The organism is Tsuneonella sp. HG222, from assembly GCF_053819185.1.
Window position 1 is genome coordinate 498,744 of the sequence record NZ_JBSOQZ010000002.1, and the last position, 55,398, is coordinate 554,141.

The 55,398-nt window shown below is 68.5% G+C and carries 52 protein-coding genes and 1 tRNA gene (2 of these 53 running past the window's edge); 23 read left to right on the forward strand and 30 right to left on the reverse strand.

Annotated elements, in window-relative coordinates:
* Positions 1 to 650 carry the 3' portion of a glycerol kinase GlpK gene (gene glpK / locus ACWPMZ_RS14030; RefSeq protein ID WP_455704679.1) on the forward strand. Its footprint begins 820 nt before the window's first position, so only the last 650 of its 1,470 coding nucleotides appear in the window; its start codon lies beyond the left edge, outside the window; its stop codon occupies positions 648 to 650.
* 2 nt (positions 651 to 652) lie between these two features.
* Here glpK and ACWPMZ_RS14035 read toward each other — a convergent pair whose 3' ends face one another.
* Entirely contained in the window at positions 653 to 1,156 is a 504-nt protein-coding gene (locus ACWPMZ_RS14035) for a DUF1465 family protein (RefSeq protein ID WP_455704680.1), read from the reverse strand.
* A 60-nt stretch (positions 1,157 to 1,216) separates the two neighbouring features.
* The gene (locus ACWPMZ_RS14040) at positions 1,217 to 1,414 is read right to left on the reverse strand and encodes a YdcH family protein (RefSeq protein WP_455704681.1); all 198 of its coding nucleotides are present in this window, start codon (positions 1,412 to 1,414) and stop codon (positions 1,217 to 1,219) included.
* 171 nt (positions 1,415 to 1,585) lie between these two features.
* Here ACWPMZ_RS14040 and ACWPMZ_RS14045 point away from each other — a divergent pair, with 171 nt between their 5' ends.
* From ACWPMZ_RS14045 to tilS, 5 genes are all read left to right on the forward strand, one after another.
* Positions 1,586 to 1,741 carry a YdcH family protein gene (locus ACWPMZ_RS14045; protein WP_455704682.1) on the forward strand — a complete coding sequence of 52 codons (156 nt, stop codon included), beginning with the start codon at positions 1,586 to 1,588 and terminating at the stop codon, positions 1,739 to 1,741.
* A gap of 66 nt (positions 1,742 to 1,807) precedes the next feature.
* Positions 1,808 to 4,078 carry a phosphoenolpyruvate--protein phosphotransferase gene (ptsP, locus tag ACWPMZ_RS14050; protein ID WP_455704683.1) on the forward strand — a complete coding sequence of 757 codons (2,271 nt, stop codon included), beginning with the start codon at positions 1,808 to 1,810 and terminating at the stop codon, positions 4,076 to 4,078.
* 99 nt (positions 4,079 to 4,177) lie between these two features.
* A complete protein-coding gene (locus ACWPMZ_RS14055; protein ID WP_455704684.1) occupies positions 4,178 to 5,032 on the forward strand; it encodes a helix-turn-helix domain-containing protein in 855 nt (284 codons plus the stop codon).
* A gap of 127 nt (positions 5,033 to 5,159) precedes the next feature.
* Positions 5,160 to 6,146, forward strand: coding sequence for a tetratricopeptide repeat protein (locus ACWPMZ_RS14060; RefSeq protein WP_455704685.1), 987 nt, complete (start codon positions 5,160 to 5,162; stop codon positions 6,144 to 6,146).
* 7 nt (positions 6,147 to 6,153) lie between these two features.
* Positions 6,154 to 7,092 (forward strand): tRNA lysidine(34) synthetase TilS, encoded by a 939-nt coding sequence (gene tilS, locus ACWPMZ_RS14065; RefSeq protein WP_455704686.1) that lies wholly within the window; start codon positions 6,154 to 6,156, stop codon positions 7,090 to 7,092.
* On the opposite strand, the gene ACWPMZ_RS14070 is transcribed toward tilS, so the two are convergent.
* The 5 genes from ACWPMZ_RS14070 to ACWPMZ_RS14090 all read right to left on the reverse strand — a co-directional run bounded on the left by ACWPMZ_RS14070 (position 7,089) and on the right by ACWPMZ_RS14090 (position 12,946).
* Positions 7,089 to 7,808 (reverse strand): L,D-transpeptidase family protein, encoded by a 720-nt coding sequence (locus ACWPMZ_RS14070; RefSeq protein WP_455704687.1) that lies wholly within the window; start codon positions 7,806 to 7,808, stop codon positions 7,089 to 7,091. The genes tilS and ACWPMZ_RS14070 overlap by 4 nt on opposite strands.
* An 88-nt stretch (positions 7,809 to 7,896) precedes the next feature.
* Positions 7,897 to 10,674, reverse strand: a complete 2,778-nt coding sequence (locus ACWPMZ_RS14075; RefSeq protein ID WP_455704688.1) for a phosphoenolpyruvate carboxylase — start codon at positions 10,672 to 10,674, stop codon at positions 7,897 to 7,899.
* Positions 10,671 to 11,657, reverse strand: a complete 987-nt coding sequence (gene glk, locus ACWPMZ_RS14080) for a glucokinase (protein WP_455704689.1) — start codon at positions 11,655 to 11,657, stop codon at positions 10,671 to 10,673. The genes ACWPMZ_RS14075 and glk overlap by 4 nt, the downstream gene beginning before the upstream one ends.
* Before the next feature lie 37 nt (positions 11,658 to 11,694).
* Entirely contained in the window at positions 11,695 to 12,495 is an 801-nt protein-coding gene (locus tag ACWPMZ_RS14085) for a transglutaminase-like domain-containing protein (protein ID WP_455704690.1), read from the reverse strand.
* 34 nt (positions 12,496 to 12,529) lie between these two features.
* Positions 12,530 to 12,946, reverse strand: a complete 417-nt coding sequence (locus ACWPMZ_RS14090) for a secondary thiamine-phosphate synthase enzyme YjbQ (RefSeq protein WP_455704691.1) — start codon at positions 12,944 to 12,946, stop codon at positions 12,530 to 12,532.
* Positions 12,947 to 12,966: 20 nt separating this feature from the next.
* Between ACWPMZ_RS14090 and ACWPMZ_RS14095 the strand changes: the two genes are divergently transcribed.
* Positions 12,967 to 13,530: an alpha-ketoglutarate-dependent dioxygenase AlkB gene (locus ACWPMZ_RS14095; protein WP_455704692.1), complete on the forward strand. Its 564-nt coding sequence runs from the start codon at positions 12,967 to 12,969 to the stop codon at positions 13,528 to 13,530.
* A gap of 37 nt (positions 13,531 to 13,567) precedes the next feature.
* On the opposite strand, the gene rimO is transcribed toward ACWPMZ_RS14095, so the two are convergent.
* On the reverse strand, positions 13,568 to 14,950 hold the full coding sequence (gene rimO, locus ACWPMZ_RS14100) for a 30S ribosomal protein S12 methylthiotransferase RimO (protein WP_455704693.1): 1,383 nt from the start codon (positions 14,948 to 14,950) through the stop codon (positions 13,568 to 13,570).
* A 70-nt stretch (positions 14,951 to 15,020) separates the two neighbouring features.
* On the opposite strand from rimO, the gene ACWPMZ_RS14105 reads away from it, so the two are divergent.
* Positions 15,021 to 15,431, forward strand: a complete 411-nt coding sequence (locus ACWPMZ_RS14105; protein ID WP_455704694.1) for a DUF1761 domain-containing protein — start codon at positions 15,021 to 15,023, stop codon at positions 15,429 to 15,431.
* On the opposite strand, the gene ACWPMZ_RS14110 is transcribed toward ACWPMZ_RS14105, so the two are convergent.
* The 4 genes from ACWPMZ_RS14110 to serS are packed head-to-tail and all read right to left on the reverse strand — an operon-like array spanning position 15,424 to position 19,285.
* Positions 15,424 to 16,488 (reverse strand): potassium channel family protein, encoded by a 1,065-nt coding sequence (locus tag ACWPMZ_RS14110; protein ID WP_455704695.1) that lies wholly within the window; start codon positions 16,486 to 16,488, stop codon positions 15,424 to 15,426. The two genes, ACWPMZ_RS14105 and ACWPMZ_RS14110, sit on opposite strands and share 8 nt — an antisense overlap.
* A 9-nt stretch (positions 16,489 to 16,497) precedes the next feature.
* The gene (locus tag ACWPMZ_RS14115; protein WP_455704696.1) at positions 16,498 to 17,256 is read right to left on the reverse strand and encodes a LysM peptidoglycan-binding domain-containing protein; all 759 of its coding nucleotides are present in this window, start codon (positions 17,254 to 17,256) and stop codon (positions 16,498 to 16,500) included.
* Entirely contained in the window at positions 17,253 to 18,008 is a 756-nt protein-coding gene (gene surE / locus ACWPMZ_RS14120) for a 5'/3'-nucleotidase SurE (protein WP_455704697.1), read from the reverse strand. Before surE ends, ACWPMZ_RS14115 begins: the two co-directional genes overlap by 4 nt.
* Positions 18,008 to 19,285 carry a serine--tRNA ligase gene (gene serS / locus ACWPMZ_RS14125; protein ID WP_455704698.1) on the reverse strand — a complete coding sequence of 426 codons (1,278 nt, stop codon included), beginning with the start codon at positions 19,283 to 19,285 and terminating at the stop codon, positions 18,008 to 18,010. The genes surE and serS overlap by 1 nt, the downstream gene beginning before the upstream one ends.
* Positions 19,286 to 19,410: 125 nt before the next feature.
* Here serS and ACWPMZ_RS14130 point away from each other — a divergent pair, with 125 nt between their 5' ends.
* Positions 19,411 to 20,673 (forward strand): sulfotransferase family protein, encoded by a 1,263-nt coding sequence (locus ACWPMZ_RS14130; protein ID WP_455704699.1) that lies wholly within the window; start codon positions 19,411 to 19,413, stop codon positions 20,671 to 20,673.
* Between the two features lie 44 nt (positions 20,674 to 20,717).
* Positions 20,718 to 21,362: an O-methyltransferase gene (locus ACWPMZ_RS14135; RefSeq protein ID WP_455704700.1), complete on the forward strand. Its 645-nt coding sequence runs from the start codon at positions 20,718 to 20,720 to the stop codon at positions 21,360 to 21,362.
* Here ACWPMZ_RS14135 and ACWPMZ_RS14140 read toward each other — a convergent pair whose 3' ends face one another.
* The 13 genes from ACWPMZ_RS14140 to ACWPMZ_RS14200 all read right to left on the reverse strand — a co-directional run bounded on the left by ACWPMZ_RS14140 (position 21,363) and on the right by ACWPMZ_RS14200 (position 38,400).
* Positions 21,363 to 23,327 carry a glycoside hydrolase family 3 protein gene (locus tag ACWPMZ_RS14140; protein WP_455704701.1) on the reverse strand — a complete coding sequence of 655 codons (1,965 nt, stop codon included), beginning with the start codon at positions 23,325 to 23,327 and terminating at the stop codon, positions 21,363 to 21,365. It lies immediately after the preceding gene.
* Complete coding sequence (locus ACWPMZ_RS14145; RefSeq protein WP_455704702.1) at positions 23,324 to 23,557, reverse strand: hypothetical protein; 234 nt, start codon at positions 23,555 to 23,557, stop codon at positions 23,324 to 23,326. The genes ACWPMZ_RS14140 and ACWPMZ_RS14145 overlap by 4 nt, the downstream gene beginning before the upstream one ends.
* A 102-nt stretch (positions 23,558 to 23,659) precedes the next feature.
* The gene (locus ACWPMZ_RS14150) at positions 23,660 to 24,634 is read right to left on the reverse strand and encodes a hypothetical protein (RefSeq protein ID WP_455704703.1); all 975 of its coding nucleotides are present in this window, start codon (positions 24,632 to 24,634) and stop codon (positions 23,660 to 23,662) included.
* A 10-nt stretch (positions 24,635 to 24,644) separates the two neighbouring features.
* Positions 24,645 to 25,817 carry a CaiB/BaiF CoA transferase family protein gene (locus tag ACWPMZ_RS14155; protein WP_455704704.1) on the reverse strand — a complete coding sequence of 391 codons (1,173 nt, stop codon included), beginning with the start codon at positions 25,815 to 25,817 and terminating at the stop codon, positions 24,645 to 24,647.
* Positions 25,814 to 26,842 (reverse strand): TRAP transporter substrate-binding protein DctP, encoded by a 1,029-nt coding sequence (gene dctP, locus ACWPMZ_RS14160; RefSeq protein WP_455704705.1) that lies wholly within the window; start codon positions 26,840 to 26,842, stop codon positions 25,814 to 25,816. Before dctP ends, ACWPMZ_RS14155 begins: the two co-directional genes overlap by 4 nt.
* The gene (locus tag ACWPMZ_RS14165) at positions 26,839 to 28,125 is read right to left on the reverse strand and encodes a 2-hydroxyacyl-CoA dehydratase subunit D (RefSeq protein WP_455704706.1); all 1,287 of its coding nucleotides are present in this window, start codon (positions 28,123 to 28,125) and stop codon (positions 26,839 to 26,841) included. The genes dctP and ACWPMZ_RS14165 overlap by 4 nt, the downstream gene beginning before the upstream one ends.
* Positions 28,122 to 30,209: a CoA transferase gene (locus ACWPMZ_RS14170; protein WP_455704707.1), complete on the reverse strand. Its 2,088-nt coding sequence runs from the start codon at positions 30,207 to 30,209 to the stop codon at positions 28,122 to 28,124. Before ACWPMZ_RS14170 ends, ACWPMZ_RS14165 begins: the two co-directional genes overlap by 4 nt.
* The gene (locus ACWPMZ_RS14175; RefSeq protein WP_455704708.1) at positions 30,206 to 31,084 is read right to left on the reverse strand and encodes a hypothetical protein; all 879 of its coding nucleotides are present in this window, start codon (positions 31,082 to 31,084) and stop codon (positions 30,206 to 30,208) included. Before ACWPMZ_RS14175 ends, ACWPMZ_RS14170 begins: the two co-directional genes overlap by 4 nt.
* Positions 31,081 to 32,388: a TRAP transporter large permease gene (locus tag ACWPMZ_RS14180; RefSeq protein ID WP_455704709.1), complete on the reverse strand. Its 1,308-nt coding sequence runs from the start codon at positions 32,386 to 32,388 to the stop codon at positions 31,081 to 31,083. The genes ACWPMZ_RS14175 and ACWPMZ_RS14180 overlap by 4 nt, the downstream gene beginning before the upstream one ends.
* Complete coding sequence (locus tag ACWPMZ_RS14185) at positions 32,385 to 32,831, reverse strand: TRAP transporter small permease (RefSeq protein WP_455704710.1); 447 nt, start codon at positions 32,829 to 32,831, stop codon at positions 32,385 to 32,387. Before ACWPMZ_RS14185 ends, ACWPMZ_RS14180 begins: the two co-directional genes overlap by 4 nt.
* Position 32,832: 1 nt before the next feature.
* Complete coding sequence (locus tag ACWPMZ_RS14190; RefSeq protein WP_455704711.1) at positions 32,833 to 33,945, reverse strand: CapA family protein; 1,113 nt, start codon at positions 33,943 to 33,945, stop codon at positions 32,833 to 32,835.
* 27 nt (positions 33,946 to 33,972) lie between these two features.
* A complete protein-coding gene (locus tag ACWPMZ_RS14195) occupies positions 33,973 to 36,651 on the reverse strand; it encodes a TonB-dependent receptor domain-containing protein (RefSeq protein ID WP_455704712.1) in 2,679 nt (892 codons plus the stop codon).
* 54 nt (positions 36,652 to 36,705) lie between these two features.
* Positions 36,706 to 38,400 carry a CocE/NonD family hydrolase gene (locus ACWPMZ_RS14200; protein WP_455704713.1) on the reverse strand — a complete coding sequence of 565 codons (1,695 nt, stop codon included), beginning with the start codon at positions 38,398 to 38,400 and terminating at the stop codon, positions 36,706 to 36,708.
* 109 nt (positions 38,401 to 38,509) lie between these two features.
* On the opposite strand from ACWPMZ_RS14200, the gene ACWPMZ_RS14205 reads away from it, so the two are divergent.
* The 3 genes from ACWPMZ_RS14205 to ACWPMZ_RS14215 all read left to right on the forward strand — a co-directional run bounded on the left by ACWPMZ_RS14205 (position 38,510) and on the right by ACWPMZ_RS14215 (position 39,767).
* Positions 38,510 to 39,205, forward strand: coding sequence for a GntR family transcriptional regulator (locus tag ACWPMZ_RS14205; protein ID WP_455704714.1), 696 nt, complete (start codon positions 38,510 to 38,512; stop codon positions 39,203 to 39,205).
* A gap of 165 nt (positions 39,206 to 39,370) precedes the next feature.
* Positions 39,371 to 39,607 carry a hypothetical protein gene (locus ACWPMZ_RS14210; protein WP_455704715.1) on the forward strand — a complete coding sequence of 79 codons (237 nt, stop codon included), beginning with the start codon at positions 39,371 to 39,373 and terminating at the stop codon, positions 39,605 to 39,607.
* A gap of 37 nt (positions 39,608 to 39,644) precedes the next feature.
* Positions 39,645 to 39,767, forward strand: coding sequence for a hypothetical protein (locus ACWPMZ_RS14215; RefSeq protein WP_455704716.1), 123 nt, complete (start codon positions 39,645 to 39,647; stop codon positions 39,765 to 39,767).
* Positions 39,768 to 39,770: 3 nt separating this feature from the next.
* On the opposite strand, the gene ACWPMZ_RS14220 is transcribed toward ACWPMZ_RS14215, so the two are convergent.
* Positions 39,771 to 39,845, reverse strand: a tRNA-Val gene (locus ACWPMZ_RS14220).
* Between the two features lie 88 nt (positions 39,846 to 39,933).
* Positions 39,934 to 41,838, reverse strand: coding sequence for a signal peptide peptidase SppA (sppA, locus tag ACWPMZ_RS14225; protein WP_455704717.1), 1,905 nt, complete (start codon positions 41,836 to 41,838; stop codon positions 39,934 to 39,936).
* A 111-nt stretch (positions 41,839 to 41,949) separates the two neighbouring features.
* Between sppA and ACWPMZ_RS14230 the strand changes: the two genes are divergently transcribed.
* The 3 genes from ACWPMZ_RS14230 to ACWPMZ_RS14240 are packed head-to-tail and all read left to right on the forward strand — an operon-like array spanning position 41,950 to position 44,944.
* Complete coding sequence (locus tag ACWPMZ_RS14230) at positions 41,950 to 42,972, forward strand: aspartate carbamoyltransferase catalytic subunit (RefSeq protein ID WP_455704718.1); 1,023 nt, start codon at positions 41,950 to 41,952, stop codon at positions 42,970 to 42,972.
* Complete coding sequence (locus ACWPMZ_RS14235; protein ID WP_455704719.1) at positions 42,969 to 44,201, forward strand: dihydroorotase; 1,233 nt, start codon at positions 42,969 to 42,971, stop codon at positions 44,199 to 44,201. Before ACWPMZ_RS14230 ends, ACWPMZ_RS14235 begins: the two co-directional genes overlap by 4 nt.
* Positions 44,201 to 44,944 carry an SDR family NAD(P)-dependent oxidoreductase gene (locus ACWPMZ_RS14240; RefSeq protein ID WP_455704720.1) on the forward strand — a complete coding sequence of 248 codons (744 nt, stop codon included), beginning with the start codon at positions 44,201 to 44,203 and terminating at the stop codon, positions 44,942 to 44,944. Before ACWPMZ_RS14235 ends, ACWPMZ_RS14240 begins: the two co-directional genes overlap by 1 nt.
* Before the next feature lie 68 nt (positions 44,945 to 45,012).
* Here the strand turns inward: ACWPMZ_RS14240 and ACWPMZ_RS14245 are convergent, their stop codons facing one another.
* Genes ACWPMZ_RS14245 through ACWPMZ_RS14255 form a run of 3 tightly spaced genes read right to left on the reverse strand, consistent with a single transcriptional unit; the run spans position 45,013 to position 47,806 of the window.
* The gene (locus ACWPMZ_RS14245) at positions 45,013 to 46,362 is read right to left on the reverse strand and encodes a tetratricopeptide repeat protein (RefSeq protein ID WP_455704721.1); all 1,350 of its coding nucleotides are present in this window, start codon (positions 46,360 to 46,362) and stop codon (positions 45,013 to 45,015) included.
* A 34-nt stretch (positions 46,363 to 46,396) separates the two neighbouring features.
* Positions 46,397 to 47,065, reverse strand: coding sequence for a hypothetical protein (locus tag ACWPMZ_RS14250; protein ID WP_455704722.1), 669 nt, complete (start codon positions 47,063 to 47,065; stop codon positions 46,397 to 46,399).
* A gap of 24 nt (positions 47,066 to 47,089) precedes the next feature.
* Positions 47,090 to 47,806, reverse strand: a complete 717-nt coding sequence (locus ACWPMZ_RS14255; protein ID WP_455704723.1) for an AAA family ATPase — start codon at positions 47,804 to 47,806, stop codon at positions 47,090 to 47,092.
* 273 nt (positions 47,807 to 48,079) lie between these two features.
* Between ACWPMZ_RS14255 and ACWPMZ_RS14260 the strand changes: the two genes are divergently transcribed.
* The 7 genes from ACWPMZ_RS14260 to ACWPMZ_RS14290 all read left to right on the forward strand — a co-directional run.
* Positions 48,080 to 49,228 (forward strand): SPOR domain-containing protein, encoded by a 1,149-nt coding sequence (locus ACWPMZ_RS14260; RefSeq protein ID WP_455704724.1) that lies wholly within the window; start codon positions 48,080 to 48,082, stop codon positions 49,226 to 49,228.
* A 45-nt stretch (positions 49,229 to 49,273) separates the two neighbouring features.
* Positions 49,274 to 50,566, forward strand: coding sequence for a DUF418 domain-containing protein (locus ACWPMZ_RS14265; RefSeq protein ID WP_455704725.1), 1,293 nt, complete (start codon positions 49,274 to 49,276; stop codon positions 50,564 to 50,566).
* A 60-nt stretch (positions 50,567 to 50,626) separates the two neighbouring features.
* Entirely contained in the window at positions 50,627 to 50,818 is a 192-nt protein-coding gene (locus ACWPMZ_RS14270; RefSeq protein ID WP_455704726.1) for a (2Fe-2S)-binding protein, read from the forward strand.
* A 125-nt stretch (positions 50,819 to 50,943) separates the two neighbouring features.
* Positions 50,944 to 51,426, forward strand: coding sequence for a bacterioferritin (bfr, locus tag ACWPMZ_RS14275; RefSeq protein ID WP_455704727.1), 483 nt, complete (start codon positions 50,944 to 50,946; stop codon positions 51,424 to 51,426).
* A 70-nt stretch (positions 51,427 to 51,496) separates the two neighbouring features.
* Complete coding sequence (locus ACWPMZ_RS14280) at positions 51,497 to 52,570, forward strand: 2OG-Fe(II) oxygenase (protein WP_455704728.1); 1,074 nt, start codon at positions 51,497 to 51,499, stop codon at positions 52,568 to 52,570.
* 64 nt (positions 52,571 to 52,634) lie between these two features.
* Positions 52,635 to 54,758, forward strand: a complete 2,124-nt coding sequence (locus ACWPMZ_RS14285) for an outer membrane protein assembly factor BamB family protein (protein ID WP_455704729.1) — start codon at positions 52,635 to 52,637, stop codon at positions 54,756 to 54,758.
* A gap of 148 nt (positions 54,759 to 54,906) precedes the next feature.
* Positions 54,907 to 55,398: the 5' portion of an amidohydrolase family protein gene (locus ACWPMZ_RS14290; RefSeq protein WP_455704730.1), read on the forward strand. Its footprint extends 447 nt past the window's final position; the window shows 492 of its 939 coding nt (coding positions 1–492); its start codon is at positions 54,907 to 54,909; its stop codon lies beyond the right edge, outside the window.

A 55,398-nucleotide genomic window follows, 5' to 3' on the forward strand; every position in this document is an offset into this window, starting at 1 on the left:
GATTGCCGCATTCGGCCCACCGCCTGCTTGGGACGGTCCTGGCGCAGATCGCCGGCCGGCGCACCTACGCGCTCGAGGGGTCCATCTTCGTCGCGGGCAGCCTGTTCCAATGGCTGCGCGATTCGCTGGGCCTGATCGTCAGTGCACCCGAAAGCGAGGACCTGGCCCGTTCGGTCCCCGACAGCGCCGGTGTCGTGTTCGTCCCGGCTTTGTCCGGCCTTGGCGCGCCCCACTGGCGGGCCGAGGCGCGCGGACTGGTCGATGGCCTGACATTCGCCGCGACCCGCGCGCACGTCGTTCGCGCCGCGCTCGAATCGGTCAGCCACCAGACTCGCGACCTGGCCGAGGCTTTCGCGGCCGACGGCGCACCGTGGGCGACATTGCGGATCGACGGGGGGATGAGCGCCAACGACTGGCTGGCGCAGGATCTTGCCGGGACGCTGCAGGTCCCCGTCGTGCGGCCCGATTTCGTGGAGACGACGGCGCTCGGCGCGGCGATGCTGGCGGCGGTGGGCGCCGGGCTTCACGCCTCGCTGGAAAGCGCCGCCGGGGCGATGATCGGCGCGACCAGGCTTTTCAGTCCCGACATGCCGGAGGCGGTTCGTGCCGCCCGCCTCATGGCTTGGCGGGCGGCACTCGCCAAAGTCTGACGCTAGCGTGCGCCCATTTCTGAGCCGAGCCGTTCGCGCAGACGATGAATGGCGGCGGGATACATCCGGAAGCGATCGCGCCAGGCATTGTCGAGCCGGGCGATGCGATCGTGAAAGCGTTCGGTCCGGCGGATCAGCCTGACGAGGTCCGGCGTCAGCATGGCCAGCTGATCGGCGTCGGCCGGCGGCTGCCCGCCCGGCAACCGACCGTGATGGCGCAGCTGGAATTCACTGAGTTCGCCCGCGAAGAAGGCCCGCTGGTTGAGCAACCAAGCGATGGCGTGCATCATCCGTGTGGTCGTTCGCAGCGCCTCGCAGGACAAAGCGACACGGGCGAGATCCTCGTCCGCCCCGGCCAGATCGAGCCGGCCCGAGAGATCGAACGCGGCGCGCACCTCGTCGGCCAGGGTTAGCGCCTCGGTATAGAGCGATTCGATGATCGTGGGGCTGATGCTTGCATGGTCCGCCATCTCGATCGAGGGGCTAAACCCTTTCCGCGAAGCCATGCCAGCACGTTAACCAAGGTTTTCCGCCGCGATTTGGCGCTGTCCCCAGCCGACACGCTTTCAGGCGATAATGTCGGGCATGAGATAGTCCTCGAACGCCGCGATCTGATCCTTCAGCAGCAGCTTGCGCTTCTTCAGCCGGGCGATCTGCAACTGATCCTGGCTGCCGGTTTCGGTCAGAGCCGAGATCGCGGCATCGAGATCGCGGTGTTCGGTGCGCATCAAGGCCAGGCGGCGGCGCATTTCGTCTTCTGTCACGTTCGACTTGCCCCACCCGTGTTCGTCACGTCGCCACGCGCGACCGGTTCGCCGCGGCATCGTTTGGTGAATTAACGATTGTGTGTTTTGATGACAATCGCACGGCTCATCGGCCGCACAGCCTGAGTCGCGCAGCGGGTCGCAAGACCGCAGGCTTACCAGGAGAACACGATGGAAAATTCGCATGTCGCCGCCCTCCAGACCAAGCACGACGGACTGGAGCGCAAGCTGAAGGACGAACTGAACCGGCCGGCACCCGACATCGCAATCATCCAGACCCTCAAGAAGCAAAAGCTCCTCATCAAGGAAGAGCTCGCACACATCTAAAATCGAGAAATTCGCAGGGCCTCGTCCCTGTTCAATCGCCCGGGTATGCGGTAGCGGTCGTTCCAGATGTCCGCCGCCGCCGCTGCCCGCTCGATCCTGACCCAGCTACACGAGCTGATGGCCTCGCGCATCAACGCGCAGGGCAAGCTCAACCAGGTCGTCGACATCATCGGCGAGGCGCTCGATAGCGAGGTCTGCTCGATCTACCTGCTGCGCGACGGCATGCTCGAGCTTTTCGCAACGCGCGGCCTGAACCAGAGCGCCGTTCACGTCACCAAGCTGGCGGTCGGCGCCGGTCTGACCGGCACGATCGCGCAGAACATCGAGACGTTGAACCTGGCCGAGGCGGCCACCCATCCCGAGTTCCAGTACCGTCCGGAAACCGGCGAGGAAAAGTTCCATTCCTTCGCGGGCGTTCCGATCGTCCGGCGGGAGCGGGCGATCGGGGTGCTGACGGTGCAACACGCCGAATCGCGCCGTTACGAAGAGGTCGAGATCGAGGCCCTGCAGACCGTCGCAATGGTCCTGGCGGAGCTGGTGCGCAGCGCGGGCCTGGTCGACGAGGAAGCGCCGGGCGCGATTCCCGGTGCCCAGACCGGGCAGGAAATCGTCAAGGGGCTGCAACTCGTCAAGGGCCTGGGCCTGGGCCAGGCATTGTTCCACCAGCCGCGCATCACGATCGAGCAGACGGTCGCCGAGGATACCGAGGCCGAACGCCAGCGGGTCTATCTCGCCTTCGACAAGATGCGCGAGCAGATCGAGCACATGGCCGGACAGGCCGAATTCGGCCTCGGCGGGGAACAGGACGAAGTCCTGCAGACCTACAAGATGTTCGCCTACGACGAAGGCTGGGGCCGCCGGATCAACGAGGCGATCGATTCCGGTCTGACAGCCGAAGCGGCGATCGAGCGCGTCCAGCAACGTACCCGCATGCGGATGCGCGAGATCGACGATCCGCTGCTGGCCGACCGGATGCACGACCTGGAAGACCTGGCCAACCGCCTGCTGCGGATCGTGTCGGGCCAGCTCGGCACCGCGGCCAGCCAGGGCCTCAAGCACGATTCGGTCCTGATCGCCAAGAACCTGGGTCCGGCCGAGCTGCTCGAATACGACAAGCGGCGGCTGAAGGGCGTGGTGCTGGAGGAAGGCAGCCTCACCGCGCATGTCGTCATCGTGGCGCGAGCCATGGGGGTCCCGGTGATCGGCCGCGTGCGCAACGCCCGCGGCCTGATCCGCGAAGGCGACACGCTGCTGGTCGACGGCGACGAGTCGACCCTGACGATCCGCCCGGTCCAGGGCGTACTCGACGGGTTCGAGAGCCGCCTTGTCCGCAGCCGCGAGAAGCAGGCCGCTTATGCCAAGCTGCGCGATGTCGAACCCTTCACGCGCGACGGGCAGCGCATCCAGGTAATGATCAACGCGGGCCTGCGCGAAGACATGTCCATGCTCAGCCTGACGGGGGCCGACGGCATCGGGCTGTTCCGCACCGAGTTCCAGTTCCTGGTTTCCGCCACGATGCCCTCGCGCGACGGGCAGAAGCGGCTGTACAAGGACGTGCTCGACGCGGCCGGAACCAAGCCGGTCATCTTCCGCACCGTCGACATCGGGGGCGACAAGGCGCTCCCCTATACGCTGTCCGAAACCAGCCGCGAGGACGAGAACCCGGCGATGGGCTGGCGCGCGTTGCGGCTGGCGCTGGAGCGCGAAGGCCTGCTGATGGCCCAGGCGCGCGCGCTGATCGAGGCGGCCGGCGGCAAGACGCTGAACGTCATGTTCCCGATGGTGTCCGAGCCGTGGGAATTCGACGCCGCGCGCGAGGTGTTCGAGCGCGAAGTCGCCTATCTGCGCAAGCTCAAGAAGAAGCTGCCCGAGGCGATCAATTACGGCGTGATGCTCGAGGTGCCCTCGCTTGCCGAGATGCTCGACGTGCTGATCCCGCGCCTGTCGTTCATTTCGATCGGCACCAACGACCTGACGCAGTTCCTGTTTGCGGCCGACCGGGCGAACCCCAAGCTGGCCGAGCGCTACGACTGGCTCAGCCCGTCGATCCTGCGGTTCCTGTCGCGCGTGGTGCTGGCCACCAAGGGGCACAAGGTGGACCTGGGCGTGTGCGGCGAGATGGGCGGGCGGCGGCTGGAAGCACTGGCGCTGATCGGGCTGGGCATCCGCCGGCTGTCGATCACTCCGGCCTCGGTTGGGCCGCTCAAGGAGCTCGTTCGCCGCATCGACACGGTGGAGATCGGTGCGGCGATGAAGCAATGGCTGGCCAATCCCCCGCCCGACATGCGCGGGGCAATGATGCAGTGGGCCAAGGAACGTGAAATCGAGGTCGATTGATGCCCCGGCCCCGGCCGCCCTTGACTTGCGGCGCGCCTGTCCGTCTTTTGCGGGTTACGAGAAAACGGGTTGCACGACCCCATGACGCACGGGAGCGACATGGACGACACGAATGACATGATCGAAACGCCGCCGGTGGTCCCGCAAAACGCGGGCGCCCGTCTGCGCGCGGCGCGCGAATCCCTGGGCCTTACCGTGGAGCAGGTCGCCGCGCAGACGCGCATCCCACTGCGCCACCTGATCACCATCGAGAGCGCTGATTACGATAAATTACCCGGGCGAACCTACGCCGTGGGCTTCTCGCGCACCTATGCCAAGACGGTGGGCCTGAACGAGAACGAGATCGTGACGATGGTCCGCGCCGAGCTCGACGAGCGCAGCGGCCGCGATTCCCATCGCCCCGCGACGTTCGAGCCGGGGGATCCTGCGCGGGTGCCCTCACGCGGGCTGGGCTGGCTTTCGGTCGCGGCGGTCGTACTGCTGCTGGCGGGCGGTTTCGCATTCTTCCGTACCGCTCTGGCGCCGGCGGGTGAATTGCCCTCGCTGACCGAACAGGCCGATGCCGAGCGGGCGGCGGCGCAGCGAGCCGCGGCCGCCAATGCCCGGCAGCAGGCGCAGGGGCCGGTCGATCCCGGCGGCGAGGTGGTCTTCACCGCGCTCGAGGATGGCGTCTGGGTCAAGTTCTACGACGCGGCGGGCCAGCAACTGATGCAGAAGCAGATGGCGCGCGGCGAACGCTACGTCGTCCCGGCAAATGCTGCTGGTCCGCAGGTCTGGACCGGGCGGCCCGATGCCTTCTCGATCACCATCGGCGGCAGGCAAGTCGCCAAGCTGGCCGAGGACGACGTCGTGATGAAGGACGTGCCGGTAACGGCCGAGGCGCTGCTCGCGCGGGCCTCGGCGACGCCCGCAACCGCTCCTGCCGGGGAAAACCCCGCCGCGCCCGCGACCTGAGCGCCCCGCCTCCTCGACATTACCGTCCCCCCTTGGCACACTCCGCCGGTTCGTTCGGTCGAGCTCGTTCAGCCGCGGTTCTTTCGCCGGCTGAGAGATCGCAGGGCTGGCAAGAAAGGCAGATTCAATGCGTTTAACCCGATGGGCCGCTTCACGTAACGTGATCGCCGCACTGGCGCTGGCCGGCACCATGATCGTGGCCATGCCGGTGGCCGCGCAGGACGACGCCCGGTTGCGCAAGATCGAGGCGGAGATCCGGGCGATCCAGCGGCAGGTCTTCCCCAATGGTGAGGGGCGATTCTTCACGCCCGAGGTGGTGACGCCCAACGGTCAGGTTCCGGTCCAGAACGTAGGCACCCCTTCGGAAACCGCGGTGACCGATATCCTCGCTCGGCTGGATTCGCTCGAGGCGCAGCTCGCCATGCTGACCGCGCGCAGCGAAGAGAACGCCAACGCCCTCGCGCAGCTCGAAGCCCGGCTCGCGCTGGTCGAGCCGCGCGCCGAGCCGCTCCCGCTGACCCCCGCCCCGGCTCCGGCGCAGAGCACTACCGGCCCGGCCCTCTCGAGCCCGGCGCCGGCTCGCGCCACTCCGACGCCGACCCCTGCGCCCGCACCGGCACGCGCCACGCCGGCCCCGACGCCGACCCCCGCCGCCGCAGCGCGGCCGACGGGGCCCAGCGCCGAACGGCTCGAGCGAGTACGTGCGATCCTCAAGCCCGACACCGGCGATGCGGGCGACGACGATTACACTTATGGCTTCCGCCTGTGGGACGCCGGCTTCTTCCCCGAGGCGCAGCAGGCGCTCAAGCAGTTCGTCGACAAGCATCCCTCGCACTCGCGGATCAGCTTCGGGCGCAACCTCCTGGGCCGTGCCTATTTCGACGACGGGCAACCGCGCGCGGCAGCGCCCTTCTTCCTGGAGAACTACCAGAAGGATCCGAACGGCGCGCGCGCGCCCGACAGTCTGCTTTACCTCGCCGAATCGATGATCGCGCTGAAGGACACCGCGCGCGCGTGCCGTGCCCTGGCGGAGTTCTCCACGAAGTATCCGGCAGTCGCCACCGGGCGGTTGCAGAGCCAGTATGACAAGGACCGCAGGGCCGTCACCTGCTAGCGGCGGAGTGATCGCGGACGAGGCTGCGCGCTTCGAAGCCGACCTGCGCCGCCTGCTCCCGGCGGGCGGAAAGATCGGCCTGGCGGTGTCCGGCGGGCCGGACTCGCTGGCCATGCTCCTGCTGGCGCATGCCGCCATCCCCGAAACCTTCGAGGTCGCGACGGTCGATCACGGCCTGCGCGCGGAGGCGGCGCAGGAAGCTGAATTCGTCAAAGCGGTCTGTGCCGCAAGGGGCGCGGTCCATGCCACGCTGCCGGTCGTTGTGGGGCAGGGCAACGTGCAGAGCGAGGCGCGCCTGGCGCGTTATGCCTCGCTCGCAGTATGGGCGCGGGAGCGGGGCCTCGACGCCATCGCCACGGCGCATCATGCCGACGACCAGGCCGAGACCCTGCTGCTGCGGCTGAACCGGGGGAGCGGTGTCGCGGGGCTCGCCGGGGTCCGCGCGAGGGGGAACGTGCCGGGCAGCGATCTGCCGCTTGTCCGCCCGCTGCTGGGCTGGCGGCGCGCGGAGCTCGCGGCGTTGGTGGACAGGGCAGGGATGACCGCAGTCGTGGACCCGAGCAACGCCGACGAACGCTTCGACCGGGTGCGGATGCGGCGGGCGCTGGCCGGGGCCGATTGGCTCGATCCACGGGCCGTGGCGGCCAGCGCGGCCTGTCTGGCGGATGCCGATCAAGCGCTCGATTGGGCCGCCGAACAGGCCTGGAACGCCCAGGTCACGCGAAACGACGACGCGGTGTTCCTTGCGCCCGGCCTGCCGCGGGCGATCGCGCTCAGGATCGTGGCGCGGATCATGGCGGAGTTCAACGCAGCGCCGCGCGGCGGCGACGTGGCCCGGTTGGTGGATGCGCTGGACGCCGGATCGGCCGGCACGCTCGGCGGCGTGGCGGCGAAGGCGGGAAGGGCCGGCTGGGAGTTCCGCCGCGCGCCCCCGCGCAGGACCTAGGTCTCGATCAGAGCGTCGCCCAGCTTGGCGCTCTTGCCGCGGGTGATGATGACCTTGTCGCCCTTCTTGGCGACGGTGAAGAGCTTGCTGACGAAATCGTTCGGGCTGCCGATGCAGCCGTGGCTGGCAAAGCCGTTCTCGACCGTCGCGCCGCCGTGGATGGCAATGCCATCCCACGTCAGGCGGAGTGTCCAAGGCATCGGCGCGTTGTTGTACTTCTCGGAAACGTTGTGGCGCTCCTTCGACAGGATCGGGAAAGTGCCGAGCGGGGTCGGGTGCTTGTCGGTACCGAGCAGGACGGCGGCCGCGCCGATCTCGTAACCGCCGCGGAAGACCGACAGGACGCGCGCTTCGAGATCAACCGTGATGACCAGCGGGCCGTCGGCCGGGGCGCCGGATTCGTCCCAGTGCCATTCGCCGTACTTGATCGGCCCGTCGATCGGCAGGATTCGCTTGATGACGAATGGTGCCTCCTTGGGCGCCGGGGCGGCAACGGCCTGAGTGGCGGGCCGGGCCGCAGCAGCCACCTGCTGCACGGCCGGCTTGCCGACGGAAGCGGGACTATCGCCAGAGTTGAGCACGTCGTCGGCGGTGAGCCAGGTCGCGGTTCCCTCGGCGTCGCGCGCTTCGAGCGACTGGCCCGTGAAGAACGCCGCACCCAGGGCCAGCACCACCGCTGCCGTCGCCCCGCCAATCCATGTCGTTGCCCTGTTCATGGAGCTACAATGCCGAATTGCCGCGCCGGTGCCAGCCCCCGCGCGTGCGCGTCCCGCAGCGGGACTCGGGCGGGGCAAAGGTTAACGCCTAGCCGTGGGCGCCGAACATGTTGGCGATCGCGGTCGTGATTCGCCGGGTCAGGACATAGGCGTGCTCGATCGGGTCGATATATCGGGCGCGCAGCGCGGCGTATCCTTCCTCGCCGCTGTCGGGGTAGTCGCTCGGCTCGGCCACGGCGAAATCGCCGATACGCGGGAAGTCGGTCGGGAAGGTCCGGCGCAGCTGCTCCAGCGCCTCGTCGATCCGCAGGGTGAAGACCATTTCCAGCACGTCGTCGCGGCTGACGTCGTTCGCCCGGCTGAAGGCGGGGATGGAGACGGCGTTGAGGAACATGTGCTGCAACAGCGCCAGGCGCAGCGCCTGCAGGGCGCCGATCTCGCGGCGCAGGTCCTCGCGCGTGCCGTTGGTGCGCTCGTCGGGCACCAGTTCCAGCAGGCGGTGCAGCTTGAGCGCGTCGATCCGCAAACGGCTGGCCAGGCGGCGGAACACGCCGTTGCGGTCGTCCTTGACGAGATATTCGGCCAGTGCCTCGCACGGCGCCGCAAGGTGGCTCTCGGTGCCGCGATAGGGGCGGCTGGCCCAATAGGCTGAATTGAACAGCTCGCCCCAGGCGGCGACGGTCTTCACGCTGGCCAGCGCATCCGCCGCGCGCACCAGCCGCACCAGCTGGCGCCCGCGTGCGCTCTCGCTCAGCAGCGCCGCCAGCTGCTCGTAGTTGCCCTCGGCCGCGGTGCCGACCCCGGCAATGACGTTCACTGGATAGCCGAGCTGCTGCAGGATGGAATTGTGCGGGATGGCGCGGATCTGCCGCAGGTTCATCTCGCGGTCGGCGCTCAGGTCAGACTGGCGGCGCGAGACGCGGCTGCCGGTGCTGTTCAGCAGGCCCAGGCCGAACGCCGTGACGGCGCGGCTGTAGGTCCGGCTTTCGAGATGCTCGTGCTGGTGATCGCGGATCGCGCGGTAGAAATCGAGGCTGAGATCGGTGCGGCGATAGAACGGGTCGGCGGGCGCGGCGGGATCGGAATGGGCGGGGTCGAGCTCCGCGATGCGGGTCAGGGTGGCGAGCGCGAGTTCGGGCGTGGCGAAGAACAGGTAGCCGTCGCCGCCCTGGAAGCTGACCTCCGGTTCCAGCCGGATTTCCGCGCGGGCGAAGCGGCGCCGGGCCCACGGAGACAGCGGCCATTCGAGCCGGTCCTGCATCCCGCACGGGTGCGCCCCGCGGCCCATGCTCTCGCCGTGGGTGTCGAAAATCAGCGCCGAAACATCCGTCAGATTCGACGCTTTCATCGCCTCGGCCAGTCGCCCCTGCAGGCGTTCGATGGCGAGGCTTGCCGGGATCTGTCCGACGAAGCGCCCGGCGTCGGAAAACCCGGTCTGGATCGAGACCCGCCCGCGCGCCCGGGCATAGGCGCGGTATTCGTCCTCCGCGAGCAGTTCGTCGAGGAAACGGCCGCCATGCTCCAGCGCGCTCTCGGTCTCGAACAGGGGCGAGATATCGACCTTGCCCTCGATCCCGAACAGCTTCGCCAGGTAGAGCGCGGCGAGCATCGTCGCCGGTTCCTCGCATTCGGCCACCAGCATGCGGATCGGCGCGTCGCGGTCGATGTGGGCGAGGATCTGCGCCATCGCCAGGAACTGGCGGATCGCGGTCGAACTCTCGATTGCCAGCGCGGCGAAGTTGCTGCGCAGGGGGAGTACTGCGGCGATCGCCTTGCGCAGGTGGACCATGGCGCCCTTGCTGCCCAGGTCGAGCTCGCCCTTCGGGTCGAGCCGGCGGCGGATCGCGTTGTGGAGCTGCTTGGCGTTCACCCGAAAATGGACCCAGCCCATACTGAGCCCGTCAGCGCGCATCGCCGCGGCGAGCGTCTTGAGCGCGGTGGCGACCGTGGGGTCGGCGACCTTCGCATCGCTTTCCAGCCGCTCGATCCACGGCGCCAGCGACAGGCACTTGCGCGGATCGTTGGCAGTCAGCCGGTTGGCCGCGACCGACAGCGCGGCAGGTTCGGTCAGGTCGGCGGCGAAGTCCGACGCCCGGTCGCGCGCATAGCCGGTGGCCGCGCGCAGCTCGGCCGCCAGCGGGTGGGCCGGATCGATCGCCTCGAGCGCGGCGGTGTATCGGGCCAGCCGCTGGGCCTTCTCGGCCAGCCGGAAACCGATCGAATGGAACCACTTGATGTCGGTCCGCCCGTCCATGTCGTAGCCGACCCAGGTGGCGAAGCGGAACGGCAGCGGCGCCAGGTCGAGCCATTCGCCCGGCCAGCGCTCGCGCGCCACGTCCAGCAGGCGGGTGACGATGCGGTCGCGCGCGTCCTGCGCCCGGGCCATCGCCGCCATCGCCGCCTCGTGCTCGTAGGCGAGCGTCACGGCTGGGCGCTCGGCCGGGGCGACGCAGACCTCGTCCGCCCCGCCGCTGGCGCGTTCGGCCAACGCGGCGGACTGCGCCGGGGCCAGCAGGAAGGTCGGGTGCGCGGTGAACACGGCGTGGAGCCGCGGGACCTCCCAGCTTGCGCGGAAGGCGGCGAAGTCTGCGTCGCCGGCATCCAGCCGGGCGAGGTTCTCGGCCGGGTCGTTGGGCGCGATCAGGTCGCGCAACCGGTCGGCCCGGCGTTCCAGCGCGCGGCATTCCAGGTGCGCGATGAGGCTCTCGCAGGCGCCGAGCGAGAGTTCGCCGCTCTCGATCCGGCGCGACAGGTCGAGCGAGAGCTGGAAAACCGGATTGAACAGCGGCGTTTCGCGGGTGCGGGCGTGCAATTCCTGCAGGCGCCCGAGCAGGTCGTCGGCGGTGTCGAGCGCCGAGTCGCTCATGGATGCTCGCTGGCGAAGGCGGCCGCCGCGCCGAGCAGGCCGGGCTCGGGATGGATCAGCATGCGGACCGGGATTCCGCTCATCATGTGTTCGTAGCGGCCCTTGTGGACGAAACGTTCGGCAAAGCCCGAGACCGGGAGCAGGTCGCGCAGCCGCTGGACGAGCCCGCCGGCGAGGACCACCGCGCTCGACCCGTGGGCCAGCGCGTAATCGCCGCACACGCTGCCGAGCGACTGGCAGAACCGCTCCACCGCCGCGCGGCACAAGGCGTCCGTGCCGTCGATGCCGCTTTCCCAGATCGCCTTGTCGTCGAGATCGGGCAGGACCCGCTGCTCGATCCGGCCGAGGATTTTTCGGATGACCACGATGCCGGGGCCGGAAACGACGCGCTCCAGGCTGACCCGGCGGTGCTGCTGGCGCAGGTCGGCCAGCAGCATGTCGTCGATCGGGTCGACCGGCGCGAAATCGACATGCGCGCCCTCGGTCGCCTGGACATGGTAGCCGCCGGGATGGCGGTGAAAATGCGCCACGCCCAGGCCCGTGCCGGGGCCGATCACGCTGACGGTTCCGTCGCCGGGTAGGGGCGCGTCGGGGCCGGCCACCGGGACGAGATCGGCGGCATCGGCCCGTGCCACGGCATGGGCCACGGCGCCGAAATCGTTGATCAGGGTCATCCGCTCGAGGCCGAGATCGCCGGCGATCCGGTCGGGCCGGAACGACCAGGTGTTGTTGGTCATCCGCACGGTCTGGCCGTTGACCGGGGCGGCGATGGCGATGGCCGCGTCGCGCGGCAGGGGGGCGCCGGCCTTGGCCTGGTAGGCTTCCCAGGCGGTCTGCAGGCTGACGTGGTCGGAGGTCCTGAACTTGACCGGTTCGCCCAGCACGATGCCCAGCGGCCCGATCTGCGCCGGGGCGAAGCGGGCGTGGGTGCCGCCGATGTCGATGACGGTCAGGTGCGTTACGTCGGACCTCCCTTCAGGCATGCCCATGCTGCACCGCAACATGGGCTGGCGCAAGCGATTAGTCCTCCTTGCGCACGGACACCGTCTTGTCGCCGAAATCGGCGTTGCCGAACACGGTCATGAAGGCGACGTCGGCCGCGTCGCGCCCCACACCGATCTTCACCATTTCGGCCGGGTCGGCCATGCCGGTCGCGTCGATCAGGTGCCAGGCCCCGCCGCCCGGGATAGTCGGATCTGCCAGGAAAACCTCGGCCACGGCGTGGAAATCGGGCGGCTCCACCCCGGGCGCATAGACGCTGACGTAGCGCGCCGGGATGGTCGAGGCGCGCGCGAGGGTGATGACCAGATGCGCGTAGTCGCGGCAGATGCCGTGGCGTTCGACAAAGGTGTCGAGCGCAGTCGTGTTTGTGTCGCTCGATCCCGGCGTATAGGTCAGGTGGCTCGCGACCCAGTCACGGATCGCCTCGATCCGTGCGCCCCCGTCGCTGTCGGCGAATTCGTCGGACACGAACGACTGGAAGCGGTCGGCCGGGCAATAGCGCGAATCGAACAGGTACTCGACCGCTTCGCCGGGCAGTTCGTGCGGATCGAGCCGGTTGAGCGTGGCGATCTCGGCCAGGATGCGCTTGACCTCCACCCGGGCGGTATAGGCGACCTCGTAATGCCCTTCGGCATGCAGCCAGACGCGCTCACCGATGGAATCCTGGGCAGGCACACGGGCGTGGTCCTTCGCCTCGGTCAGCTGGCAATCGCAGGCGAGGATTTCCTGCTCGGGAATGTCCGCCGCCTCGAACTGGAGGAGGACATCGGTCGGCTGCGAGAGGTCGAACGAGAAGCGAGCGTCTATGGCTATGGGCATATGCCGGGCCAATGCACGCGCGGGCCAGGTGTTCCTAATTCCCCATCGCGTGGGCGACGACATAGCGCCGGCTGCCCGCCGAACGGTGCTCGGCAAGGTAGATCCCCTGCCACGATCCCAGCAGCATCTTCCCGTCGGCGAACGGGATCGTCAGGCTGTTGCCGGTGAGCATGGCCTTGATATGCGCGGGCATGTCGTCGGGCCCCTCGGCATCGTGCTCGTAGCCGTCGCCCTCGGGCGCGGCCATGGCGAGCCAGCGCATCAGGTCGCGGCGCACGGCCGTCGCGGCATTCTCGTTGATCAGCAGGCTGGCGCTGGTGTGCTGGCAGAACAGCGTGACCGTGCCCATCCCGATGTCGGCCGCGCGCAGCCAACTGCCCACGTCGTGGGTGATCTCGAGCAGGCCCTGCCCCTCGGTCTCGAACGTCAGGATGGCGTGCGCCTGGTGCATGGCGTTCCTATATCCGAAAAATGGTAAAGCAGTGTGAACTCTTCGCCAGCCCGCCCGTGGTGCCGGGGCTGGTCCTGGTCGAGGAAGCGGTAAGCGAGGCGGACGAGGCCGCGATCGCCGCGGCCATCGACGGCGCGCCGCTCGCCCCGTTCCAGTTCGGCCAGTGGCAGGGCAAGCGGCTGACGGCGAACTATGGCAGCGCCTACGACTACCAGCGCGGCCGGCCGACCGAGGCGCCGCCGCTGCCGGGCTGGCTGGTGACCCTGCGCGCCCGGCTTGCCCCGCTGGCCGGGCACGCCGCGGAGGATTTCGTGCAGGGCCTGCTGATCCGCTACGATCCCGGCGCCGGCATCGGCTGGCACCGCGACCGGCCGCAATACGGCGACGTGCTGGGCCTGTCGCTCAGCGCGCCGGCGACCTTGCGGCTGCGGCGACGGACGGGGAGCGGGTTCGAGCGCCGCAGCGTGGAACTGCCGCGCCGCTCGCTCTACCTGCTTTCGGGCGAGGTGCGCGAGGGGTGGGAGCACTCGATCGCGCCGATGGAGGTGGTCCGCCGCAGCGTCACGCTGCGCACGATGCGATAACGGGGCCGCGCGCGAACAACCGCGCCGGCCGCCCGGGTCAGGCCGGAGCGGCGATGACCCCGAACAGGTCGTGCTCGTCGGCTTCCTCGACCAGCACCTGCGCAAAATCCCCCGGGCGGAGACCCGCGGGCACGTTGCGCAGGAAGACCTGGCCGTCGATCTCGGGCGCGTCGGCCTGGCTGCGGGCGGTGGCGCCGATGTCGCCATCCTCGTCGGGCTCGCCCACTTCGTCGACGATGACCGGCAGCGTGCGGCCGACCTTGGCGGCCAGCTTGTCTGCGCTGATCCGCGCGGTCAGTTCCATCAGCCGGGCGTAGCGCTCTTCCTTCACCGCCTCGGGCACCGGGTCGGGCAGGGCATTGGCCGCCGCTCCTTCGACCGGTTCGAAGCGGAAGGCGCCCACGCGGTCGATCCGCGCCTGTTCGAGCCAGTCGAGCAGGTACTGGAAGTCCTCCTCGGTCTCGCCCGGAAAGCCGACCACGAAGCTCGAGCGGACGGTCAGGTCCGGGCAGATCGCGCGCCAGTTGGCCAGCCGCTCGAGCACGCGGGCGTCGTTGGCCGGGCGCTTCATCGCGCGCAGGATGCGCGGGCTGGCGTGCTGGAACGGAATGTCGAGGTAGGGCGTCAGCAGCCCTTCGGCCATCAGCGGGATGACCTGGTCGACGTGCGGATAGGGATAGACGTAGTGCAGGCGGACCCACGGCACGTCGCCCTGCGGGGTGCGCAAGCCGCCCAGTTCGCGCGCCAGATCGGTCATGTGCGCGCGGACCGGCGCACCCTTCCACATCTGGCTTTCGTGCCGGGTGTCCACGCCATAGGCGCTGGTATCCTGGCTGATGACCAGCAGTTCCCTGGTGCCGGCCGCCACCAGCTTTTCCGCCTCGCGCAGCACCGCGTCGATCCGCCGGCTGGCGAGCTTCCCGCGGATCTGCGGGATGATGCAGAAGGCGCAGGTGTGATTGCAGCCCTCGGAAATCTTGAGGTAACTGTAGTGCCGCGGCGTCAGCTTCACGTCGTCGAGGTCGGGCTGGGGAATCAGGTCGACATAGGGGCCCTGCGATGCGGGCGCCGCCTCGTGCACGGCCTCGACCACCTGCTCGTACTGCTGCGCCCCGGTCACCGCCAGGACCTGCGGGAAGCGGGCGCGGATCACCTCGGCGTCCTCGCCCATGCAGCCGGTCACGATGACCTTGCCGTTCTCGGCGATGGCCTCGCCGATCGCCTCGAGGCTTTCCTCCTTGGCGCTGTCGAGGAAGCCGCAGGTGTTGACCACGACCACGTCGGCGCCCTGGTAGTCGGGGCTCATCGCGTAGCCGTCGGCGCGCAGGCGCGTGAGGATGCGCTCGGAATCGACCAGCGCCTTAGGGCAGCCGAGCGATACCATGCCGATCTTGCGCTGTTCGGGAATGCGGGTGGCCATTGCGCGGCGGCCCCTACACCCATGGGCGCGGTTGCGCTAGAGCAGCGGCGGTCGCGCGGGGGAGGTGACGATGGGCAATGTGAATCTACTGGCCGTTTTCCTTGGCGCGGCCGCGTTCTTCGCGATCGGCGCGCTGTGGTACGGCCCGCTGTTCGGCAAGGCATGGAAGGCGCTCGTCGGCTACGACGGGGAAAGGATGCCCCACCCCGTGTCGCGCACGCCGATGCCGGTGATCATGGGGCTGGCTTTCCTGTTCGAACTGCTGATCGCGCTGATGCTGGGCCACAACATCGCCCGGGCGAATCCGGCGCCGCACGTCATCATGATGATGGCAGTCGGCTTCGGGGCGACGATCATGGCCCCGGCGCTGGGCATCAACTACCTGTTCCAGCAGCGCACGGGGAAGCTGTTCGCGATCGACGCCGGCTATTTCCTGGTCGGCATGGCCGCGATGGGCGGGGTGTTCGTGGCCCTCAGCTGACCGGGAAGTCGCCGGGCTGGGTGCGGCGGATCTCGACGATCACGTCGCCTTCCTGCAGCGCGCCGGCCTCGTCTTCCCAGAAACCGGTCACGTTGTCGCCGCGATAGACACGCAGGCCGCGCCCGCCGGTGTCCAGCTCGTCGAGCGACTTGCCGATCTCGCCGGGCGTGACCGGCCGCTCCACCAAGTGCACCCGCCCGGTGACCGAGGCGAGGTCGGCAAGGTAGTCGGCCACGTGGGCGCCCTGCGCGCTGCCGGCCAGCAGCAGCCCGGTAAAGCGCACCGGGTTAATCACGTTGTTGGCCCCGGCCTGGCGCGCCAGCAGTTCGTTGTCCGACGCGCGCACGACCACGCTGATCGGCACCTTGGGCGCAAGGTGGCGCACGGTCAGGACGATCAGGATGGAGGCGTCGTCACGCCCGGCGGACACCAGCACCGACCGGGCGCGGTCGATCTGCACGGCCAGCAGGCTGTCGTCGCGCGTGGCGTCGGCCTCGATCACGTTGCAGCCTTTTGCCTCGGCATGTTCGAGCCGCTCCGCGCTCGGGTCCATCACCACGATGCAGGATGGATCGGTGCCCCGGGCGATCAGTTCCTCGACCGCCTCGGAACCCGACACGCCGTAGCCCAGCACGATCAGATGGTCGGACAGCTTTGACTGGATGCGGGACATGCGCCATTTCTCCCAGCTTCTCTTGATGACGAAATTGTAGGCCGCGCCCACGAAGATGAAGATCACCGCGAAGCGGATCGGGGTGACGATGACCGCTTCGATGAATCGCGCGCGGTCGCTGATCGGGGCGATGTCGCCGAACCCGGTCGTGGTGATCGAGATCATCGTGAAATAGAACACGTCGAGGAAGCTGACCACGCCGTCGTGATGGTCGACCAGCCCCTCACGGTCGAACCAGTGGATGATCGCGACGAGCATGACCAGCGCGAAGGCTGCCAACACGCGGATGCCGATGTCGGCCCAGACCGGCACCTTGAGCGCGCGGCGCAGCGGAGCGAAGCGGCGAACCCTTACCGTGTTTTGCGATCGGTTCCCCTGCGCCATCGCCCCAGCCTAGCGCAGCAGGGGGCCGGGATCGACCAGATCGCCGTCGTGACGGATCTCGAAGTGGATTTCCGCGCCGGCGGCCTTGCCGGTCCCGGCGATGCCGAGCCGCTCGCCGGCCTTGATCGCATCGCCAACGGACACGGTGGCGCGGGCCAGTTCGCCGTAAGCGCTTTGCCACCCGTTGCCGTGGTCGATCACCACCAGCTTGCCCCAGCGCGACTTGTCGTCGGTTACCGTCACCACGGACCCGCTCGCCGCCGCGCGGACCATGTCGCCCGGCTTCGCGGCGATGTCGAGCCCGGCATGGCCGCCGCCGTCGGCACGCCTTTTCCAACCGAGCAGGACCTTCCCGTCGTGCGGCTTGCGGAACCACGGCCGGCGCGGCGTCGTCGGAGTGGCGCGCTCGGGCAGGACGGCGGGAATGATCAGCCGCTGGCCGAGTTTCACCGTCCCCCTGGCGTCGAGCCCGTTCGACAGCGCGATCTGGCTGGAGGGAACACGGTACCGCTCGGCGATGCGCGACAGGGTGTCGCCCGATTTGACGGTGTGCGTCTTCTGCCGCGGGATAACCAGCTTCTGGCCCAGCTTCACGACATAGGGTTCGGCAAGCCCGTTCGCCTCGGCCACGACCACTTCGGGCACCCCGGCGCGGTTGGCGATGCCCTTCAGGGTTTCGCCTTCCTCCACGATATGTTCGCTTTCGGTCGCCGGATCGCCCGCGGCGATGGACAGGACAGCGCCGAACAGCAGAAACACGCGCTTCATTCGCCGTATCCTTCCGCCAGCAGGCCGATCGACGCGTGGTGCGTCAGGTCGACCTGGAGTGGCGTGACCGAGATGAATCCGTCGTTGACCGCCTCGAGATCAGTGCCGTGGTCCAGCGTGTGCTCCACGTCGTCCAGCCCGAACCAGAAGTACGGCCGCCCGCGCGGGTCGACACTCTCGACCAGCGATCCACGGGCGTAGTCGTGGAACCCCTGCCGCACCACGCGGATGCCGCGCACGGCGGCGGCGGGCAGGGCGGGGAAGTTGATGTTGACCACCGTGCGCTTCGCCATGTTCAGGTCGAGCAGCGGGCGCAGCACCCGCGCGGCCCAGCCTTCGGCGGCGGCGAAGCCCTGGCCGGCATCGCGGGTCGCCTGGCTCAGCGCGACCGCCTTGATCCCCGCCAGCGCGCCTTCCATCGCGGCCGAGATCGTGCCCGAATAGGTCACGTCGTCGGCCAGGTTTTCGCCGCCGTTGATACCGGAGATGACGATGTCGGGGCGCTTGTCGCCGAACAGCTTGCGCAGTCCCAGGTTGACCGCGTCGGTCGGCGTTCCGGTGACCGAGAAGCGCCGCTCGCCGTGTTCGCGCAGGCGCACCGGCATGTGCAGCGTCAGCGAATGCCCGGCGCCCGATTGCTCTTCCGCCGGGGCGCAGACCCAGACGTCGTCGGACAGCTGCGCGGCGACCTTCTCCAGCAGGGCCAGCCCCGGTGCGTGGATACCGTCGTCGTTGGTCAGCAGGATGCGCATCAGGCGGTCGGGGTCAGCCTTTCGAGCCCACCCATATAGGGCTTGAGTGCGCCCGGCACGGCCACGCTGCCATCGGCCTGTTGATAGTTCTCCAGCACCGCCACCAGCGTCCGCCCGACCGCGAGGCCCGAGCCGTTGAGGGTATGCACGAAGGCTGGTTTGCCGTTGTCTGCCCGGTAGCGCGCGTTCATCCTCCGCGCCTGGAAATCGCCGGTGTTCGAGCAGCTTGAAATCTCGCGATAGGCACCCTGTCCGGGCAGCCAGACCTCGAGGTCGTAGGTCTTGCGCGCTCCGAAGCCCATGTCGCCGGTGCATAACAGCACCTTGCGGTACGGCAGGTCGAGCGCCTTGAGGATGTCTTCGGCGCAGCCGGTCATCCGCTCGTGCTCTGCGTCGCTGTCCTCTGGGCGGCAGATGCTGACGAGCTCGACCTTCTCGAACTGGTGCTGGCGGATGAAGCCACGCGTGTCCTTGCCCGCAGCGCCGGCTTCGGAACGGAAACACAGGGTGTGCGCGGTCATGCGGATCGGCTCGTCCAGCTCGGGCAGGATGCTGTCCGCGACCGATGCGGTCAGGCTTACTTCGCTCGTCGGGATCAGCCAACGCCCATCGGTCGTGCGGAAGCTGTCCTCGGCGAACTTGGGCAGCTTGTCGGTGCCGTACATCGCCGCATCGTTCACCAGCACTGGCGGGTTGCACTCGGTGTAGCCGTTCTCGCGCGTTTGCGTGTCGAGCATGAACTGGGCGATGGCGCGGTGCAGGCGCGCCATGTCGCCGCGCAGGAAGGTGAAGCGCGCGCCCGACAGCTTGGCACCGGTTTCGAAATCCATGCCCAGTGCAGGTGCAAGGTCGGCATGCTCCTGCGGTGTGAAATCGAAAGTGCGCTTTTCGCCCCAAGTGTAAATCTCGACGTTGTCGCTTTCGTCCTCGCCCCTGGGGACCGAGGGATCGGGCAGATTGGGCGTGTTGGCCAGCAGCCCGGTCAACTCCTCGCCGAGCGCGCGATCCTCGTCCTCCAGCGCCGGCAGTTCGGCCTTGATCTGGGCCACTTCGGCCTTGAGCGCCTCCGCGGCGTCCTTGTCGCCCCTGCCCATCGCGGCGCCGATCGCCTTCGACGCTTCGTTGCGGCGGGCCTGGGCCTCCTGCATCCGCGTGGCGACCGCGCGGCGGCGTTCGTCGAGGGCGAGAATCTCGCCCGAGAGCGGATCGAGCCCGCGCGCGGCGAGGCCGGCGTCGAAGGTTTGGGGAACGTCCCGGATGGCGCGCAGATCGTGCATGGGCGCGGCCTATCCCGCAGCCCAGCGGGCTTGTCCAGTGGCCAGCTCGGAACCTGCGCCGATCCAAGGCGTCTTTTTCGGACAGCGTACGCCCACCGTCCGCCGACACGAAGGAAAGGCCAGACATGACCAATCCCCCGCGGCGGACGCGGTTCATCGGGGCGCTCAAGACAGCCATGCTGGCAGCGCGCAAGACAGGCGTCGCGAGCAAGCCGGAACTCCGCCGCGAGGCACTGATGGCGCGCGTGGCCGATGAGACCGGCCTGAGCGATTTCGGCGACGACTGGTTCCATGCCCCCTACGACCGGCTGGTCGAAGCGATCGAGGGCGAGGCGCAGCTCAATGCCGCCGGCGAATGGGCGGCGATGAAGCAGTTCGAGAAGATGCTGCGCGACCGCGTGTGGCAGCGGCAATGGGTCGCACGCCACCCGGAGATCGCCGCCCGACCGCTGCCACACCCGGTGGTCATCGTCGGCCCGATGCGTTCGGGCACCACGCGGATGCAGCGCCTGCTCGCCTGCGACGAGCGCTTCAACGTGCTGCGCAGTTTCGAGACCATCAGCCCGGTGCCTGCCCCCGATTTCGAGCGCGGCGCGCACGACCCGCGCATCACACTCGCGCGGCGCATCATGCGGGTGGCGCGCCTGGCGAACCCACGCACCCTAGCGATCCATCCGACCGGCCCGATGCAGCCCGAAGAGGAGCTCGGCCTGTTGTGCTCGAGCTTCTGGGGCATGAAGCACGAAGCGCAGTGGCACGTCCCCGGCTACGGCCGCTGGTGCGAGGCGCGCGATGCGACCGGTGCCTATCGCCAGCTCGCCCGGTTGCTGCAACTGGTTGGCTGGTCGCAGCAGTCCTCCTCGCTGCGGCCGTGGATCCTCAAGACCCCGCAGCACATGATCGACCTGAAGGCGCTGCTGAACGTTTTTCCGGACGCGCGGATCATCGTCACCCACCGCGATCCGCTCTCGGTGGTCGGCAGTTCCGCCTCGCTCGCCTGGAACCAGACCTGCATCTACTCGGACCACGCCGATCCGCACGCTATCGGCCGCGAGTGGCTGCGCAAGACCGGCGTTCAGATCGAGCGGATGCGGCAGGGGCGCAAGTCTCTCCCCGCCAGCCGCGTGATCGACGTCCACTACGACGAGATGGAGACCGATTGGCGCGGGACGATGGCGCGGGTCTATCGCTTCCTCGATCTCGACATCGAACCGGTCCTGCCCCGGATGGCCGCCTACCAGCGGCGCACGCGCGACGGGAAGCGCCGGGTCCATCGCTACAGCCTGGCCGAATGGGGCCTGTCCGCCGGGCGGGTGCGCGAAGAACTGGGCGACTACGTCAGCACCTATGGTATTGCCTCGGACGAAAGGCGCGCCGCCCGCGGCTGATGCCAGCGCAGCGCCGCCGAAGGGGCCATGGAGGGACAAGAGGGATGAACTTTGCCGATCCGGCAGTGCAGGCCGTTTTCGAAAGCTATGAAGCGCGCAACGCCAGGGAAGGCGAACGCATGCGCGAGCCGGGCGCCAACGCGCTGTCCTTTCGTGACGAGCTTCTGCTGCCCGTCGGGCCCGAAGTGGGGCGGCTGCTCCATTCGCTGATCATCGCCCGGCGCCCCCGGCGGATCCTCGAGCTGGGAACCAGCTATGGCTATTCCACCGTGTTCCTGGCCGATGCCGCGCGGGCGGTCGGCGCGGTCGTCGTGACGATGGAAATGGCCGACTACAAGCAGGCCGAGGCAAGAAAGCAGATCGCCGCCGCCGGCCTGTCGGACCACGTCGAATTCCGGCTGGGCGATGCGGTCGAGATGATCGGGGCCGACCCGGGCGAATGGGATTTCGTCCTGCTCGACATCTGGAAGGACGTCTATGTCCCCTGTTTCGAGGCATTCTATCCCCGGCTTGCCGAGGAGGCCATCGTGGCGGCCGACAACATGATCATGCCGCAGCAGGCGCGCGCCTCGGTCCGCGCCTATCGCGCGGCGGTGCGGGCCAAGGCCGACATGCAGCAGGTGCTGCTGCCGGTGGGGCAGGGGGTCGAACTGGCCGTACGCTGGAGCGCCGGGAACGCGAAGCTCTAGCTAGTCCACGATGCCCGCGCCGTAGCCGAACAGCGGCGCGGCGCTGTCGTGGGGCAGCGCCGGATGCTGCGCTTCGACCGCAGCCATCGAGGACGGAAGCTCGAACGGCAGCCGGCCGCGCGCCCTTGCCTTGCCGAGCACCACGTCGAGCACGGCCGCATCGTCCGCCCCGAAGTTCGCCAGGATGACGTCCGCCTTGTCCATCACGCCCGTCAGGACGGCCGGGCGGTCGAGGAAGAGCGAGAGCACGGAAGGCTTCCCGGCTTCCCTGGCCCGGACGAGTGCATCGAAGGCCGGGTCGCCCGGCCGGAAATCGAGCCGTCCTTCCTTCTGCATGCGGCCGAAGAAGTGGTGCGGGTGCAGCAGCTCGGACGGCGTCTCGGCGCGGATCAGCGCGAAGTCCGCCTGGTCCGGGCTTTCGACGGGGATCAGTCCGGCGCGCGTCGCCGCGGCGGGGTCCATGCCGACGAGCCAGACCCGCGCGCCCGGGCGGCCGAGCGGCAGCTTCGCATCGTCCTTCAGCAGCACCTGGGCCTCGCGCTGGGTCCGTTCGGCCAGGGCGACGTCGGCAGCCCGGCCGATGTCGGCACCGGCGGCCGCGGGGTCGACGTAGGGGTTTTCGAACAGGCCCAGCTGGAATTTGGCGATGAGGATGCGGCGCACCGACCGATCGATCCGCGCTTCGCCCAGCAGGCCCCGGCGCACCGCCTCGACGATCGGGGCGACATCCTCGGTGCCGCCGAACTGGTCGATCCCCGCGTCGATGCCCTTGGCGTAGCGCTGCGCGACGGTGAGACCTTCGACGCCCCAGCTCGTCGCGATGAACTGCGGCGCCTGGGGCGCGGCGGCGGTGGGGGCTCGGCATTGCTCGGGGCAGTCGGCGGTGATCGCCCAGTCGGACAGGATGATGCCCTGGTATCCCTTGTCGTCGCGCAGCAGCCCATCGAGCAGCTGCTTGCTGTAGCCCGGACCCACTTGTTCGAGCGGCTCGCCACGATACGAAACGCCGCGCAGGATCGGATAGGCCGGCATGACCCCGCCGGCCCTGGCGGCCAGCGCACCGTCGAACGCGCGGACATGCCGCGCGAAGCTGCGATCGTCGAGATCGGCAAAGCGGCCGTAGTGGTTGTGGGCATCGAACCCTTCGGGCTGCGCGCCGTAGCCAACCCAGTGCTTGACCACGGTGAGAACCCCGCCGGGCTGGAGCCCCTGCGTCCCGCCCTGAAACCCCGCGACGTAGGCGCCGCCCAGTTCGCTGGCGAGGTCCGGATCGCTGCCGAAGGTTCCCGCCATGCGCGGCCAGCGCGGCTCGGTCGCCAGGTCGACTTGCGGCGAGAGCGCCTGGTGGAGGCCGACCGCGCGATATTCGCGCGCGGCGATCTGCCCGAACCGCCGGACCAGCGCGGCATCGCGCAGCGCGGCGAAACCCGTGCTCTCGGGCCACTGCGTGAACCCGTCGCCGCGCACGCTGGCCCCTGCGACATACTGGAAGTGGTGCCGTGGATCGCTGCTGATCGTCAGCGGAATGCCCAGCCGGGTGCCCTCGGCGATCGCCTGGACCGCGTTGTTTTGCGCCGCAAAGGCGGCCGGTGCGATGGCCATCCGGGTAATGAAGCTGGTGATCTTGCGGGTACCGATGAGATCCCCGGCGGCGGCAAGATCGTACTCTTCGGGATTGAAGCGCTTTTCCGGTCCGCCGAGGCCCGGCAGGGTCGCATGAAGGAGCGTGCCGGCCTTCTCCTCCAGCGTCATGCGCGCAACGAGATCGTCGGCCCGTGCCTCGGGCGCCAGGCGCCAGTCTTCGTAGGGCGTCAGCCGTCCGTCGCCGTCGAGATCGCGGAAGGTCAGGCCGGCGACGCTGACCGTCCCCTTGCTCCGGCCGGCGACGTTGGGCTGGTCGGGCAGGGTAGCGCACCCCGCCAGGGCCAGCGCCGCCGCGGCCAGTAGAGCGACCCGCAGCTTCATCGGCGGAACAGCAGCGTGACGAGGAACAGCACCGTCCTGGCGTCGAGCAGGCGGAACAGCTTGCGCGCCTCGCCCGGGGTAAGGCGCGCCGCCATCGGCATCGTGCCGAAAATCTTGCCGCGGATGACGAGATCGGAGCCGTCGCGCTCGATCTTGCGGACGGCCATCAATTCCTTGCCCTGCGCGTCGAGAATCGTCCCGACCGCCTTGCCCTTCGCCTTGTCCGCCACCCGTTCGCCTCTCCGCCAGAACAGCTTGCAGGCGTGCATGAGCGAGGCGGAAAGGTAAAGATCGACGTCGCCATGCGGTGCTCGTCGGCGAAGGGTATCCCCCTAATCGAAGTTCTTGAGGCTGATCGTCGCTTCCGGATTGACGCACAGGCGGCAGTTGGCGCCCAGGAAGCTGCGCGCTGCGGACGAATTCCCGCGCAGTTGCCATTCGAGCCAGTCGACCACGATCCCCGCAGCCGTGCCACCCAGGGGACGGGCATAGGTGCCGCCATGTCCGAAGGGCAGGTTGACCAGCGCCACCGGCACGTGGTCGATGCGCTTCACGTCGTCCGTCCCGTTAGGGTAGGCGATGTCGGTCTCCCCGCCGAGCAGGTAGAGCACCGGCGTGTGGAACCTGGACAGGGCAGACTTCGGCAGCGTCGTGCCTCCGATCGATTCGTTCGGATCGTTGAAAAGCCCCGAGTTCTGCACGACGACTGTGCTGATGCGCGGGTCCCCTGCCAGGGTGATGGCCTGCAACCCGCCGCAGCTGAACCCGCCGACCGCGACAGCCTGCTTGTCGATCAGGCCTGCATACTTGCTGCCCTGCCGAGCATTCTCGGCAAGCGCGAAATCGATCCCTTCGCGCACATCGTCCGCCGTCGTGGCGGGCGGGGGCAGGCGCTGGCCGGGCGCCGGCGTGCGCGGAGCCTCGCGCCCCACCTTCGCATTGGGCCCCGAACGCCATTTGCCCGGGGCGATGACGAGGTAGCCATAGGAAGCGATCTCGGCGAGATGTTGCCGCTGGCTCGCGCCGTCGTCGGCGCACCCGCCGTTGCCCCAGGCGAAGACACCGAGCTTACCGCCCTTGAAAGCCGACAGATCGGACGGGCGATAGACCACGTGATCCGGGATGCCCGCGTCGAGTTCCATCACCGCCGGATAGGGCCCGTCGCCGGGCGTGTCGGGCACCTTGTTCGCCTCGGCCTGCGCTCTGGCGAAATCGCTGGGCGCCCCAGCCGCCTGTTGCGCCCCGGCGCCGGTCGACGACAGGGCAAGCAGCATTGCGATCGAACTCAAACCGACGCGGTTCTTCATGGGGCCTCTCCTAAGCGATTTCGTCTGCTCCGTCGGAGCGGAGCCATGCAAGGATTTCCTCGCGGTGCTGGTCGAGCCGGGGCGGTGGCTCGTTGGTGCCGGGCGCGCCGGGGGTCATGTTGAAGCCGGCGTTGGGAATGGCCAGCGTGCTGATCTGCGGGATCCCCGGGATCGGGACGTGGAGCAGGCTGGCATCGCTCGCCATCTCGACCGCTTCGTTGACCGTGCGGATCATGCCGCAGGGGATGCCCTTGGAGCTGAGCCCCGATTCCCATTCGGCCGCGTCGCGGGCGAGGAACGTCTGCGCCAGCTCGTCGTGCATCGCCGAGAAGTTCGCGCGGCGCGCCGCGGGCGTGGCGAAGCGATCGTCGCCGAGCCAGTCCTCGCGCCCGACGAAGCCGGCGAAGGCCTTGAACTGGTTGTCCTGCACGATGCCGAGCGAGATCTGCCGGCCGTCCGCGCATTCGAAGATCGCGGCCGTGGGTAGCCCGCTGTAACCGGTGTTCCCCATGCGCTTCATCGCCTGGCCGGTGACGAGATAGGGCGTGATGGCCGAGGTCATGAAGGCCAGCGTCGCGTCGAACATCGACACGTCGATGTAGGCGCCCTGCCCGGTGGTCTGCCTCTGGACGATCGCACCGAGCACGGCCATCGCCGCGATCTGCCCGGCAAGGGTATCGACGATCGGGAAGCCGACCCGGACGGGCGGTTCGCCTTCGCCGCCGCTCAACATCATCATTCCCGTCGTCGCCTGGACGATATTGTCGATGGCTGGCCAGTCGCGCTGCGGCCCGGTCTGGCCGTAACCCGACACCGAGCAGAAGATGATGCTGGGGTTCCATTCGCGCACCTGCTCGTACGACAGGCCGAGCCGGCCGATGACGCCGGGGCGGAAATTCTCGATAAGGACGTCCGATCGCTCGACGATCGCCCGCGCGATCGCAAAGTCTCCAGCGTCCTTGAGGTCCAGCGCGATGGACTTCTTGCCGACGTTGGCCGCGATGAACGGCGGGCTCATGTCCTTGAAATCGGGATCGGGGCTGTAGTTGCGGAACTGGTCCCCCTTGCCCGATTCGATCTTGATCACTTCTGCACCCATCAGGCGCAGCAGGTGCGAGGCGAAAGGCCCCGCCATGACGTGGCTGAAGTCCGCCACCCGAAGACCGCTGAGCGGCTGGCTCACGATTGCACCCCGCAATTCACTCCATTTTCCGATATGCTCGATCGCGCCACGCGAAAGGCCGCCAGCCCGTCGATCCCCAGATCGGCCAAGCGCCTGGCGTTGGTTTCCGCATCCTCCAGGTAATGCCGGTCGAAGGCCTCCTGCTCCGCCGGATCGATCGGATGGAAGACGATATGCGCCTTCTGCGCCGCCTTCATGCCGGCTTCGGCGCCCTTCTCGATCTCGTCCTCCAGCGCTGCTTCCCATTCCTTCACCGAACGGCGCATCAGGGCCTGTTGCTCGGGCGTGAGGCGCTTCCACGCCGCGTCGCTCATCGCCCGCGCGGGGTACGCCCCCCGGGGGATCTTGAGGGTAGCATAATACTTGCTGACCTCGTCGAAGTGCAGCGCCTGGAACGTGTCGATCGGGGCGACCACGCCGTCGATGACACCCTTCGACAGCGCCGAATAGACGTCGCCCATCGGCATGTTGACCGGGTCGGCACCCAGGCCTTTCAGCACGGCGAGAAGTTCCGTCGGCGCGCGGATGCGCAGTCCCTCCAGATCGGCCAGCGAACGCACTTGCCTGTTTGTCGTCACAACGCCCGGCAAGAGGCCGCCCTGGACCGCCAGGACGTGAAGCCCGGCCATCTCGCGCGATATTTCCGGCACTTCGCGTTCCAGGCAGCGGTAGAGCGCGACTTGCTGCTCGATCGTGTCGGCCCCGCTGTAGAATCCGGACTGGATGCGCAGGAGGTGAGCCCCCCCGCGCGAATAGATCGGCGTGATCAGGCCGATATCGGCGACGCCGTGCCGCAGTTCCTCCACCGACATGTCGGACGACAAGAGCGCGCCGGACCAGACGGGGCGGATGCGCAGGGAGCCTTCGGAGGCCTGGTTGATGTAGTCGATCCACCGCTGATCCGCCCGGCTGAAGGGGTGGCTGGGCGGATAGGGGGTAGCATAAGTAAGCTCGGTCACGCCTGCAGGCACCGGCCGGCTGCATGCAGCCAGCGCCAATGCCAGGATCAGGACGACGAGCTTCATGCCAGGCCCCTGTCGTGCAGGAATTCGGCCACCATCGCCACCATGCGATCGTGATCCCAGATCTTCGCGTCGACCATGTCGGCCGAGATCATCAGCACCGGTACGCCCGCTTCCTCGAGCGCCAGCGCGGTCAGCTTGTTGCCCGATTGCGACAGCCGGTTGTCCGGCGGCAGCAGGATGACGGCCGCGTCGATCCCGCAGCGCTGCGCCTCGCTGACCATCCAGCCGTTCATCCACGGCGGCAGATGCAGGACCTCGTTGATCGAGCAGATCCTGCTGGCGAGAGCTTCCATCACCTTGCCCTTGATGTCGCGGATGTACTGCGGGCCGGCGAACGGCAGGTACATCGACCAGACGAAGACCGCGCCCAGCGTCTCCTCGAGCGCCTGGTAGAAGCCCGGGTCGTGCCACACACCGGCGCCGATCCACATCAGCCGCAGGCGTTCGTTGGACGAGGCACCCTCGCCGCGCTCGACACGCTCCAGCACCTCGTCGCGAAACTTCCTGGCGTGATCGACCGCCCAGTCCGACCCGCGGTGCCATTGCGGGATCATGGTGTTGGGCATCTGTTCGGCGATCGAGACGGGGCAGGGCCGGGCGGAGCCGATCGCCTGCGCGGCCTCCCACAGGTAGCGCTCCTGCTCGTTGATCCGCTCCATCAGCACGGCCAGCTTCGCGCGGTCGAGGCGCCGGCCGGTCTTCCGTTCGGTCAGGGCGATGAGATCTTCGGTTTCCTTGCGCATCAGGTCGATGCGGTCGGGCTGGTAGACCTCCTCCCACTCGCTGTTGGAGCGGGCGTACCAGTCAGGCTCCTTGTGCTCCCAGGCAGGGGCTTCCATCGGAAAGAAGTCGGTCCCCATCGCTTCGGCCCACTGGGCGAAGACGTGCTGGATGCAGTCGCAGGTCAGCCGCGCGACGAGCAGCGTCGGCGTGGGCAACCCGCCCCACGGGGCCGAAGCCGGATCGTTGGCCAGCGTGCAGGCGAGGCCGAGCGAACAATACTTGCAGGAATTGGACGGATACCCCGCCTCGACCATCGCATCGAAATAGCGCGACGAGAGCTGCTTTGCCGAGATGTAGGCCGACCACCACTGGTTGGCGATCACCGGGATGTCCATCGCGTGGAAGATCTCGTGCGGCGTATCGGCCTGCGCGATGACGAATTCCTCGCCCTCGTCGACGACGCGCCGCTTCATCTCCTTGCCGAAATTCTTCTGGTAGGCGGTCGCTTCGGCCGTGCAGGCCAGCGTCTTGCGGCTTCTTACCCCGGCTCCGGCGCTCATTTGAATATCCCTTCGGCTGCGAGAGCCTCGATCGTTTCTGTGTCCAGCCCGCAGATTTCCGCCGCGACCTCGGCGACGTGTTCGCCCATGCGCGGTGCGCGGAACGGCTGCGGGACGTCGCGCGAAAACAGCATCGGCGTTGCGATGTGGCCGAACGGCCCGAGCAGCGGATGGTCGAGTTCCACCAGCGCGCCGCGCCCCGCCAGCTGCGCATCGTCGTCGATCATGTCGGCGCAATCCTGCACGATTCCCGCGGCGATCCCGTGATCCTGCAGCAGGCGCACGGCCTCCTTGTCGCTGCGGGCTGCAACCCAGCCCGCGACGTCTGGGCCGGTCAATTCGTGGAGACGGGCGAGATCGGCCTCCTCGGCAGCGGTGATCGCCACCCAGCGATCCTCGCCGGACGCGCGCAGGACGTCCTGCCACACGATGCCGTCCTGGGCATTGCCGCACCGCTCCGGGTGTCCGCCGCTTTTGGCCTGGGCAAGGAAAGGCCGCATCTGCTGGACGCAGATTTCGTACATCGAGGCGTCGACATGGCATCCCTGCCCGGTGACGCGCCGCGCCTCGAGCGCCGCGGCGGCGCAGGCGGCCATGACGAAGGGGACGATTACGTCGCCATAGGGCACGGCGCCCGGAATGAGCGGATCGCCGCCTTCATAGCCCGTCAGGTAGGTGCGCCCCGAGAGCGCGCCGCCGGTGCCGTCGACGCCCCATTCCTGCGCCAGCGGCCCGGTCTGGCCGTAGACGCTGCCCGAGACCATCACGATGTCGGGGTTGATCGCCTTGAGGTCGTCGAAGCCGAGGCCCAGCTTGGCCATCGTGCCGGGCGAGAAATTCTCGACCACGACGTCGGCCCATTCAATCAGCGGCCGCAGCAGCTTCCAGGCATCGGCCTTCTTGAGGTCGAGGGTCACGCTGCGTTTCGACGAATTGAGGTGGGCGAACCACGGCTTGTCGTCGAATTCGCCGTGTTTCGAGGCGGCGACCTGCACGTCGAGCCTGGCAAGGTCGGGCCGGTTGCGGCTTTCGATCTTCACCACGTCGGCCCCCAGATCGCCCAAGGTCTTCGTGGTGATCGAGCCGACCAGGGCCCAGGCGAAATCGAGCACGCGAACGCCGCTGAGCGGGCCGGTGCGTGGGCCAGGTTGGGTGGCGGAGGGCGACGCGCCGTCCCCCGGCCTGATCGCCGCGAAGCGCGTGGGCAGGCCGTCTTCCGTGGCGAAGAATTCGCGCTCGGCAAGATGCGCGTCCGCCAGCACGTCGTCCGGCTGATTGACGACACAGGCGTTGATCCCCCGGCGCAGGCCTTCGATCGCGATGTCGCGCTTGGTCCTCGTCAGGAAGAAGGCCGCGATCGCCGCTTCCCACTGGGCGCGGGTGTCCGCAGGCAAGGTCGAGCGGTTGTAGGATAGCCAGTCGACGCCGCGCAGCGGGTTGTCGGGCATGACCTCGTCCATCCAGTCGGACAGTGCCTGGTTCGCCGGGGCGCCGAGGCGCCCGGTCATCAGCGAATGGAAGCACCACCCGTCGGCCAACTGCCAGATCGCCTTGATCACCGCCTTGCCATAGGCAAGCTTGCCGCCGCCGACCCGGTGCGGCTTGCCGCGGTCGAACTGCCAAACGAGCACCCCGTTGGTGTTGCGGCTGAACGCGACTTGCTGGATCGAGACGTCGACGTGCTGACCCTGTCCATGGCGCCCGCGGGCATGGTGGGCGGCCATCGCCCCGGCCGCCGCGACCATGTCGGCATGGAAGGTGCAGGCGTCGCCCGCTTCCTTCACCGGCTCGCGGTCGGGCTCTCCTGTCACGCGCAGCGTTCCGCCCATCGCCGATGCGACCAGCTCGGACCCGCGCCAGCCCGAGCGCGGCCCGCCGGATCCGAAGGGAGTGACCGAGACGCAGATCGTCTGCGGATCGACAGCGAGGGTGTCGAACGCCTCGCGCACCTGGTCGGCGATGACGAACGAGGCGCCCTCGACCGGCCCACCGATCTCAGCGCCGAGCGAGGCGAGGAAACGGGCGAGGGGCCGTTCCGCCATCGCCCCCAGCGCGGCGACCCGGTGTCCGGCAAGCAGGCTCATGGGTTCACCTTCGAGAGGAATGCGGCGATTTCGCTTCCGGCGCCGTCTCCGGCCAGCCAGTCGCGCCGGGTGAGGACGAGATAGGGCACCCCGCAAGCCTCCAGGGTCTTGCGCTGCGCCGGCAGGTGCCAGCTTTGCGCCTCGTCCTCTTCGATGATCCAGAGAACTACCGCGCGCGCACCCGATGTTGCGATGGATTTCGCCAATTCGGCGCCGGTGTCGACGAATGCGCGGGGGCCGTGGGGCGAGGTGTGGACCTGCTGCGCAAGTTGATCAAACGCATCCCCGTGTGCGTCGGGGAGGGGATCGTCGAGTGCGAGCCAGGTTTCGCGCAGGGTTGCGCCGTGGGGCGCGAAGCCGGCCGAGGCAATGCTGTCGTGCAGCCGCCGGTCTGGCGGCGACGTGCCGGCCAGCAGGCAGACGTTGTGTGCGCCTGCGCTCTCGGCCGCAGCGACCGGCGCGGGGTCAGCCGCCCGCAGCGCGGCTTCGTCGACGCCCCAGCGGTCAGCCAGGCGCCGCAGGGCAAAAGCCGTCCGCTCCAGGCTGGTAGCGCGCGGCACCTTGGCGATGTCGAGGATGAGCGGCGTGGGCCCCGCGACCATTCCGCGGCGCTGCAGTTCGCACAGGTAGTAGTACAGGCGCTGCACCGAATCCTCGGCGCGGCTGAACACGACTTCGTCCAGATCGTCGTAGGCTCCGTCGGCCCAGGCCTGGAGGATCGACTTCGCCCACGGCGCGAACTTGTTCTCCATCCAGACGTCGGCCCGGGGGGTGGGGCGGTCCGGCTCGAAATCGAGCGGCCCCGCATGGCGCCCGGTCGCCCGCAGCAGGCGCTGCGGCAGGTTGGGCCCGACATGGCCGATCGCGGCGCTCATCCCATCACTCCCGGCAGCCACAGAGCCATCCCGGGGATGAGGATGAGCAGGAACAGGTGGACGAAATCGCTGGCCAGGAATGGCGCGACCCCGCGGAAGATCCGGCCGATCGACAGCCCCCCGGCGACGTTCTGGATGACATAGAGGTTCATTCCCAAGGGCGGATGGACCAGGCCCATCTCCATCGCGCGCGTGATGAAGATGCCGAACCAGACCGGCGACATGCCCACGTCCATCACGATCGGCAGCAGGATCGGCGTGGTCAGCAGCATCAGCGCCAGACCATCGAGGACCGAACCCAGCGCCAGCAGCAGCAGCGCGATCAGGATCAGCGTGCCGATCGGGCCGAGCCCGGCGGAGGACACCAGGTCGCTGGCGGCGGCGGCGAGGCCGGTCACGCCAACGAAGACCGAGAAGACGAGCGCGCCGATCACGATGAGCAGGATCATCCCGCTCGTCTTCAGCGCGCCTTCGCACGCATCGTAGACCGTCGCGCGGGTCAGCGCGCGGCGCCGCGCGGCGACGGCCAGCGAGCCCGCGCAGCCGATCGCCGCGGCTTCCGACGGGCTGATCCAGCCGAACGCGATCCCCCCGATCACCAGCAGGATCAGCAGCACGATGTCCCAGATCCTGAGCAGGGCCTGGCCGCGCTCGGCCCAGGTGGCCCGCTCCGCCGGGGGCGCCAGCTGGGGCTTCCAGCGCATCAGCAGCCAGATCACCACGCAATAGAACAGCGCCTGCGTGATGCCCGGGATGATCGCGGCGGTGAACAGTTCGCCGATGGAGGTTTCGGCGATGATGCCGAACACGATCAACGCGCCCGAGGGCGGGATCATCTGCCCCAGCGTTCCGCCCGCGGCGATCGTGCCGGCGGCCAGTTCGTCCGAATAGCCGCGCCGCCGCATCTCGGGCAGGGCGACCGATCCGACCGTCGCGGCCGTGGCCAGGCTCGATCCGTTGATCGAGCCGAACCCGGCGCATCCGGCAATCGAGGCGTAGGCGAGCCCGCCCGAGCGGTGACCCAGGAAGCGGGCGGCCGCGGTGAACATGTCGCTGCTGGCGTTCGCCGCGAGGAGGATCTGCGCCATCAGCAGGAACAGCGGAAGCGTGCCCAGCTCGTACCGGGTGAGCGTCTCGATCGTGACAACTCCCGCCTTGATGATGGCCGCTTCGGGGCCGCGCACGAGGGCGAGGCCGCCGATGCCGACCAGGGCGAGGGCAACGCCGATCCGGACGCCCGACAGGATCAGCGCGATCAGGATCACCAGGCCGACGAGGCCGGTAGCGGGGGTATCGAAACTCATGACCGCTCTGCCCGCAGGAGACGCGCCAGCGAAATGCCCAGGCAAGCGACCAGGGCTGCATTGGCGATCAGGCGCAGGACGCTCCACGGGATGCCGAGAAGCTCGCTGCGTTCGTGGCCGTACCACAGATCGGCCGCGAGCCAGACGGATCCCGCCAGCAGAAGCGCGAACAACACGACGTCGGCCAGTCTGCCAAAGCGCGTGATGACGTGCCGGGACAAGCCCGTCAGGCTGGCCGAAACGAGCTGGACTCGGGCATGGCTCCTGTCGATGGTCGCCAGGACCAGGGCGATGACGCCCGAGACGAGGATCGCGGCCTGAACCAGCTCGATCGATCCCAGCACAGGCATGCCGATGTTCCGGCCGATCACCGAAACCGTGTCGATCGCCGTGGCCGTGAGCAGCGCGCCGCCTCCGGTCCAGATGATGAGCGAACGCAGCATCCTAAGCGACCTCTCTCACTGCGCCCTGCGCATCCACCAGGATCGGCGGCAATCCCGCCCTATCCGTGATCTGTTCGATGTATTCGCGCACGCGTCCGGCCTGCTCGCCCGTCGCCAGTACGGGGCGGCCGGGCGGTTCGACATGGACCGGCACGAGGGAAACGCTTGTCACACCGCCGGGCGCGAGTTCGAGCAGGCCGATGAAGCCCATTTTCGCCTCGGGGTGAAAGGGCGCCAGGTCGTAGCCCGGATCGGGTTCGAACCCGAACAGCTCCTTGCGGCGGCGGGCCCAGTCGGCGCGGGCCGGGTGGTCCTGGCTTGGCGAGAGGGCGCGGGTCACCACGCATCCGTTGCCGAGCCCGTGAAAGATCGGCCGGCCCCGATGGAATTCGATCCCGCGTACGATGTGCGCGTGGTGCGACAGGACCGCGTCGGCCCCGGCCTCGATGGCATAGTTCGCGAGCGGGCGCTCGTAATGCTCCAGCATGGCCGGGGTATGCACGCGGCCCTTGTGCATGGCGACCAGCACGACGTCGGCTTCCGACCGTGCCGCGGCGATGTCTTCCGCAAGGATGGCGAACGCTTCGTCTGCTATGCCCGATATCGCCGAGCGTGGAGTCACCGGCCCTCCGTCGGCCGTTTCCAGCGGAAGGTAGGCGGCGCCCGCGTTCGTCGGGCTCGCCCAGCCGAATTCGGGGCCTACGCAGTTGTAGCTCAGCAAGGCAACGCGCTGTCCCGCCGCCTCGACGATGGCGGGCTTCCGGGACCGGGAAAGATCCGGACCGGCCCCCGCATGGGCGATCCCCGCTTCATCGAGCAGCGCAATGGTGTCGGCAATTCCCTCCAGCCCGCAATCGGCGATGTGATTGCCGGCCAGGCTCACCAAGCCGATACCCGCGCGAGCGATCGCCGCGACGTTTTCGGGCGGTGCGCCGGGGGCGGGCACGTCACCCGCCACTTCGCCCTGGTGGTCGGTATGGGGCACCTCGACGTGCCCGATCGCGAGATCGGCGGCGCGCAGCGCGGGCGCTATGCCCGACAGCCAGTGGTCGGCGTCCGGTTCGTCGAGAACCAGGTCGCCGATCACTGCAATGGTCAGGGGATTCGAAAGCAAGCTGCGACCTTCTCTGCGATCGGCCGTTCAGAACGCCGTGCGGATGCTGACGGCGAACAGCCGGCCGATCGGATCCGACGCCGTGGCGTCGTACCCGCCGCTGCCGTTGGCATTGGGCGTGACGGCGACGAACGGCGGGTCCTCGTTGAACATGTTGCGGACCTCGGCCGTCAGGGCAAGCCGCTTGAGGAAACCGGCCCGCGTCGAATCCGGCACTTCCCACGTCAGCGCCAGGTCGATCGGGTTGTAGCTGCTGATCGCCTGGGTGGGCTTGATCGCGGTGTTGTCGTAGCCGCCGACGTGCGTCCAGGTCAGCCGGGCGTTGAAGGCCTCGCGGTCGTAGGACAGCGACGTCCGCATCTTGAACTTCAGCGGATTGTAGATCGTGTTGAGCTGGTCGACCGTCGGCGCCGAAGGAGCGACGGCCACTATGTATTTGGTGAGATAGGTGCCAGCCGAGGTCAGCGACAGCGTGTCCACGTCGGACAGCTCCATCCGGTAGTTGACGCTGAAATCGATGCCCCGCGTGACCGACTTGCCCAGGTTCCGACCGCGCCCGTCGACGAACAGCGTCACCGGATTGGGCGCAGCACCCACGAAGGCGATGCCCGAAGCATTGAGCGCAGCCACCCTGGCGGCCGCTTCGGCTCCCCTGAGGATGACGCCGGTCCCGGCGTAGAATGCTTCGTTGCCCAAGATGCCGAGGTTCGAAAGGTTCGCAAGGACCTGGTTGTCGTAATTCACGTTCCAGTACGTCAGGCCGATCCTGAGGTTGTCGAGCGGCTCGAAATCCCCGCCGAAGGACCAAGTCTTGGCGGTCTCCGGCTGCAGGTCGAGGTTCTGTCCCGACACGGCCACGCCGACGATGCTGCCACCGGTCGGAAGAGAATAGTTCTGCACGAACAGGTTGTTGGAATTGCCGTAGATTTCCGGGATCGTCGGCGCGCGGAACGACGTGCCATAGCTGGCCCGCAGCATGATGCCCTGAACCGGCGTCCAGTTGATGCCGAACTTGGGGTTCGTCGTGCTGCCGACGTCGCTGTACTTGTCGTAGCGGACCGCCGCGTTGAGCTCGAGGCTCTCGAAGCCCGGGATCGCATTGCCCGAACCGAAGACGGGCACGTAGACTTCGGCATAGGCCGAATCCACCTTGCGCCCGAAGGACCGGAACACCAGCGGCGTGGTCGGGCCGCCGCGGGCCGAGCCCAGGTCGACGTTGAAGTCCTGCCGTTCGTAGCCGACGGCCGTCTTTACCTCGCCGCCGGGCAAGGCGAACAGCGGGCCGTTCAGGCGCGCCGCATAGGTCCACAGCTGGCCGTTCGTCGGCGCGATGAAGATGTTGTCGGCAAGGCTGGGCAGGATCGCCGGGTTGGTGCGGCCGAGGCCGTAGATGTCGAGCGCCTTGGCCGGGTCGCTGCTGGCGAGGGCGGCGCGCACGTTAGCGACGTTGATCGCGGTATAGGCCTCGGACAGGTCCTTGGTCTTGCCGCGGCCGACCAGCGCCTCGAACTTGAAGTCGTGCGGCAGCTGGATGCGGATGCCCGGCGTGATCTGCCAGCTTTCGGCGAAACCCTCGCTGTCGCCGGTGGGCAGTTCCATCGCCATGTAGTCGATGCCGTAGCTCGTGCCGGTGAATCCTGCCGGGCGGACGAAGAAGGCGTTGGTCTGCGGCACGGTCTCGTTGTTGAGCGTGATGTAGCCGCCGCGGCGGTAGAATTCGCGCTTCGAGTAGAAGCCGTCGTAGAAGACGCTCAGCCAGTCGTTGAAATCGAACGTGCCGGTGCTGTTGATCGAGTTGTACCGCTGCTCGGGGATGAGATCCTGCCCGCGCAGCAGCTCGCACAGGTTGCGCGTGCCGGCGACCAGCGTGCCCGCGCTGCCCTGGGTGACGCCCGCGGCGGGGATGGCGTAGGTCGTGCCGCCTGCGCGAATGGTGCCGGGGCTGCAGCGGGTCGTACGCCCGTCGAGCCCGCCGAAGGGCACCTGGTTGCTGACGAAGAAGTCGCGGTCGTCGCCCGACAGGTTGGAGCGCTTGACGTGCTCGGCGGCAAACATGATCTGCCCGCGCGAGAACACCTTGCCGATCGCGACGCCGACCGATCCTTCGGTCAGCCCGTCGTCGGCCGCGCCGTAGCGCGCGAAGGCTTCCACGCCGTCCAGATTGCGGCGCGGGATCAGGTTGACGACGCCGGCGACCGCGTCCGACCCGTAGATGGCCGAAGCGCCGTCGGCGACCACTTCGACCCGTTCCACGCCGAGCGAGGGAAGGACCGACGGATCGATCGAGCGGCTGTTGCTGGTGACGCGGTGACCGTCGATGATGACGAGCGTCGCATAGGGGCCGATGCCGCGCAGGTTGACCGAGTTGCCGTAGACGATGTTGCCGCTGCCGCCCGACTGGCCGCGCGAGTTCTCGGAGACGCCCAGGTCGAAGTTCTGCGGGATTTCCTTGATGATCCGGTCGACGGTGATGGCGCTGGTGTTCTCGAGCGCCTCGCGGCCGAGCGCGATGACGGCGGAACCGACCGGGGCGACGCCGCCGATGCGACTGCCGGTGACGACGATCTCGTCGCCGGGCTGCGCGGCTTCGTCTTCAGGATCGGCCACGGTGTCCTGCGCGAACGCCGGGGTGCAGACGATCATCGCGCCCACGGAGGCAGAGCAGAGCAACTTGCCGAAATGTGCGGCCACGGTTCCAGTTTTCATCGTAGTGTTTCCCTCTCATGCAGGCCGTGTGCCCGGCCCTTTGTGTCCTCGGATTTATCGAGCCAGTGGCAAGTCGACCCGCGAGCCGGCGTTGCCGCCGAAATGCACTGAAATGCGTGGCGCCGGATCGAGCCGGATGTCCTTCAGGTTGCGCTGGCGCGGGTCGGCGCCCGCCACCACCAGGCGCAGCCGGTCCCCCGCCGGAACGACCCGCGAGACCGGCGTCAGCGCCATCGACAGCTCGACCGGAATGCCCGCCGCGGGCAGTTCGACATCGCGCTCCAGGCCCGAATGCCAGGGCAGGCCGAGCGTGTCGTACGGCGCCTTCGCCAGCTTGTGATGCGACAGCTTGAGCCGGCCGAACGCGATGACTTCCGCCTTCCCATCCGTATGGATCTGGTCGAGATAGACGAAGATGTCGGCCCGCGGATCGCTGGCGGACACCTTCAGGTTGGCGACGGGGTAGCCGATCAGCTTGAGCGGCTGGCCGAGCGGCTCGCCCGTGAAGCTCGCCCCGTGCTCGTTCATCGGCTGCGGCCAGAAGGCGAAGTACTCCGCCGGCGGAAGGTCGTAGTCGACGGTGAATTCGCTGGTGCCGGCTGGCGCCACGGTGGCAACCAGGCTGTCCTTGCCGAGAAACCACGGCGCGCGGACGGATTCGATGCCGGGCAGCTGGTGCGACCGGACGTATCCGCCCGTGCCGCCCAGGCCCTCGACCCAATAGGTCGCCTTGGGTTGGGCGGCGAATTGCGGGTTGGCGCCCTTCAGGTGATGGTCGAAGAACGCGACGATCTCGCCCGGCAGGTCGAAGCCCTTGGGCGGCACGCAGTGATCGCCCGGCCCGACGAGGAGGCGGCTGCTCAGGTTGGCGGCCGAAAGGATGACCTGGCTGGTCGGCTCGTCGCGCCAGTTGCCCCAGAAATACGTCGCGATGCCGGCATTCCGCACCGCATCGAGATAGGTGTACGGGCCGACCTCCTCCCAGAAGCGGTTGCCCGTCAGGCTCGACACGCTGTCGCGAAAGGGCATGCCGTACCACAGCGGGCCCATCGGCGTGTTTGCGGCGTGCTGCGCCACGGCGGCGCGCAGCATCGATCCGTCGCGATCCTCGTCCATCGGGACGGTCGCGAGATCGACCGCCGGCTCTTCATCGGGCCGGGTGTTGAACTGCGCGGTGATGCCGCCGTTGCGGACGAAGGAATACTTGTCGAGATCGCTCGCGCCGATGAAGGCCGCCTTCAGCGCCGGGGGCGCGGTCGTCGCAACCTGGAAGGCCGACCCGCCGAGGTAGGAACAGCCGACCATGCCGACCTGGCCGTCGGAATAAGGCTGCTTCGCCAGCCATTCGACCAGATCGTAGCCGTCGCGGGCTTCGGTCCGGTCCTGGAACCCGCGCCGGCTGCCGAACGAAGCGCCCTTTCCGCGCACGTCCGCCACGGCGACGACATAGCCCGCCTTGATCAGCGAACGCAGCCCGAGGTTGTCGTTAAGCGCCGCTTCGCTGACCTTGCCATCGGGCCCTGTGAAGCGGCCCCGATAGGGCGTGAAGACGAAGATGACCGGCAATTTGGCGGTCGCCGCAGCTCTGGCGTTGGCCGGACGATAGACGCTCATCGCCAGCTTTGTGCCGTCACGCACGGGCACGTAGTGCGAGGTGGAGACGACGTCTGGATAGTCCAGCGCGTTTGCCGCAGGGGCAGCGGCCACGGCGAGCGCGGAGCACATCACGACGGACCTTGCGAAGTTCATCCGAGTTCTCTCTCCCGCCAGCGAAACTCGCAGGTTGGTCGACGACTTCAATAAAAATCGTGATGACGAAATTATTGACAATCTTGTCGCTGATGTCGATGTGATGTTCATGTCCAACGAACTCGTGTCAAATCGCAAGGGCCCGACCGGGGCCGAGATCGCCGACTGGATCCGGTCGCAGATTCGCCGCCAGCGGCTCGTGCCCGGGCAGCGCCTGGTGGAAATCGACATCATTCGCCAGACCGGGGGAAGCCGCTTCAAGGTGCGCGAGGCGCTCCAGCGCCTGTCTGCCGAGGGCCTGGTCGACATCGAGGAATATCGCGGCGCGACCGTCCGCAACGCGACGATGGACGAGGTTCGCCAGCTCTACGAGGCGCGCGGGGCTCTCGAGGGGTTGTGCGCCGCGCGCTTCACACGCGAAGCCACGCCCCAGCAGAAGGAAGACCTGCAGCGCATCGCGCTCGAGATGGAGGACTGCGTCGCCGGCGTGTCGCGCGAACTGTTCGCGCGGCTCAACTCCCAGTGGCACAACCTGATCATGGACGGGGCCGGCAACTTCGTCGTCCGTGAACTGGTCCAGCGCCTGAACACGCCGATCCATCATCTGGTGTTCGAGACCTTCTATCGCGGCGAACGACTGCGCGCGGCGGTGGAGGACCATTCCAAGGTCGTCGAGGCCGTCCTCGCCGGCGATCCCGACGGGGCGGAGCGCGCGATGCGCGCCCACGTGATCAACGGCTTCGCCTATCTCGCCGCGCTCGACCGCAACGTCCACTACGACGACGTGGGTTCTGAAGAGCACTGACCTTAAGGCTGGAAGAATCCGCACCCGGCGTCGTCCGGGATTATTCCGGACGCGCCTTATAAACCGGCGCGCCGGACCATACATAGGGCCCATCGCAGGCAACGGCTTTGTAAGCGCCTGTGGCTGAGAGTCCGTGTGCTCCCGCTTACGACAGGGGAGCGCAACGTGGATTTCAACCGACTCTACTCGGATCACCAGAAACTGCTGATGGAAGTCGCGCGCGCGTCGAGCGTCGCGGTGCGCAACCGGCACGAGGATGCGGCCACGAGCGTCGCGGACAGGATCGGCACCATGCAGCGCGAACTCGGCGCCGACGCGGCACCGGGGTGGGAACTGCTGGCAGGGTCCGTGCAGAACCTGCGCGCTACTGCCGAGGGCGAACCGAGAAGCTTTCCCCTGTGACCTTGCCGAGAGAAATGACCGCGCAGGGAGAAGCCATGTGATCGATATCGTGCTCGTGATCTGCCTGGTCCTGGCGGCCGGCGTACTGGGTCTGGCGATAGCGTCAGACGCGCGCCGCCGGGCGGCCGCACGCACGCGCGAGAACCCGCCCAGGCTCTGAAAATGGTGGGCGCGACAGGGATTGAACCTGTGACCCCACCCGTGTGAAGGGTGTGCTCTACCGCTGAGCTACGCGCCCGTCTCGGCACGGCGAAACGTGGTCGCCCCGGACAGGGGCGGGCCTTTGCCATGGGGCGGCCGGGATGACAAGCCCCGCTTCGAGCCCGTCAGCGGAACAGCAGGAATCCCAGCTTCTGCAGCAGCGATCCCGGCTCCTCGCCGGCGCGCGGCGGCGCCGCTGCTACCGGACATTCGAGGCAGCGGGCCTGCATCCCCTTCATGCGCATGAGGCCCTCGACCCCGGCCAGCGCGCGGCTGGCGAGACCTTGCTGTTGCATCGTGGCCCAGCCGAACATGTCGTAAGGCCCGGTTGCCTCGTCCGTCCCGTCGCCCATCAGGCCGGTCAGGAAGCTGTCGAACGGATCGGGACCGGCCGCAAGATATTGCGGGTGCCATTCGCCCTTGCCCAGCTTGGCCTGCCCGGCCGCCCATTCAAGTGCCGCGTCGAGATCGCCGAACTGGTCGACCAGCCCGACCTGCCGCGCCGTTCCGCCGTCCCACACCCGGCCTTGCCCCAGTTCGTCCGCCCGCTCGACGCTGACGTTGCGCGAGCGCGAGACGAGGGAGAGGAAACGGGCGTAAGCCGACCCGACGCTCGACTGGAGCACAAGTTCCGTTTCGGGCGTGAAGCCGCCCAGCAGGTCGGGCTGGCCCGATAGCGGAGTGGTGCGCACCCCGTCGGCCGTGACGCCGTATTCGGCCAGCGCGCCCTCGAACGTGGGGACCACGCCGAAGACGCCGATGGAACCGGTGATCGTCTCGGGCTCGGCAAATATCCGGTCGCCGGGTGTCGCGACCCAGTAGCCGCCGCTCGCCGCGACATTGCCCATCGACACCGCGATAGGAATGCCCTTCGCCTTGTGCCGCAGGATGGCGCGCCGGATCGCCTCGCCGCCGGTCACCGTCCCGCCCGGCGAATCCACGCGGATCACCAGCGCGGCCAGATCGTCGTCGAGCGCGTCGTCGAGCAGCTTGACGATCCGTTCGGCTCCCGCCTCTCCGGGGCCGGCGCTGCCGTCGCTGATCTCGCCTGCAATGGTCACGACGCCGATGGGCTTGGCGCTGTCGGTCAGGCCGCCAAGGCCGTCTTCGGAATCGACGTCGGCCAGGAACGTGTCGAGGTCGGACGCAGCGAAGGCGCCCGGGCTTTTGTCCCACTCGTCGTCGCCCGCCACTGCTGCCAGCCGTTCGCCCCATTCGACCCTCGTGCCGATCTTGTCGGCGAGCCCGGCTGCGACGGAAGCCTTGGCGAGATCGCCGCCGCTCTGTTCCACCCAGGCGACGATGTCGCCGGTGACCCGGGTGATCTGCGCCTTGGGGCGCGCCTGCTTCACGTTGGCCTGCCACTCGGTCCAGAGCGAGCCGTACAGCGCCTCGGCGTTCTCCCGCGCCTCGGGCGACATGCCGGACAGCAGGTAGGGTTCGACCGCGCTCTTGTAGGTTCCGGCGCGGAACACGTGGGCCTTGACTTTGAACCGCTCGAGCAGGCCCGCGTAGTACAGGTTCGAGCCCCCCGGACCGGTCAGGACCACTCCCCCCATCGGATCGACCCAGACTTCGCTGGCGTGCGCCGCCAGCATCATGGCGTCGTCGGAATAGGCGACCGCATAGGTCAGCACCGGCTTGTCCGTGCGGCGGAAGCGGTCGAGCGCCTCGCCGATTTCCTGCATGTGCACTTGCCCGCCGCCCAGGAAGGTCGACATGTCGAGCGCGATCGCCTTGATCCGCTCGTCCTTCGCGGCCGCGTCGATCGACCGGACAAGGTCGCGCGCGGCGAACTGGCGGCTGGGCACGGCGCTGGACAGCAGCCGCTCGAACGGCGGCACGGTCTGCGGTTCTTCCACCACGGAGCCCGACAGGTCGAGGAGCAGGGCGCCCTCGCGCACCGCGGCGGGGCTGGGGCGCGCAGTGAGCAAGGCGAACAGCGCCCAGAAGAACAGCAGCAGGAACACCAGGCTGAGGCCGTCCTTGATGGCCACCAGCAGGTGCCAGACCTTGCGTGCAAAAGTCATGCTATACCTTCGATTGCGGAGTGCTCGGGCATCATTTAGGAGCCGGAAGCCTCCACCGCCACCTTAAACGGCTTGAGCGGTCAACCGCTCTCGACTAAAGGCCCGGCTTCAATGACATCGCCAGCCGACACCACCCACGCGGGCCGCTATCCGGCCGGCGGGCGGGCGTTCCCGCATCGCCATCTTCTGGGCATCGGGCACCTCGAAACGCACGAGATCCTCTATGTGCTCGACGAGGCGGAGCAATGGGTCCGGCTCAACCGGCAACCGCACAAGCACGCCGACACGCTGGCCGGGCTGACGATCATCAACGCCTTCTTCGAGAATTCCACCCGCACGCTGCTCAGCTTCGAGATCGCCGGCAAGCGGCTGGGGGCCGACGTCGTCAACATGCACGCCGCGCAGTCCAGCGTGAAGAAGGGCGAGACGCTGATCGATACGGCGGTGACGCTCAACGCAATGCGGGCCGATGCCATCGTCATCCGCCACGGATCGAGCGGCGCGGTGGCGCTGATCTCGCAGCGGGTGGACTGCCCGGTGCTCAATGCGGGCGACGGCCAGCACGAACATCCCACCCAGGCGCTGCTCGATGCGCTCGCGCTGCGGCACAAGCTGGCCGAGCAGGGCCGCGCCAGCAGCGACGGGATGCTGGCGGGCCTGACCGTGACGATCTGCGGCGATGTGCTGCACAGCCGCGTCGCGCGCTCGAACATCCTGTGCCTCCAGGCGCTCGGCGCCCGCGTGCGCGCCTGCGCCCCGCCTGCGCTGATGCCGGCCGGGATCGAGGCCATGGGCGCGGAGCCGTTCCACGATTTCGAAAAGGCGCTGGCCGGCACCGACGTGGTGATGATGCTGCGCCTGCAGAACGAGCGGATGAGCGGGCAGTTCATCCCGTCCCCCCGCGAGTATCGCCATCTCTACGGGCTCACGTTGGAACGCCTGCGGCGCTGCGCGCCCGACGCGATCGTCATGCATCCCGGGCCGATGAACCGGGGGGTCGAGATCGACAGCGACGTGGCCGAGCTCGCCGGACAGTCGATCATCACCGACCAGGTCGAAATGGGCGTGGCGATCCGCATGGCCTGCCTCGACGTGCTGACGCGGCGCGACCGCGGGATGGAGGGCTGGAGGTGAAGCAGCAGCGGTCCCTCACCATCACCGGCGGCAGGCTGGTCACGCCGGGCGGCGTCGTGCCCGGCGCGCTGCGCTGTGTGGACGGCCGGATCGCGGCGGTCGGGTCCGTCGGTCCCGAACAGGGCGACGAGGTAATCGACGCGGGGATGAATTTCGTCGCTCCCGGGATCGTCGATTTCGGCGTCTTCAGCATCGACAAGCCGGCCTTCCACTTCGGCGGCATAACGCGCGCGGCCCTGATGCCCGACCAGTCGCCCGTGCTCGACCGGCCGTCCTCGGTTCGCTTCCTCGCGCAGAGCGGCAAACCCGACCTGTGGGTGCATCCGCTGGGCGCGGCGACGGTGGGCCTGGAGGGCACGCACCTCGCCCAGCTCGCCCTGATGCGCGAGGCCGGTGCGCGGGCGGTGGCGACGGGGCGCGGCTGGGTTGCCGACAGCGGCACGATGCTGCGCCTGATGCAATATGCCGCGATGCTCGACATGGTCGTGGTGACCCATGCCGAGGACGGCGGGCTGGTGGGCAATGCGGCGGCCACGGCGGGCGAGATGGCCAGCCGCCTGGGCCTGCCGAGCGCGCCGGCCGAGGCCGAGGCGCTGGCGGCCGCGCGCGACATCGCGCTGGCGGATATCAGCGGAGCCCGCCTGCATTTGCGGCAAGTCACCACTGCCGCCGCGCTCGATCTGGTGCGCGCCGCCAAGGCCCGCGGTATCAGGGTGACCGCCGGCGTCACCCCGGCCCATTTCATGCTTTCCGACCTGGCCTTGCAGGGTTTCCGGACATTCGCCCGGCTCTCGCCGCCGCTGCGCTGCGAGGAAGATCGCCAGGCAGTGGTCGCCGCGATCGCCGATGGGACGATAGACGTCATCGCCAGCGGCCACGACCCTCGCGGGCCGGAGGACAAGCGCCTGCCATTCGCCGACGCTGCGCCGGGCATGGCGGGGGCCGAAAGCCTGCTGCCGCTGACGCTCACGCTGGTGCGCGACGGCGTGATCGGCATGGAGCGCGCCTTCGACCTGCTGGCGCGCAATCCCGCCGCCCTGCTGGGCGTGGACGCGGGTGAGCTGCGCGCAGGCGCGGAAGCCGACATCGCGCTGATCGATCCGGAGAAGCCCTGGGTCATCGATTCGGCGATGATGGCCGCGACCGCGGGCAACACGCCGTTCGACCGGCAGCCGGTCCAGGGCCGCGCCGTCGGCCTGTGGAAGGGCGGCGTCAGGATCGACCACTGATGGCCGGCAGCACGCTCGTCACCGGCGCGGCCTCGGGCATCGGCGCGGCCTGCGCCAAGGCGCTGGCACGGGAAGGGGGCGGGCGACTGGTGCTGGTCGATCGCGACGGCCCCGCGCTGCAAGCGCTCGAGGTGGGCGAGGACGCGCTCCGGTTCGTCGGCGACGTCACCAACGAGGGCCTGTGGCAACGGATGGAGGCCGAGGCCGGTCCGCTCGACAAGGCCGTGCTCAACGCCGGGATCGCCGATGGATCGACGATCGCGGAAACCGGGTTCGCCGACTGGCGGCGCATCCTGTCGGTCAACCTCGACGGCATGTTTCTCTCGCTGAGGACCGCGATGCGGCTGGCAAGCGACGGGGCGGCCATCGTCCTGCTGGGATCGGTCTCGGGCATCCGGGCCGAGCCGGGCACGGCCGCCTACGGTGCGTCCAAGGCCGGGGTGATCCAGCTTGCCATGGTGGCGGCCAAGGAAGGGGCGCCGCGCGGCATCCGCGTCAACGCCATCGCGCCGGGCGGGGTCGACACGCCGATCTGGGACCAGGCGCCATTCTTCCGCGACCTCGTGGCGCAACACGGCGGCGACCGGGATGCCGCGCTCGTCGCCATGGCGAAGATGGCGACGCCGCTCGGGCGCTTTGCCACGGCCGACGAGATCGCCGCGCAGGTGCTGTTCCTGCTGTCGGACGCCGCAGCGACGATTACCGGCAGCGTGCTCGTCAGCGACGGGGGCTACACACTCTGAGCGCAACGAAAAACCCCGCCCGGTGAGGGGCGGGGTTCTCGGTGTCATTCGGGTACGGTGAAAGGTGTTCAGCGCATCGCGAAGCGCACGCCGTTGTCGACTGCGCCCGGCATCGGGCGTCCCTCGGCATAGGCGAAGCAGCCCTGGCCGCCGTTCTTGACCCGGCCGCACATCGCGCTCGATCCGGCCTTGTCGTAGCCCGCGGCGGACACGCGCCAGTACCGCTTGCCCTTCACCAGGGCCTCGGTGATGACCATTTCGTGAGCCGCAAGGTCGGGGTATTTCTTGACGTAGATGCCCCAGGCGCGGCGCGCGCCCTGCTCGCTGGCAAAGCTGCCGAGCTGGACGAGATGCGTTCCATCGGACTGCTTGGCGGCGGCGGCGCGCTCGGCACGCGGCGCGGCGCCCTGGCGGATCGGCGCGGTCTGCACAACCGGCTCCTGGGCGAAGCGCATCGCGTCCTGCACGACCTGGGCCATCGAGCCGCCCGAAGGGGCGATCGTGGCGAAGGCGGCCTGGAAGTCCTCGGGCTTTTCGGCGCGCGGCGGCGGATAGCTCTGCACGGCCACGGCCGGGCCTTCCTCGATCGCGGGCAGTTCGCGCGTCTCGGGCTCGAACGTCGGGATGCTGCGCGCAGCCACGGCCGGCGCGGCAAAGGCGCTCGCTTCGGCGGCAAGCTGCTCCACGCTAGGCGCATTGCCGAGAGCGAGCACGACCGGTTGCCCGGCGTCCACAACACCTGCCGGCGCACCGATCAGGGCGGCGACACGGTGCTGCCAGGCCTCCGGCTGGGCCATCTGCGCCCATTCCTGGATGCGATCGCCGACCTGGTCGGCGGGCACGTCCTGCGCGGCCATCAGCCGGGCCTCCTTCCACATGCCCGAAAGAGCATAGGCATAGGCGAGGTTCTGGCGAATCTTCGGAGTGTTGTCCCCGCCGCGGATGGCGTCGCTCATCAGGCGAACGCCGCGCTGCGGCTGGCCGGCGAGAGCGTAGGCGAGGCCCAGGTCGGCGGTGGCGATGGCATCGTCCCAGTCGTCGAGCACGGCCGACGCCTCGGCATATTTGCCCTGCCCGGTCAGCGCCAGCGCGAGGCTGAGCGCGGTGCGGGTCGAGGTATCGCCCAGCGCCATCGCATCGTCGAAGCTGGTCGCCGCCGAAGCGAAGCGGCCCGCCTCGAGATAGGTCGAGCCGAGCATGGCGCGATAGCCGGCGTTGCGCGGCTCGGCCTGGACGGCCGCCTCGGCACTGGCAATGGCCTTGCTGACCTTGCCTTTGGAGAGGGCGACCTGGGCCTTGCTGGCCGACAGGTCGGCGCGCGGTGCGGCGCCGGTCGAGCAACCCGCGAGCAGGACGCCCGCCATGGCGCTCGTCAGGGCGAACCCGATCGTGCGATTGGTGCGGCTGGTAACGTACATTGTAGGCCCCCTTACGGTCCCTCGGGTGAGTGGTTCAGTCGCGCCTGACCTGTGCGGCCAGGGCTTCGATTTCCGGTATGTCCTTCAGGAAGCGGTCGAGCGCTTCGGTGACGATCTGCTGCGCGCTGCGGCCGCGCACCGTGCTGGCGAGGCGCAGCTTGAGGTGCCGCCGGGCATCGAGGCGCAGCGTGAAGGCGGCGCGCTTCGAGATGTCGTTGGCGGCAAGCGGCGGGCGCTTGGTATTTTCCCGGGCCGGCGAAGCGGCCCTGGCGCGCGATGCGGTAAGGACCGGCTGGGGCCGGGTGGCCGCTGCGACCACCGTGGGTTCCGGATCGTGCGGCTCTTCGTCCGCGACGTTCGGCAGGGCCTGGGCCTTGGGCTTGCGCTTGCGCTCTTCTTCCTCGATCCGCGCCGCGAGTTCCTCGTGCATCGAGCGAACCTTGGGCTTGGGCGAGGCAGTGTCGGTCAGCGCCTCGGCTTCCTCGTTGTGCGGCGCGGGCGTCAGGTGCAGGACCTCGGCCGAGTGGTCGGCGACGGGGTGATCCTCGCCCATGTCGTCCCAGCCCAGATCCTCGAGGTTCTGGGCGGTGGCATGGGCCGTCACGGTCGCGCGCGTGCTTTGCGGGCGCATGGCCGGCTTGGCGCCGCCCTTGCGTGCCAGCAGGGTCGCTCCGAGGGAGGCGAAGGGTTTGGCGTCGCTCATGTCGGCCGAGCTCCCCTCTTCCGCCTACTGGGCGATCCGGCGGCCGAACCCGCCCTGCGGACGGTTCGAACCGGGCATCTGCGAAACACTGCCCGGCGCGGCGAACACGGTGCGGCGGAAATTCCGCTCGAGCCGGTCGGCGATGTAGTGCCACAGCGCCGCCACTTCCTGCGCGCTGCGCCCTTCGGGCTCCACTTCCATCACCGTGCGCCCGTCGATCATCGAGGCGGCAAAATCGGTGCGATGGTGCAGCGTGATCGGCGCGACGGTGCCGTGCTGGCTGAGCGCCACCGCGGCTTCCGAGGTGATCTTGGCCTTCGGCGTCGCGGCGTTGACCACGAAGATCAGCGGCTTGCCGGCGCGTTCGCACAGGTCGACCGTCGCGCCCACGGCGCGCAGGTCGTGCGGCGAAGGCCGGGTCGGCACGACGATCAGCTCGGCCACGCCGATGACCGACTGGATCGCCATGGTGATTGCCGGCGGCGTGTCGATCACGGCCAGCTTGAAGCCCTGCTGCCGCAGCGTGGCGAGATCGTTCGCCAGGCGCGCCACGGTGGTATGGGCGAAGGCGGGATATTCCGCCTCGCGCTCGTTCCACCAGTCGGCCAGCGACCCCTGCGGGTCGATGTCGATGAGTACCACCGGACCGGCCCCGGCGCGTTGCGCCTGAACCGCCAGGTGACCGGACAAGGTCGTCTTGCCCGATCCGCCCTTCTGCGAAGCCAATGCCAATACGCGCAAGGCCTTACCCCCACTGATTGCGGCCGGCGGAGAAAAGTCCGGCCCTTCGCCAACCGGGATCGCAGAACACCCCTAAGTTTGAGTTAACGGCCGCCCGACATGCATGCCTTTTTCGCGCCCGCGGCGGGCATGACGCAAATATCCCGGCGCCATAAAGCTTTTGCTAACGCTGCATTTACTATGGCAGTCTCGTTTCGACGGAGCCGTCGCGGGCAGTGGGGATGGAAGATGCACGTCAAATCGAGGCATGCCTTGCTGGCTTGCGCTGCCGCCATGGCGGCATTCGCAGCGGTGCCGGCCACCGCGGACGTCAAGAGCGGCGTCGATGCGTGGAGCCGCGGTGACTATTCCTCCGCGGTGCGCGAGTGGGAAGGTCCGGCCAGCGCCGGCGATCCCGACGCCATGTTCAACCTGGGCCAGGCCTACCGCCTGGGTCGCGGCGTGCCGGCCGACCAGCGGCGGGCCGAAACGCTCTATGCCCGCGCGGCCAACGCCGGGCACGTGCAGGCGGCCGACACCTATGGCCTGATGCTGTTCCAAGACGGGCGGCGCGAAGCGGCGCTGCCTTATGTCGAGGGCGCGGCAAGGCGGGGCGACCCGCGTTCGCAGTATCTGCTGGGCATTGCCTATTTCAACGGCGACCTCGTTTCGAAGGATTGGGTCAAGGCCTATGCCCTGTTGACCCAGGCCAACGGGCAGGGCTTGCCGCAGGCAGCCGCCGCGCTCGCGCAGATGGACCAGCACATTCCCCTGGCGCAGCGCCAGCAGGCGGCCGCCCTGGCCGCGCAGATGCAGCGCGAATCCGATGCGGAGCGCGGGCGGACCCTGGCCGCTGCCGATCTCGGCGTAGCGGTGACGGCCCCGGGCGCGCAGCCGCCAGGGCAGGCAGGTGCCGCGCCGCAGCTTGCGGCGAACGCGGCCCGCCTCCCGCAGCCGATCGCTTCGGTCGCGGTTTCTCCCTCGGTCTCGGCGGCTCGCGCCGCGGTGGCCGAAGCACGGGCGGCGACCGGTGCCGGCGATCCGGGCGAAGCGGGCGCATCGTTCGCCCGGCCGGGCCGCGCCACGCCGCCCGCCGCCTCCGCGCGAGCCCCTTCGACGCCGGCAGCGGCAACACCGGCGCTGGCCCGCACCGCTCCGGATCGCGCCCCCCCGCCCGCGCGGCAGGCCGCCGCGGCTCCCTCCACGGCCGGGGCATCCGGCCCGTGGAAGCTGCAGCTCGGAGCGTTCGGAGTGCCGGGCAACGCCGAAAAGCTGTGGTCGCGGCTGAGCGGGCGCAGCGAGATCGCCGGCAAGCAGCGCCAGTTGGTGCCCGCCGGGCGCGTGACCAAGCTCATGGCGACCGGGTTCGCCAACCAGACTGCGGCCGACGACGCCTGTCGTTCGCTGAAACGTTCCGGTCAGGAGTGCATTGTCACGCGCTAGGCGTTCGGCTTATTCCCCGCGCGTTTCTGATCGGGGGGAATATCGATGGACGAGGCCGCGGATACGGAGCCGTCGCCGGGCGCGATGGCGACACCGGACCTGCCGGTGCGGAGTGCCGAGCGTATCGTCACGCTCGACCTCATCCGGGGCGTCGCGGTGCTCGGCATCCTGTTCGCCAACATCACCGCCTTCGGCCAGTCGACCACCGCGTATTACTGGCCGCCGGCGATCGAGGGCGGAGCCACCGCGGCCGACAAGGCGATCTGGCTGTTCCAGCTGATCTTCGTCGACCACAAGTTCCGCGGGCTCTTCTCGCTGCTGTTCGGGGCGGGGGTCTACCTGTTCATGGAACGCGCCTGGGCGCGCGGGCGGGGCAGGGGCCTGCAATTGCGCCGTCTGGCCTGGCTGTTCGCCTTCGGCGTGGTGCATTATTTCCTGATCTGGACCGGCGACATCCTCGCCGCCTACGCCGTGACCGGGATGTGGGCGCTGCTGTTTGTCCGCAAATCGGCCGACAGCCAGCTTAAATGGGGCGTCGGGCTCTACATCGCGGGGCTGTTCCTGATGTCCTTCGGCATGGGGGCGAAATATGCCGCGGCCGAATCCCCGGCGATCATGGCCCAGATGCCGGCCGACCAGCGGGCCGAGTTCGAGGACTTCGATCGCAAGGCCATGGAGCGGTCTGAGCGCAAGACCGGGATCTACCAGACCGGCACCTACCCCGAGATCGTGGCCCATCATGTGACCAAGGAAGGCGGGCAATTCATCAACGAGGTCATGATCGTGCCACTGGTCGAGACGCTCGGCCTGATGCTGATCGGCATGGCACTCTACCGCCGCGGCTTTTTCAGCGGAGGTTTCGATGCCGCCGCGATGCGGCGCTGGGGCTGGATCGGGCTGATCGGGGGACTGGCGCTCACCGTGCCGTTTGCCGTCTGGCCCTATCTTGCCGGATTTCCCTATCTGGCGACGGCGGCAAGCTTCAACGCGTTCGCGCGCATCGGGCAGTTGCCGATGGTGCTGGGCATCGCCGCCCTGTTGGCGGTGAACACGCCGAAGATTGCCGAAACGGCGCTGGGCAGGCGCCTGATTGCCGCGGGGCGGATGGCGTTCAGCAACTACCTTGGCACCTCGTTCGTGCTGATGTTCGTGTTCCACGGCTGGGCGCTCGGCCTGATGGGAAGGCTCCACCGGCCAGAGCTGCTGGCGATCGTGCTGCTGGTCTGGGCGGTCATGCTGCTGTGGTCGCCCGCATGGCTCGCCCGCTACCGCTACGGCCCGCTCGAGTGGCTGTGGCGCTGCCTGACGTACCGGAAGCTGTTTCCCAACCGACGGTAGGGATTGCTATTGCAAGCTATTCGCAGTAGAAGGGGCGCCTTCGATGGAGTCGTCCACCCGATGTATATCTGCATCTGCAATGCCGTGAGGGAATGCGAATTTCGCCGTGCCGCGCGCGTGGCAGATGGCGATGCGGAGGCGATCTACGCCGCTTTGGGCAAGGCGCCCCAGTGCCGCCAGTGCATCGACGATGCCGAGGAACTAGCGTTTCAGGAGCGCTCCCTGTGCCGCCGGCCGCAGTTGGCCGCGTAGTCGGCTGTTCCTGACAGTCATTCGCAAAGCCGCAGAAATCCGCCATTTTTTGCGCTTTTCGGTTGCCTTTGCCATGGGCGACTGCGCATTGTCTGCGGGCCGATCGACAACCACGGGGACTGGCCATGAAGGGTGACGAAAAGGTCATCGAGTACCTCAACAAGGCGCTCACCAACGAACTGACCGCAATCAACCAGTACTGGCTGCATTACCGCACCCTGCATCACTGGGGCGTGCGCCGGCTCGCCGAATACGAGCGGCACGAATCGATCGACGAGATGAAGCACGCCGACGTGCTGGCCGAGCGGATTCTGTTCCTCGACGGCTTGCCCAACTTCCAGGCCATGCATCGCCTCAAGGTGGGCGAAACGGTCGAAGAGGTGCTGCGGGCCGACCTGGCGCTCGAGGAAGAGGCGATTCCCCTGCTGCGCGAAGCGATCCGCCATTGCGAGAGCGTGGCCGATTTCGTCAGCCGCGAGATTTTCGCGCGCATCCTCGAAAACGAGGAGGAGCACGTCGATTTCCTCGAAACCCAGTTCGACATGATCGAGCGGATGGGCCTGCAGAACTACGTCCAGTTGCAGAGCAAGCCGGCCGGCGAGGAGTGACGGGCGCGCCGCGCCCCGACTAACTTTCGACCGATTGCGCCGTGACCCCGCGAGGTTCAGTTACGGCAGCATGGCTGACGCGCCCATACGTCTAGTCCCCGGGGATTACGCTCCCTGGTTCAAGGCCCCGGTCATTTCCGGGCGGGCCGACTATGCCTTCGATTCGGTCGCGGGGCGGCACATCCTGATGTTGTTCTACGGCTCGGCGAGTCATGCTCCGGCGGCCGAGGCGCTCGCCCTGGTGGCCCGGCATCGCGGTCTGTTCGACGATATCGGGGCGTGCTTCTTCGGCGTGTCGGTCGATGCCCGGGATGCGTCGGAAGGGCGGATAGCGCAGCAATTGCCCGGCATTCGGCACTTCCTCGATTTCCAGACGAGGGTGAGCGCGCAATACGGCGCCTGGCTGGGCGACCGGCGCTACGATCCGCACTGGCTCGTGCTCGACCGCGAATTGCGCGTGGTCGGCCGTTTCGAGCTCGAACGAGGCGAAGCCGCGCTCACCCTGCTCGCCGCCTTGGTGGCGGCCAGCCGCGACCAGCAGGCGCCCGTCGCCACGATACCCTGGGTGTTCGAGCCCGGCCTGTGCAAGGAACTGATCGCGCTGTTCGACGAGACGGGCGGCGAGCCCTCCGGCTTCGCCCGCGATGAAGGCGGCAAGACTGTCATCGTGGAGGATGCCCACTTCAAGCTGCGGCGCGACCGGATCATCCCCGACGGGCCGCTGAAGAACCACCTGACTCACCGCGTCAACCGCGTCATCGTCCCGGCCATCGCGCGGGCCTTCCAGTTCCAGGCGACCCGCATCGAACGCCACCTCGTCGCCTGCTACGAAGCCGGGGCGGGCCACTTCATGCCGCACCGCGACAACACGACGCTCGGCACCGCCCATCGCCGGTTCGCCGTCACCATCAACCTGAACGCCGACGAATACGAGGGCGGGGACCTGTGCTTTCCCGAGTTCGGCCAGCGCACCTATCGCGCGCCCACCGGCGGGGCCATCGTGTTTTCCTGTTCGCTGCTGCACGAGGTGAAGCCGGTCACCGCAGGCCGCCGGTTTGCCTTCCTGCCGTTCCTCTATGACGAGGCGGCGCGCACCGTGCGCGACGCCAATGCCGACGCCGTCGCCCATCTCGAGCCTCGCTGACGCGCCCTCTGGCGGGCGGGGCAAAGCCTGCTAGTCTCGCGCCCAACGGGAGAGGGAGAGTTGCATGGGCATGACGGGTCTGGCCGGACGGATTGCGGCCGTGCTGGCGCTGGCCTGTGCCGGCTTGGCCCAGGCGCAGCAGGCGGCCGAGTTTCGCCCGGTGACCGATGCGATGATCCAGCAGCCCGATCCGGCCGACTGGCTGAGCTGGCGGCGCACGCTCGATTCCTGGGGTTACAGCCCGCTCGACCAGATCGACCGCGAGACGGTCAGGGACCTGCGCATGGTCTGGGTCCGTCCGCTGCCCGATGGGCACCAGGAGGGCACGCCGCTGGTCCACGACGGGGTGATGTACTTCCCCGGCCCGGGCGACAACGTCCAGGCCATCGATGCGGCGAGCGGAGTGGTGCTGTGGCAGCACCGGCGCCAGCTTCCGGCCGATATCGGCGAGTTCCTCCCGTTCCACGACACCAACCGCAACCTGGCGATCTACCACGACCTGATCATCGCCCGCGGATCCGACGACGTGATCTACGCGCTCGACGCAAAGACCGGCGCGCTGCGCTGGGAAACCACGATCATGGACTATCGCCACGGCGCCAAGCAGAGCAGCGGCCCGATCATCGCCGACGGGCTGGCCATTACCGGCCGTAGCTGCGAGCCCGAGGGCGGGCCCGACGCCTGCGTGATCACGGCGCACGATGCGCTGACCGGCAAGGAAGTCTGGCGCACCAGCACGATCGCCCGGGGCGACGATCCCAACGACAAGAGCTGGGGCGGTCTGCCGCTGGAACAGCGCCAGCAGGTCGGCGCCTGGATGATCGCCAGCTACGATCCGGAATTGAAGCTCATCTACATGGGCACGTCGGTCACCGCGCCCGCGCCGAAGATCAGCCTGGCGGGGGCCGAGCACGACTACCTGTACCACAACTCCACCCTCGCGCTCGACGTGAAGACCGGCTGCATCGTCTGGCATTACCAGCACCTGGTCGACCACTGGGACCTCGACCATCCGTTCCCGCGCTTTCTGATCGACGAGGCTGTCGCGCCCGATGCCGCGGAGGTGCCGTGGGCCAACCCGCGGCAGGACCGGCGGGCCTTCCGCAAGGTGCTCACCGGCGTGCCGGGCAAGACCGGCATCGTCTACACGCTCGACCGCCAGACCGGGCAGTTCCTCTGGGCGCGGCCCACCGTCTTCCAGAATGTCGTCCAGTCGATCGACGGGCGCACCGGGAAGGTAACGCTCAATCCCGAGACCGTGCCCACCGACTATGTGAAGGAGCACTTCACCTGCCCCAGCGCATCGGGCGGCGCGAACTACCAGGCCGGCGCCTACAGCCCGCTGACGAAGACGATGTATTTCCCCGCGCAGAACACCTGCGCCAATGCGCGGGCGATCAAGCCGGATCCCAATGCCGGGCCCTATGCCATGGCGACCCGCCAGGTCCTCGCGCCCGGCGCGGGGGACGATGTGGGCGTGATCCACGCGATCAATGCGATCACCGGCAAGACCCAGTGGAAGCACTCGCAGCGCGCGGGCATGCAGTCGCTGATGACCACCGGCGGCGGGCTGGTGTTTGCGGGCGATGCCGCCGGCCGCTTCCGGGCGATGGACGACCGGACCGGCGCGGTCCTGTGGGAGGTCAACCTGGGCAGCGCGGTGACCGGGTATCCCGCGACCTTCACCGTGGGCGGGCACCAGTATGTCGCGGTCAGCACCGGCCGCTGGCTCAACGACACGTTCACGCCCGAGATCGTGAAGGGGGCGCAGAACGCGATCTTCGTCTTCGCGCTGCCCGATGCCGGGATCGGCGCCAAGGGGCCGGTCAAGCCGCCGGTACGGATCGGCGACGGGGTGGCGACGACCAACGACCCGGCCCTGCAAAGCCGCGCGGCACCCGCACCCATATCGGCAGCGGGCGCGGCCGCGCCGCAGGGCGACGCCTCGACCGGCCGCATCGTCTACCAGCAGCACTGCGCCGCCTGTCACGGGCTCGACTTCAAGCCGGCTCCCGGCAGCCCGCCCGTCCGCGGCGAGGCCTTCATGGCCAACTGGGGCGGCAAGGGGGCGGACGCGCTGTTCGCCTACATCAAGTCCGCCATGCCGCCGGGCCAGGCCGGATCGCTGAGCGATACGGAGTACCGCGCGGTCACGGCCTATGTGCTCGGGGCGAACCGGGGCGGGTGAGAGGCTGCTCTTTGGGGGTGGCCGGCCGGATCGCCCTAAGTATGCCGCTCGCGGTGGGCTAACGCTACAAAAGTAGCGCCGGTCTGACGGGATGGGCGGTTCGTCGGTCGATCGCCGCGCGGCCGCGCCAAGTCGTTACGAAGGTTGCATGAACTATCAGCTCCTTCCTCTCGCCCTGGGCCTTGCCGCCTGCGCGACGACCGCATCCACGCCGGTCGTCCCGCGGCTCGATGCTCACCAGCATCTCGTAAGCCCGGCCTTCGCGCCGATCGTCGGGCTGCCCGAGCGTGACGGTGCGGCGCTCGTGGGCGAACTGGACGCGGCGGGGATCGAACGCGCGATCGTGCTTTCGGTGGCCTACAGCTTTGCCGACGAGCGCAAGGGACTGCCTGACCCGGACGGGCTTTCCCGGCGGGAGAACGACTGGACTTCGGCGCAAGTCGCCGCCCACCCTACGCGCCTGACCGGCTTCTGCTCGGCCAATCCGCTTCGCGACGCCGCCCTGCAGGAAATGGAGCGGTGTCTCGCCCTGCCGGGTATGGTCGGGATCAAGCTGCATTTCGGCAACAGCGGGGTCAGCCTGCGCAAGCCGGAGCATCGCGCGCGCATCCGCGAGGTCGCTCTCCTGGCGGAAAGAAAC

What these genes read in the sequence shown, in the direction of transcription:
- ACWPMZ_RS14035 (WP_455704680.1), bottom strand. Translation starts at nt 1,156, where the DNA reads ATGGCTTCGCGGAAAGGGTTTAGCCCCTCGATCGAGATGGCGGACCAT.
- rimO (WP_455704693.1), bottom strand. Translation starts at nt 14,950, where the DNA reads ATGGCCACCCGCATTCCCGAACAGCGCAAGATCGGCATGGTATCGCTC.
- ACWPMZ_RS14285 (WP_455704729.1), top strand. Translation starts at nt 52,635, where the DNA reads ATGGGCATGACGGGTCTGGCCGGACGGATTGCGGCCGTGCTGGCGCTG.
- ACWPMZ_RS14110 (WP_455704695.1), bottom strand. Translation starts at nt 16,488, where the DNA reads ATGGCGCAGGGGAACCGATCGCAAAACACGGTAAGGGTTCGCCGCTTC.
- ACWPMZ_RS14140 (WP_455704701.1), bottom strand. Translation starts at nt 23,327, where the DNA reads ATGAAGCTGCGGGTCGCTCTACTGGCCGCGGCGGCGCTGGCCCTGGCG.
- ACWPMZ_RS14240 (WP_455704720.1), top strand. Translation starts at nt 44,201, where the DNA reads ATGGCCGGCAGCACGCTCGTCACCGGCGCGGCCTCGGGCATCGGCGCG.
- ACWPMZ_RS14090 (WP_455704691.1), bottom strand. Translation starts at nt 12,946, where the DNA reads ATGCACCAGGCGCACGCCATCCTGACGTTCGAGACCGAGGGGCAGGGC.
- ACWPMZ_RS14175 (WP_455704708.1), bottom strand. Translation starts at nt 31,084, where the DNA reads ATGAGCGCCGCGATCGGCCATGTCGGGCCCAACCTGCCGCAGCGCCTG.
- ACWPMZ_RS14115 (WP_455704696.1), bottom strand. Translation starts at nt 17,256, where the DNA reads ATGAAGCGCGTGTTTCTGCTGTTCGGCGCTGTCCTGTCCATCGCCGCG.
- ACWPMZ_RS14185 (WP_455704710.1), bottom strand. Translation starts at nt 32,831, where the DNA reads ATGCTGCGTTCGCTCATCATCTGGACCGGAGGCGGCGCGCTGCTCACG.
- dctP (WP_455704705.1), bottom strand. Translation starts at nt 26,842, where the DNA reads ATGAAGCTCGTCGTCCTGATCCTGGCATTGGCGCTGGCTGCATGCAGC.
- ACWPMZ_RS14165 (WP_455704706.1), bottom strand. Translation starts at nt 28,125, where the DNA reads ATGAGCGCCGGAGCCGGGGTAAGAAGCCGCAAGACGCTGGCCTGCACG.
- ACWPMZ_RS14150 (WP_455704703.1), bottom strand. Translation starts at nt 24,634, where the DNA reads ATGAAGAACCGCGTCGGTTTGAGTTCGATCGCAATGCTGCTTGCCCTG.
- ACWPMZ_RS14270 (WP_455704726.1), top strand. Translation starts at nt 50,627, where the DNA reads ATGTATATCTGCATCTGCAATGCCGTGAGGGAATGCGAATTTCGCCGT.
- serS (WP_455704698.1), bottom strand. Translation starts at nt 19,285, where the DNA reads ATGCACGATCTGCGCGCCATCCGGGACGTTCCCCAAACCTTCGACGCC.
- glk (WP_455704689.1), bottom strand. Translation starts at nt 11,657, where the DNA reads ATGCCTGAAGGGAGGTCCGACGTAACGCACCTGACCGTCATCGACATC.
- ACWPMZ_RS14075 (WP_455704688.1), bottom strand. Translation starts at nt 10,674, where the DNA reads ATGAGCGACTCGGCGCTCGACACCGCCGACGACCTGCTCGGGCGCCTG.
- ACWPMZ_RS14135 (WP_455704700.1), top strand. Translation starts at nt 20,718, where the DNA reads ATGAACTTTGCCGATCCGGCAGTGCAGGCCGTTTTCGAAAGCTATGAA.
- ACWPMZ_RS14265 (WP_455704725.1), top strand. Translation starts at nt 49,274, where the DNA reads ATGGACGAGGCCGCGGATACGGAGCCGTCGCCGGGCGCGATGGCGACA.
- ACWPMZ_RS14130 (WP_455704699.1), top strand. Translation starts at nt 19,411, where the DNA reads ATGACCAATCCCCCGCGGCGGACGCGGTTCATCGGGGCGCTCAAGACA.
- ACWPMZ_RS14280 (WP_455704728.1), top strand. Translation starts at nt 51,497, where the DNA reads ATGGCTGACGCGCCCATACGTCTAGTCCCCGGGGATTACGCTCCCTGG.
- ACWPMZ_RS14170 (WP_455704707.1), bottom strand. Translation starts at nt 30,209, where the DNA reads ATGAGCCTGCTTGCCGGACACCGGGTCGCCGCGCTGGGGGCGATGGCG.
- sppA (WP_455704717.1), bottom strand. Translation starts at nt 41,838, where the DNA reads ATGACTTTTGCACGCAAGGTCTGGCACCTGCTGGTGGCCATCAAGGAC.
- ACWPMZ_RS14105 (WP_455704694.1), top strand. Translation starts at nt 15,021, where the DNA reads ATGGGCAATGTGAATCTACTGGCCGTTTTCCTTGGCGCGGCCGCGTTC.
- ACWPMZ_RS14205 (WP_455704714.1), top strand. Translation starts at nt 38,510, where the DNA reads ATGTCCAACGAACTCGTGTCAAATCGCAAGGGCCCGACCGGGGCCGAG.
- ACWPMZ_RS14230 (WP_455704718.1), top strand. Translation starts at nt 41,950, where the DNA reads ATGACATCGCCAGCCGACACCACCCACGCGGGCCGCTATCCGGCCGGC.
- ACWPMZ_RS14250 (WP_455704722.1), bottom strand. Translation starts at nt 47,065, where the DNA reads ATGAGCGACGCCAAACCCTTCGCCTCCCTCGGAGCGACCCTGCTGGCA.
- ACWPMZ_RS14095 (WP_455704692.1), top strand. Translation starts at nt 12,967, where the DNA reads ATGGTAAAGCAGTGTGAACTCTTCGCCAGCCCGCCCGTGGTGCCGGGG.
- ACWPMZ_RS14055 (WP_455704684.1), top strand. Translation starts at nt 4,178, where the DNA reads ATGGACGACACGAATGACATGATCGAAACGCCGCCGGTGGTCCCGCAA.
- ACWPMZ_RS14180 (WP_455704709.1), bottom strand. Translation starts at nt 32,388, where the DNA reads ATGAGTTTCGATACCCCCGCTACCGGCCTCGTCGGCCTGGTGATCCTG.
- surE (WP_455704697.1), bottom strand. Translation starts at nt 18,008, where the DNA reads ATGCGCATCCTGCTGACCAACGACGACGGTATCCACGCACCGGGGCTG.
- ACWPMZ_RS14045 (WP_455704682.1), top strand. Translation starts at nt 1,586, where the DNA reads ATGGAAAATTCGCATGTCGCCGCCCTCCAGACCAAGCACGACGGACTG.
- ACWPMZ_RS14195 (WP_455704712.1), bottom strand. Translation starts at nt 36,651, where the DNA reads ATGAAAACTGGAACCGTGGCCGCACATTTCGGCAAGTTGCTCTGCTCT.
- ACWPMZ_RS14260 (WP_455704724.1), top strand. Translation starts at nt 48,080, where the DNA reads ATGGCGGCATTCGCAGCGGTGCCGGCCACCGCGGACGTCAAGAGCGGC.
- ACWPMZ_RS14245 (WP_455704721.1), bottom strand. Translation starts at nt 46,362, where the DNA reads ATGTACGTTACCAGCCGCACCAATCGCACGATCGGGTTCGCCCTGACG.
- ACWPMZ_RS14060 (WP_455704685.1), top strand. Translation starts at nt 5,160, where the DNA reads ATGCGTTTAACCCGATGGGCCGCTTCACGTAACGTGATCGCCGCACTG.
- ACWPMZ_RS14070 (WP_455704687.1), bottom strand. Translation starts at nt 7,808, where the DNA reads ATGAACAGGGCAACGACATGGATTGGCGGGGCGACGGCAGCGGTGGTG.
- ptsP (WP_455704683.1), top strand. Translation starts at nt 1,808, where the DNA reads ATGTCCGCCGCCGCCGCTGCCCGCTCGATCCTGACCCAGCTACACGAG.
- bfr (WP_455704727.1), top strand. Translation starts at nt 50,944, where the DNA reads ATGAAGGGTGACGAAAAGGTCATCGAGTACCTCAACAAGGCGCTCACC.
- ACWPMZ_RS14085 (WP_455704690.1), bottom strand. Translation starts at nt 12,495, where the DNA reads ATGCCCATAGCCATAGACGCTCGCTTCTCGTTCGACCTCTCGCAGCCG.
- ACWPMZ_RS14200 (WP_455704713.1), bottom strand. Translation starts at nt 38,400, where the DNA reads ATGAACTTCGCAAGGTCCGTCGTGATGTGCTCCGCGCTCGCCGTGGCC.